A 52,840-nucleotide genomic window follows, 5' to 3' on the forward strand; every position below is an offset into this window, starting at 1 on the left:
CTACAAGGCGACCCGACGCGCAAGGGCATCGACTTTTCCGACAAGGCAGGCCAGGTGATTCGGGTCTGGCCGGCCAGCGGGCAGATCGACATCCTGATTCGCGGCCTGCAACTGCCCACCGGACTGGCGTTGTGTCCGAAGGGGAACGTGCTGGTCCTGGAACTCTGCGACCGCCTGCAGCAACCCTTACCACCGGACTGGAACGGCGAACCACTCCATGGAGGCTTTAGCCGATTCACCGGTCGACTGCTGAGCTGCAACCTGCAAACAGCCCAAGTCACCGTGCTCGCCCGGGGCCTGGATACCCCGTCCAACCTGTGCCTGTTACAGGATGCGGTACTGGTGAGCGAAGGYATGGGATTAGCAGGCCGGCCACTGCCCACGCCAGACAACAACGTCGTCCCGTTGAGCGGCAGACTCCGCCGGGTGCAGCTCTGAAAAGCACGCGCCTGGCATCCTGACGCCATAGTGGCAACCTTCCCGCCCACTCCAGCACTTCCTCATAAATGGCCATACCTGAGCTCCATGTTCCTTAGAGAAATAAGCATAGTGCGCCGCGCAGCAATTTCCGTTGAAGTTTGATTCTTGCCCAAACCGAGAAATCTGGTTGCACACAAAACACTTTGCACCAGCTAAGCTCCACTACATTCACAACGAGGGTCGCTACTCATGGCAGGTATTCAAAAGACTGCTCAGCTCGGTTTCTCAGCGCAAGCCAATACCTATGCCAAGGGTCGACCGAGCTATCCAATAGAACTACATACATGGCTAAGAGAAGCACTAGACATCCATCCAGGATCGACGGTCATTGATTTAGGGGCCGGCACCGGCAAATTCACTCGAATGTTGAAATCCATGGAGATCGATGTCGTTGCAGTCGAGCCTGTCGAGGCCATGCGAACCGAGTTTGTCAATAATCTACCGGACATCAGGATCCTGGAGGGAACGGCCGAATCTATTCCGTTCGGATCTGGAGCAGCGGAGGCAGTGATATGCGCCCAAGCCTTCCATTGGTTTGCGAATGAAACGGCTCTCGCCGAGATTCACAGAGTGCTCAAACCAAATGGCCGACTAGGACTGATCTGGAACGTACGCGATGAGTCGGTGGACTGGGTGGCGGCCATCACTGACATCATTAGTCCGTACGAAGGCGATACTCCACGCTTCCATACCGGGGACTGGCGATTGCCATTCACAGGGTACTACTTCTCTACCCCCGAACTGACCTGCTTTCAATACACGCATGCAGGAAGTGCCAAGAATGTCATCATTGACCGCTTCCTGTCGGTGAGCTTCATCGCCGCTCTACCTCCCGCCGAGAAGGCGAAAGTTAACGAGCAGTTGCAGAGCCTGATCCAAACCCATCCGTCCTTGCGCGGGCGTGAAACTATTGAGTTCCCGTATCAAACCCAAGCCTACCTATGTCGCCGTTTAGATTGACTGACAGAATAATTACGTTGAGTTAGAGCGTTACTGGACGCATTAGGGGCTGCGGGCACTACAGCCCTCCTAAAGCGAAAAGATTTCAGCTTATCGTCAGGCTCCAAAGTTCACGTGGATTGGACTCCATTATCTTTTCACTATTTAATATTTCACTCAGCATTGGGTATCGTCCGTGTGCATACCTATTGTTATCCATCATTATCAATTCCCTGCTTCCATTATGTAATAGTTGTGGGCATCAGACCGTCTGACAGATTCAACAAAATACTTCAGCACTGAACAATAGCTCTCGGCATTTCCCAGTGAATTGGAAAATGTACAAAATTTCTCAAGAAGGTTTTGCTTCAAGCGAACACCGTAGTCGTACTCACTCTTTGCATCTGAAAGTAAATATACCAATGAAGAGTCAAGCGTATCTTCTATGACGTTATCAGCTGAAAATTTAATATTGGTATCGAGGAGAAGCTTTAAGCAATTATCGTATTTTTCTGAATCCAACGAGTGCAACTCTTTAAAAAGTGACTCCCACCTGACGATTTTAGACTCACCTCTATTGCCTGGATGGGTATCCTACGGCGCAAATCCAGTACACGTCCGATGGAGGCGTGATTATGGGAGCCTGGAAAATTACGGACCACCTTGGACAAAGCAGGATATTTGACTACGGAAACGAACAGGATTTTCCAGTTCCACCGACAGGAAACTACCCGTACATCAGCCACGACGGTAATACTGGCGCAGTGAGCGTCAACGACCCGGCCGACGCTGATCTGTCTGTTGGCAGTTCAAATTGGTAAGACGTTCCAGATAAACCAGTTCTGCCAGACTGCTCGCATAGCGGTCCATTCCTGAGCGACCGCCAGAACCTCAGATCAGGAACGTGAAATTCCGCATCTGACGGCGTCTGGCACACCCTGCCCTCTCTCAGCATGTTCTCATCGAACACACCACGCCATTAGGGCAGACCTATGAAACTGTTTGATGCTGCCGGTTACCGCCCCGACGTTCTAGAGGAGCACTTCCCAAAATTGCCGTTGGCGCACTGATTAGTTTGACGGGTGGCGATCAGCGGCTGAGCCAGAGGCACAATACAAAGCCCAACGATGCTGATACGCCACCCACCGCCCCTGGCCAGTACCATCCGCTTAAAAACAGCGGTGAGGCACTGGCAGAGCCCGCAGCACCGCCGATAAAAAATGTGGCGATATATAGGCTGTTTAAACGATTAGACGCTTGTAGATCGAGAGACATGACTCGACGCTGGGAAATTACATGGCAAGCCTGTACGCCCGCACTGATGCAAAACGCACAGACCGTTAGTATCGGCACCGAATCCTTAGTCGCCCAGCCGAGGCAACTAACGCTAACTATTAGGCTGCCGATCAAAGCGGTTGAGCGGGCATGCCCACGGGTCTGCCAGCCAGCCGGCCAGTGGAGCCGCTAGGGCACCACCGACGCCTACAAGACCAAACATTGCCAGTGCGATGCTGTCGAGACCATAGTGGCTGCGCAGTATTTGGGGGGCACTGACCCAGAACAGGCTGAATACACCGAACAGCAACGCCTGGCAGATGGCACGTCGCCGTAGTTCTGAGTGACGACGCCACAGGGGCCACAACGAGCCGATCAGTGCAGGATAGGTCAGCATCTCGACTGGCTGGCGATGGGGCAGTGTCCATCGCAGAGCTAGCGCCAGCATGGTGATCAGAAGCCCATCGCCCAAAAACACTACGCGCCAATCCAGCAATTCGTCGACCAGGCTCGCCACCGGCCATGCCAACAAGATGCCTGATAAAAGGCCGGCGGTCACGCGTCCGACAACAACGCCGCGCCGCTGCGCCACCACCATCGAAGCCGCCAATACGACGATCAGTTGCACCGCAATTGCCGAAGCACCGATGCACAGGCACGCCAGAAAAAAGGTCGCGCCATTGGCCGCCAGCCCCGCCCCCATCAACGCCAGGGCAGCCACTGCCAGTGTCGTCATCAACAAGTGGCGATTCTCCAGTCGGTCACCCAGCGGCGCGATCAGTAATAACCCCAAGCAATAACCCAGCTGGCTTAAAGTCACTGGCAGGCCCGAGGCCCAGGATGGAAGGCCAATCGCTTCTATGATCACGCTGCCGAGTGGTTGTGCGAAATAGCTGCCAGCGGTGATCAGTGCACAGGCAAACGCCAATAGCAGCGTCATCGGCGTCGACAAGGATCTGGGTGGGGAAGACATTAAAAAAACCTCGAAAGGTACTAAAGAGTCCCCGCGAGAATAACGACAGCCTGGCCAAGTCAGAGCATCGCAGCAGTCAGTTCTCTAATGACTTGCGAGCACTAATCCTTTTGTTCAACGGCTTAGAGCCACAACAAACTCCAAAAATGCGCGTACCTTGGCCGGTGGCAGGTTGCGTGACGGATATAATGCGTACAACGGAAATCGCTCATTCGGCCAATCGGGAAAAAGCTCGACCAGGCGCCCTTCGCGCAAAGCCGGCTCAACCCCCAATTGCAGCACCTGCGCGACCGCTTGGCCTTCTTCGGCGATACGGTGCAGAGCGCCCACGTCATTGACGATCAGGCGGCCGGGGGTCTTGATGGTCAAGCGCTCTGCGTCGCGTTGAAACTCCCATACAAATGGCTTGCCGGTCTGAAAATCACGGAAATCGACACACAGATGCCTGCCATTCTCCAGCTCCGAAGGGTGGGCAGGACGTCCGTGTTTGAGGATGTATGCTGGTGAAGCCACCGTTAGCACACGCGTCGTGAGCAACTGTCGGCCAATCATTCCGGAGGATGGTTGTTCGCCGAAGCGTACTGCTAAGTCGACACCGTCCGTGACCAGATCACCGAGGTGTTCGCGGGTCACCAAGTCCAAAGATAGCTCGGGGTAGCTGGCCATAAAGTCCCCAAGCGCCGGCGCAAGGATCAAACGTGAAAAGTATGGGTCGACATTGACCCTCAGGCGCCCGCGTATCGTTGTGGCGCTACCGGAGGCGCTATCTGCCAGTTCCTCAAGACCGGCCAATAACGGCACCGCACCCGCATAGAGACGCCGACCTTCGTCAGTCAGGGTCACAGAGCGTGTAGTGCGATCAAATAAGCGAATTCCCAGCAGAGCTTCCAGCCTCGCGATCGCCCGGCTCACGCCTGACTGAGTCATGTCCAGCGTTTCAGCAGCCTTGACGAAACTGCCGCTATCGACGACCGCAGACAGCACGCCTATACCGTTGACCAAACGTCCATCCAGGCCCATTGATGATTTCTCGTCATTAAAGTGATGAGGCTCATGCTATCGCACCCGCTGGTGGGGTCACGTAATAATTTCTCCAAGGCGCATTCAGGTCGCCACTCAACGGGAGTTAGACGATGTATACAATCATGGGTGTTACTGGGCACGTCGGCGGCGAAGTTGCCCGGGCGCTGCTAGCAGCAGGCGAGCAGGTGCGTGTAGTTGTGCGCGATGCGGAAAAAGGCGCGATCTGGGCTGCGCAAGGTTGTGATGTAGCAGTGGCTGATCTCAACGACGTGCACTCGCTGACAGTGGCATTCAAGCACAGCCATGGCGTATTTGTCTTGCTGCCGCCCAGCTTCGACCCGGCTGAGGGTTTTCCCCAGACTCGTGAAATCATCAGCAATTTACACGAGGCGCTATTGGTTACACGCCCCGGAAAGATCGTATGTCTGTCAACGATTGGCGCCCAGGCAACCCAGCCCAACTTGCTCAACCAGCTGCAATTGCTGGAACACAGTCTGCGCAGTTTGGACACTCCAATCAGCTTCCTGCGCCCGGCCTGGTATATGGAAAACCACCAATGGGATATCGACGCCGCGCGCGGCGGTGTGATCCCAAGCTTCCTTCAACCGCTGGATAAGCCCGTGCCGATGATTGCTACCGTCGATGTCGGCCGCACTGCTGCCGAGTTGATACGGGAAACCTGGCAAGGCAAGCGCGTGGTTGAGCTGGAATCGACCGACACGGTCACTCCGCTTTCGATTGCCCAAACCTTCGCCGAGTTGCTCGGTCATCCGGTGCGCATCGAAGCGGTACCGCGTGATACCTGGGAGGATCTGTTTCGCACACAAGGTATGAACAACCCGTTGCCGCGCGTACAGATGCTCGACGGCTTCAATGAAGAGTGGATCTGTTTCGAGAGCGTTCCACGCACTGGGCGTACCACCCTGAAAGAGGTATTGGGTCAGTTGATCAAGCGCTGAAAGTGTTTAGGACTTCGGGGGGGCGAACCCCTGAGGTCTGCACCGTTTGAAACGGATAAAACAGCATAAACCCTGAGTAGCCACGCTCGCTGCGATCATCGCTCTGTCTCGGCAACGACGCGTGGTCTACGACTGTTTTGATCCGTGCGTGCAGGTCACTTCTCCCCTGACAAGGAGGCGTTGATGCAACCAGGCTCAACCGCAAGACTTGTTTATCGCGTACAAACTAACAGTAGGGCTGACCATGTCTTCAAGTATTCAAGACAGTAGAAGGTTCGCCATGCGAGGAAGACTGCTGTAAAGGAGTTCTCATCAGCCGCCAAAGCGGTAAAACGATCGCCTCTTCGAGCCGCGCGAGGATCAGCGCCCTTGGCGACCAGGGCTCGCGCTTGATCGCGTGCCAGCCTGGCGTCTTTAAGGCTTATTTCCGGATACATTCCCAAGGAAATGCGAGCCGGCTTACCCAGCCAGTTAAAACGAAAATGCCAGCTCTTACCCCCCTTCGCGCTCACGAACAGGTGCGAGCCATCCATATCTTTCAGGCTGTAATTTCTACCGAAGTTTTTTGCGTGGCGAACGGCCGCATCAGTCAAAGGCATCCGTACAACTCCCCGTCTCGATCGATTGAGCAGAGATGTACGGGCTCCAGCAATGTGTCCTCTACGAGGAAACCGCTCCGTTGGGAGTCACGATTTCGATGTACTAATTGATGTACAAAAAAAACGTGGCTGGCGGCAGAGTCCGGTAGAACWCTCCGGAACGAAAAAAGAGGCCAAAGCCTCTTTTTTCGATGCTGACAATAAAATAACGCGCAAAAAAAAACGCCACTCATTGAGTGGCGTTTTTTGTATTTGGAGCGGGAAACGAGACTCGAACTCGCGACCCCGACCTTGGCAAGGTCGTGCTCTACCAACTGAGCTATTCCCGCGTCTTGGTGTGGCGCATTTTATAGAATTTAGAAGTCTCGTCAACCCCTTGATTCAAAAAAGTTTTATTTTTTTTCTACATCGGTTTTCAGATGCGGCCAGGCAGCGCGCAGATACTGCACCATCGACCACAACGTCAGGCCTGCAGAGACCATCAGCAAGGTATAACCCACCAGAACCCAAAAGCTGAAGTCCGACGGATTAGCCAGCAGGATCACCAGCGCCAGCATCTGCGCAGCGGTTTTCCATTTGCCCAGGTTCGAGACGGCAACATGCGCACGCGCGCCCAGTTCAGCCATCCACTCCCGGAGAGCGGAAACCACGATTTCACGACCGATGATGACCGCTGCCGGCAATGTCAGCCACACGTTACCGTGCTCCTGTACCAGCAGCACCAGCGCCACTGCGACCATCAGCTTGTCGGCGACCGGATCGAGAAATGCCCCGAACGGTGTGCTTTGTTCCAGGCGGCGGGCCAAATAGCCATCCAGCCAGTCCGTAGCCGCAGCAAACGCGAAGACCGAGGCGGATGCCAGGTAGCTCCATTGGTACGGCAGGTAAAACAGCAAAATGAAGATCGGGATGAGCAGAACGCGTAGAACGGTGATCAGATTAGGGATATTCATCGGCACAACTGGCTACGAGGTGAGTTGGGCATTCTACTCGCTGTGCAGGTTTGCATAAATCAACTCAGCGAGCTTTTTACTGATCCCCGGTGCTTTGGCGATCTCTTCGATGCTTGCACGAGACAGCTCCTGCAATCCACCAAAATGTTTCAACAGGTCACGCCGTCGCGTCGGCCCTACCCCGGCAACGCCTTCAAGCGTTGAAGTGCGGCGGGTTTTGCCACGTCGTGCACGGTGACCGGTAATTGCAAAACGGTGAGCTTCATCACGGATCTGCTGGATCAAGTGCAGCGCCGGAGAATCCCCACGCAAGGTGAACTCATGGGCGGCGTCATTGAGATACAGCGTTTCAAACCCGGCCTTGCGCGTCGCCCCCTTGGCCACGCCCAGAAGAATCAGGTCCGGCACGGCCAACTCGTTGAGCACATCACGCGCCATGGACAACTGCCCCTTGCCGCCGTCCACCAGCAAGATGTCCGGCAACTTGCCCTCGCCGTCCTTCAGTTTGCTGAAGCGTCGAGTCAGCGCCTGATGCATCGCCGCGTAGTCATCGCCCGGCGTGACACCTTCGATATTGTAGCGGCGGTAGTCGGACTTCAGCGGTCCTTCCGGGCCAAACACCACGCAAGACGCCACTGTCGCTTCGCCGCTCGAGTGACTGATGTCATAGCATTCCAGCCGTTGCGGCGGCTCATCCAGGTCAAGCACTTGTGCCAGGGCTTCAAACCGCGCGGCAACGTGCTGACGGTTGGCCAGACGCGCCCCGAGCGCCTGTTCGGCATTGGTCACGGCCAGTTGCTGCCAGCGTGCTCGCGTGCCGCGAACCCGATGGCTGATGGTCAACTCGCGACCGCGTAGCTCTTCAATGGCCGCGATCAGGGTCGGAAAGTCTTCGTGGACCACATTGACGATCAACTCGCTTGGCAAGTCGCGTTCGGGACTGCTGATGAAGTACTGGCCAAGAAACGCCGCCATCACTTCGGCAACATCCTCTTCAATACCCACCTGCGGGAAAAAGTTCTTGCTGCCCAGCACCCGTCCGCCACGCACACTGATCAGATGAACACAGGCACCGCCCGGGTTGATGAACGCCGCAATGACATCGACATCTCCCGTTCCGCCTTCCATGCTCTGTTGATCCTGCACCCGGCGCAGCAGGGAAATCTGATCCCGCAGCTCGGCCGCCCGCTCGAAATCGAGGGTGCTCGCGGCCTGCTCCATGCCTGCAGACAGCTCGTCTGTCAGCGCATTGCTGCGACCTTCGAGAAACATCACCGAGTGACGTACATCCTCGGCGTACACCTGAGGTTCGACCAGGCCAACGCAAGGTGCCTTGCAACGTTTGATCTGGTACTGCAGGCAGGGTCGCGTGCGGTTCTTGTAGTAGCTGTCTTCGCACTGACGAACAAAAAAGGTCTTTTGCAGCAGGCTCAGGCTTTCACGAATCGCACCGGCACTCGGGTAAGGACCGAAGTACTTGCCCTTCAGCTTTTTCGCACCGCGATGGATGCTCAGGCGTGGAAAGTCGCCATCCGAAAGAAATACATACGGATAGGATTTATCGTCCCGCAGAAGAATGTTGTAGGGCGGCCGCCACTCCTTGATCAGCGTCTGCTCAAGCAGCAGCGCTTCGGTTTCGTTGGCGGTGATGGTGGTTTCAATTTGGGCGATTCGGCCAACCAAGGCAGCCGTTTTGGGTGCCAGGCCGGTCTTGCGGAAATAACTCGCCAGACGTTTCTTCAGGTTCTTGGCTTTGCCCACGTACAGCAGGCGCGCATCGCTGTCGAACATGCGATACACACCAGGGCGCCCACTGACGGTCGAAAGAAAGGCGCTTGGATCAAACGGGTCGGTCATTGTCAGAGGCTGGCATCGACCATGCCGTGACGAACCGCCAACAGCGTCAACTCAACATCGCTGCTGATCGAAAGCTTCTCGAAAATGCGGTAACGGTAGGTGTTCACGGTTTTTGGCGACAGGCATAGTTTGTCGGAAATGATCTGGACCTTCTGGCAGCCGACAATCATCAGGGCGATCTGGATCTCCCGCTCTGACAGCGCGTCGAAAKGCGAATCATTACTTGGCTGGAACGATTTGATCGCCAACTGCTGGGCAATTTGCGGACTGATATAACGCTGCCCGGCAAATACCAGGCGAATCGCCTGCACCATTTCATTGAGCCCTGCGCCCTTGGTCAGATAGCCCGCGGCACCTGCCTGTAACAGTCGAGTAGGAAACGGATCTTCCTCGCACACGGTTACAGCGACGACTTTGATGTCCGGGTGGCTGCGCAATAACTTGCGCGTGGCTTCAAGACCGCCGATCCCGGGCATCTTGACGTCCATCAGCACCACATCCGGTTTCAACTCACGCGCTTTAAGCAGGGATTCCTCCYCCGACTCAGCCTGGCCGACTACTTGCAGACCATCGATGTCAGCCAACATTCGTGTAATACCTGTACGAACGAGATCATGGTCATCGACTACTAGCACCCTAATCAAGCAGACACCTCGCGATAATGGTCTTATTGGTTGCCGAACACCTTAGCAAAAAGCATCCGGCAGACCTAGCAGCAAGCGCTATATAAAAAGTTTCAATTCGTCTTGAAAGACTTGAGCTACACGCTTTACAGACGTTTCAGCGAGGACATTTGCGCTCCATCCTCAGGAAACAATCGTCCTGCCCGACAATCTGCAAGCCCATGCGCTGATAAAGCGTTTGCGCGGGATTGTCCTTGAACACCGTCAGACGCAGCGCCGGACGTCGCTCCGTACAGGCTTTCGAAAACACCTGTTCGATCGTCCAGGCACCCGCGCCCTGATTGCGAAAAGTCTCGATCACATGCAACTCGCGAATGTACAGGGCCTTTGAATCGCGGCTCAGGCTGGTAAAGCCCAGCACCGATGCATTGTGGCAAATCAGCCAGTTTTCCCGACCCGCCCATGCAACATCGAAGGCGTCGTCGATCCAAGGTAGACCATGCCGAATGTAATAGCCAAGCATGGTTTGGCAGGTCAAAAGTCGCGCAAATGGCAAATGCTCCGACGAAGCCAGCCGCAACTCAAAGTCCATTCATCCTCCTCAAGCACTCACCACCGGCACGACCTCCCCGCCCCACTCGCCGGCATTTCGGCGGGCGATCACCAGTAAATCGCCAGTTCCCGAAGCCGCCGCAATCAGCGAACCGTCCGACGCCCAGATTGCGCTGCGCCCTGCCGACTCCCAACCGCCCGTTGCACCGCCATGATTGGCCATCAGTACCACCATCGAGTGCTCGCCGGCATAACCCTGCAGCAATGCGGTGTCCGGGGCGTAGCCACCTCCGGTAATCAGCACGCCGGCGGCGTAGAGTTTCGCCCCCCTGTCGGCGGCCGTAGCGGCATGACTGGCATGCGAAAAGTCGGCGCACACCGCCAACGCGATCGTATCGTCACCTATTGTCAGCAGTGAACCACCCGAACCCGGTGCAAACGCCTCCTCCTCGCCCGAATGCAGATGTTGCTTGCTATAGACCCCCAGCGAACCATCGGCAGCCAGTACCAGCGCGCCAATCAGTACCGGCGAATTGGCCGATAGACGAATCGGCATTCCGACGACGGTGGTGACACCCAGCTCTCGAGCCAGATCCCGCAATGGCTGCAAAACCGCTGCATCCGGCGTGATCGCCAATTGCCCCGCCAATCCACGCTCATACCCCGTGAGTGACAACTCGGGGAACACCAACAGTTGCACGCCTTGCTCGGCGGCGACCTGAATGAAGTGTTGATGCCAAGCGATATTCGCCTGAAGGTCCCCGGCAACCGAGATCGATTGTGCGGCAGCGATGGTCAGTGTCGTCATCTGCGTTGTCCTTGATGAGGGTTCGCGAGCAATCACGAAGTGTGGCACAAAGCCAGGCCGTACTTAAGCCATAGAAATTGACCTGCGAGCCGATAGCATTTACTGATTGAATCTGCACACCCGCCTCTAGTAAGCTCGGTGCATTCATCGGAGACAGACCATGCCGCATATCCCTTCACAGCTTTGCATCGCCAGCGCCCCGCGCTCGGTTGCGGCTGCACGGGTAAATAGCGTCTGCGCACCGGTAAACTTTTATTTTGGGTATTGGTTTAGCCACTGGCGCGCCTGATACCCACACGGCGCCCACTACTCAAGGGGTCGCCTACCAGAGAATTCTCAACCCCCGGTCGGCCTCCCGACCGGGGGTTTTGTTTTTTCAGCCCCATACATTTTTAGCGACATCACTGACTTCAAGGAATCACGACATGAACTACGCCACTTATTACCGTTACGACAGTTTTTCCGCCTGGCGATTTACCAGCCTCCGCTCGGGACAGCCTGCCGCCTCCGATCGGTCACCCACAGGTGGCATGCACACACTCGAAGCCAACCCGGCCAATTGTCGAACACCCCAGTAGGGCCGAGCGCGCGGGACCGAACCCGCCGCCAGCCCAGGAAGCCTGAATATGAACTCGTCCATCTCTGCTCTGCCGCTGTCCACCTTGAGCCCGGCCAATGAAGCGCTGACCCAGCGTTTGCCCAGCTCGCTGCAACTCAAGCACCAATTGCCACTCAGCCTCACGCTGACCCAACAGGTCGCTGCCCACCGTGAAGCGGTCCGCGCGATTCTCGACGGTGAAGACTCCCGTCTGCTGGTCGTCGTCGGCCCTTGCTCGATACACGATCCGCAATCAGCCCTCGAATACGCAGGCAAGCTCGCCCGGCTTGCGGCCGACGTCAGCGATGAAATGCTCGTGGTGATGCGCGCCTACATTGAAAAACCTCGCACCACGGTGGGCTGGAAAGGCCTGGCCTACGACCCGCACCTGGATGGTAGCGACGACATGGTCGGTGGCTTGACCCTCTCCCGTGAATTGATGCGCGAAATGCTTCGCCTCGGTTTGCCGATTGCCACTGAACTGCTGCAGCCCATGGCCGCCAGCTACTTCGATGACTTGCTGAGCTGGGTCGCAATCGGCGCGCGCACCACCGAATCACAGATTCACCGTGAGATGGCCAGCGGCCTGGGCATGCCGGTCGGTTTCAAGAACGGCACCGATGGCGGTGTCGGTGTCGCCACCGATGCCATGCGCTCGGCAGCGCATCCGCATCGGCACTTCGGTGTCGACAGCCAGGGGCACCCGGCGATCATTCAGACTCAGGGCAACCCGGATACGCATCTGGTGCTGCGCGGTGGGCATCGCGGGCCAAACTATGACGTCCAGAGCGTCGCGCACATACAGGCCGACTTGCAGAAGCTGAAGATTGCCTCGCGGATCATGGTCGATTGCAGTCACGCCAACAGTGGCAAAGACCCATTACGCCAACCGGCCGTGTTCAACGAAGTGCTTGAGCAACGCCTGAGCGGCAATCGCTCGCTGATCGGCATGATGCTTGAAAGCCATCTGTTCGAAGGCTGCCAGCCGTTGAGCCAGTCACTGCGCTATGGCGTTTCGGTGACTGACGGCTGCCTGGGGTGGGAGGCGACCGAGCAGTTGTTGCGCAACGCCAGCCTGAAGCTGCGCGGGCTTGAAAAGGGTATCTGAGCAAACGGCAAACAAGTACTCAGCGATCAATTGCCCCCGGCACTGCCGTTCCAGTTGCACCTCTGGAACGGCAGCGCCGGGCAATCACTGACGAAAAGATCTCAAAATGTTCCGAGCAATTCCTCGCAAGAATCTGATCTTTCCCGCTATTTCTATTCCGCTTTCAACCGTTTCTAGCGGTTTTTTCCCACACCGCTCGCCTGCCACCCTGCATTAGAGTGAGGACGTGAACCCCACTCGAACTTACGGAATACAGGTACGCACATGCAACGGAATGCAATCACGCAGCACCCTATCCTGCTGGTCCACGGCCTCTTCGGTTTCGAGAGCATCGGCAAACTGGAACTCTTCCATGGCGTGAAACAGGCACTGAGGAACACTGGTGCGCAAGTGTTCATACCCCACCTCTCGGCCGCTCACTGCAATGAGGTCCGTGGCCAGCAACTGCTGGCACAAATCGACCGGGTGCTGGCAGGCACCGGCGCGAGCAAAGTCAATCTGATCGGCCATAGCCAAGGCGCCCTGACCGCTCGTTATGCCGCAGCGATAGCCCCCCAAAACGTCGCTTCGGTGACCTCGGTCAGCGGGCCGAACCATGGCTCCGAGCTCGCCGACTGCTTGCGCAAGGCATTGACCCCCGGGCACCTGCCAGAACACGTCGCGGTGGCAGTCTCGACACTGTTCGTCGAGTTCCTGTCATTTATCAGTGGCAACCCGAAAATCCCGCAGAACGCTGTCGCCGCCCTCAACGCTTTAACGACTGAAGGCGTCGCGGCCTTCAACGCAAAATACCCTCAAGGCCTGCCGAAGACCTGGGGTGGCAACGGCGAAGAACAGGTCAACGGCGTTCGTTATTACTCCTGGAGTGGCACATTGCAGGGCAACCTGCTGGATGCAGGGCTGCATGCGCTCGATCCACTGCACGCTTTTTGTCGAGGGTTTTCCAGGTTTTTCACTCGTGAGACCGAGCAAAACGACGGGATGGTCGGCCGCTACAGCTCGCACCTGGGCACCGTCCTGCGCTCCGATTACCCAATGGACCACCTGGATGCGATCAATCAAACGGCAGGTCTGGTACGCAAAGGCATCGACCCCGTCGAGTTGTATCTGCTGCATGCCGAACGCTTGAAAAGCGTTGGCCTTTAAGCAGGTCTTTTTCGAACAACGGCAAGATGAGGTGAAAACCGGCAATCGATTGACCGAACTTTGACGAGAAATAGGTCACTGAATCCGGTAGGCTCAACACCTTACTTGAACATTGAATGGAGATTTTTCTCATGGCCAAAGCCACTGCCCGCCACATCCTGGTTGCCACCGAAGCCAAGTGCAACGAACTGAAAGCCCAAATCGAAGCCGGTGCTGATTTCGCTGCCATTGCCAAAGCCAACTCCACCTGCCCATCGAGCCGTGACGGCGGCAACCTCGGTTCGTTCGGTCCTGGCCAGATGGTCAAGGAATTCGACACCGTGGTCTTCAGCGCACCGGTCAACACCGTACAAGGCCCGGTGAAGACCCAGTTCGGTTACCACCTGCTGGAAGTGACCAGCCGCCAGGACTGATCAATCCGCGATTTGCTCAAACAACGGCCCGCCTTCTGGTGGGCCGTTGCGTTTGTATCGAATGATTATGGCTGGCGAGTCACGCGCCGCTAGCGTACAAATTGTGCTTATCGATCATCCGGCTCTTAAGGCTGACAATGCGACTGGCTTTCCCCTCATTGATCTTCATGGCCCTGGCCTTGCTGCTGAGCACTGCAGCCGTGAACGCTACGCCACAGCACGCCTTGACCGTGTATGGCGAACCGGCCAAATACCCTGCAGGTTTCAGTCACTTTGCCTACACCAACCTGCAAGCGCCCAAGGGCGGCAGCATGCGCCGCTCAGCGATAGAAATCGGCCACTTCGACCACGTGCTGCCGTACATCGACAAGGGCATTGGCGTGACCCAGGTCGACGGGATGATTTACTCGCCACTGGCCCAGCGTTCGCTGGATGAGCCCTACACCGTGTACGGGCTGGTGGCAGAGAAAATGGAGCGTGCCGATGATGGTCTGTGGCTGCGTTTCTACCTCAACCCCAAGGCTCGCTTCGCCGATGGCACGCCCATCACCGCCGAAGACGTGCGCTACACCTTCGACCTGCTGATGACCCAGGGCAGCCTGCGCTATCGCACCCAATTCGCCGACGTCAAAGGCGTCGAAGTCGAGTCGCCGCACACCATTCGCTTTGACTTCAAGAACAACGAAAGCCGTACCCTGGCGCTGGACATTGCGACCCTGCCGGTGTTTCCCGAGCACTGGTGGAAAACCCGCGACTTCGCCAATGGCGGCGGTTACGAAGCACCACTGGGTAGCGGCCCGTACCGCGTCAGCAAGATTGATTCGGGACGCAGCATTACCTTCGAGCGCAATGCCGACTGGTGGGGCAAGGACTTACCCGTCAGCCGCGGCCTGTACAACTTCGACCATTTCAGCATCGAGTATTTCGGCGATACCGATGTCGCTCGCCAGGTGCTGCGCGGCGGCGCCTATGACTACAACCGCGAGTTCTCGGCCACCGCGTATTCCATCGGTTACGACGGTCCAGCGCTGAACGACGGCCGTTTGCAAAAGGCTCATCTGGCCAAAGAGGCACCACAACCGGCCCAGGGCTTTGTGTTCAATCTGCAAAAGCCGATGTTCCAGGATCGCCGCGTCCGTCAGGCACTGGCAATGCTCTGGGATTTCGAGTGGAGTAACCGGCAGATGATGCGCGATATGTACATTCGCCAGCAGAGTTACTTTTCCAATAGCCTGCTGGCTGCCAGGCAACCGCCCGATGCCGGCGAACTGGCGATTCTCGAACCCTTGCGCGGGCAGATTCCAGACGAGGTCTTTACCCAGGTTTTCGAAGCACCGAAGACTGACGGCAGCGGCCTGATCCGCGACAAGCAATTGCAGGCGCTGGCGCTGCTCGAACAAGCCGGTTGGAAAGCCGATGGCGATCGGCTGGTCAACGCCGAGGGCGAGCCACTGGCGTTTACTTTCCTGATCAGCCAGAACGGCATGGACCGTCTGCTGCTGCCGTACAAACGCAACCTGGCGCAGATCGGGATCAATCTGGATATTCGCCGGATCGACTCGTCGCAGTACGTAAACCGCTTGATGAGTCGCGACTACGACATGATCGTCACCGGCTATCCGGTGACCACCTCGCCGGGGACCGAACTATACAACTACTTCGGCTCGGCCGCCGCCACCGACCCCGGTGCCAACAATTACATGGTGCTGAAAAATCCTGCCGTCGACACACTGATTACCGGCCTAGTCAAAGCCACCACCCAGGCCGACATGCTGCGTTATGCCCACGCACTGGACCGGGTGCTGCAATGGAACTACTACTGGATTCCCAACTATTACCCGCCAGGCTCCTCGACTGTGTGGTGGAACCGTTTCGGCATTCCGGCGATACAAGCGAGCAATGACGAAGCCATCGAGAGCTGGTGGGAAATGAGCCCGACGCCGCTGACCAACGAACAAATGGCCGTCGAACGCATCAGCCGTGGCAAACCCGGAGGGCCGCATTGATGCTGGCTTATATAGTTCGACGTTTGCTGCTGATCATTCCAACGCTGGTGATCATTCTGCTGGTCAACTTCGTGATCGTGCAGGCCGCACCGGGTGGCCCGGTCGAACAAGCCATCGCTCACCTGCAAGGCATCGGCGGCCCAGCCATCGGGGCTTCCGGCGATGCCATCAGCCACGGCTCGCGGGCCAGTCGCGGACTTGATCCACAACTGATCAAGGACATCGAAAAACAGTATGGCTTCGACAAGCCGGCACCGGAACGCCTGTGGCTGATGATCACCAGCTATGCCCGGCTGGACTTCGGCAAGAGCTTCTTTCGCGGCGCCACGGTCACCGACCTGATTCTTGAAAAGATGCCAGTGACCATTTCCCTCGGGCTTTGGGCGACACTGATCACCTACCTGGTATCAATCCCGCTGGGCATTCGCAAAGCCGTGCATCACGGCAGCCTTTTCGATATATGGAGCAGCACCGCAATCGTCATCGGGTACGCGATGCCGGCGTTCCTGTTTGCGATGTTTCTGATCGTGGTATTTGCCGGTGGTACATCGTTGAACTGGTTTCCGGTACGAGGACTGGTCTCGGAGAATTTCGATCAGTTGTCGACACTGGGAAAAGTGGCCGACTACTTCTGGCACCTGGTGCTGCCGGTGACGGCGCTGGTAGTCGGCGGTTTCGCTACCTTGACCATTCTGACCAAGAACTCCTTCCTCAACGAGATCACCCGTCAGTACGTGGTCACCGCCCGCGCCAAAGGCCTGAGTGAACGCCGAGTGCTGTACGGCCACGTGTTTCGCAACGCAATGCTGCTGGTGGTGTCGGGCATTCCCCAGGCGTTGATCAGCGTGTTTTTCGCCGGTTCCCTGTTGATCGAGGTGATTTTTTCCCTCGATGGACTGGGGCGGATGAGTTATGAAGCGGCGGTGTCCCGGGACTACCCGGTGGTGTTCGGTTCGCTGTTCATCTTCACCCTGTTCGGTCTCCTGATAAAAATCATCGGCGACCTTTGCTACACCCTGGTCGACCCGCGCATCGACTTCGCCTCGAGGAATGGCTGATGCTCAATCTCTCGCCCCTGGCGCGCCGACGCTTCGAACGCTTCAAGAAAAACCGTCGAGGCTGGTGGTCGCTGTGGCTGTTCATCGGCCTGTTCGTCCTGACCCTCGGTGGTGAATTGATTGCCAATGACAAGCCGCTGGTACTGAGTTATCAGGGCTCGTTGTACTACCCGGCGTTCAAGCGCTACACCGAGCAAGAGTTCGGTGGGCAACTGCCGTTCCAGGCCGATTACCGCAGTGATTACGTGCAGAAGCTGATCCACAAGGACGGCGGTTGGATGCTGTTCCCGCCGATCCCGTTCAGCGATGACACGCCGAACTACGACCTCAATCAACCGGCGCCGAGTCCGCCGTCAAAGGTCAACTGGCTGGGCACCGACGATCAGGCACGCGATGTGTTGGCGCGGGTGATTTTCGGCGCCAGGGTGTCGATATTGTTCGCGTTGGCGCTGACCTTCATCAGCGCGTTGATCGGCATCGCCGCCGGCGCCTTGCAGGGCTACTACGGCGGCTGGGTCGACCTGCTCGGTCAGCGTTTGCAGGAAGTCTGGTCAGGGTTGCCGGTGCTTTACCTGCTGATCATCCTGTCGGGTTTCGTCGAGCCGAACTTCTGGTGGCTGTTGGGGATCATGGCGCTGTTTTCCTGGCTGGCACTGGTGGATGTAGTGCGCGCCGAGTTCCTGCGCGGGCGCAACCTGGAGTACGTCAAAGCGGCGCGCGCACTGGGGCTAACCGATCGCAAAGTGATCGTGCGGCACATTCTGCCCAATGCGATGAACGCGACCTTGAGTTACCTGCCATTCATTCTCACCGGGGCAATCTCGACCCTCACCGCCCTCGACTTCCTCGGCTTCGGCATGCCCGCCGGCAGCGCCTCGCTGGGCGAGTTGATCGGTCAGGGCAAGCAGAATCTGCAAGCACCGTGGCTCGGGCTGACGGCGTTTTTCACCCTGGCGCTGATTCTTTCCTTACTGGTGTTTATCGGTGAAGCATTGCGCGATGCATTTGATCCTCGATCTTGATCCTCGATCTTGATCCTCGATCTTGAGCCGCGATCTTGATCCTCGAACCTGAGCTGGACATTGGACATGAGCGACAACCTGATCGAAATCCGTGACCTCAACGTGGCCTTCAGTGGTCAGGCTGCAGTGCGCAATGTGTGCCTGGACATCCGCCCCGGCGAGTGCCTGGCATTGGTTGGCGAATCCGGCTYGGGCAAATCGGTGACCGCCCAATCGATCCTCCAACTGCTACCCGACGGCGGCACCGAAACCCGGGGCAGCATTCGCTATCGTGGCCAGGAATTGATCGGCGCGGACGTCACGACCCTGCGAGCCTTGCGCGGCAATCGCATCGCGATGATTTTCCAGGAACCGATGACCTCCCTGAATCCGTTGCACAGCGTCGAAAAGCAAATTGGCGAAACCCTGCTGGTGCATAAGGGGCTGGGTGACAAGGCGGCGCAAAAGCGCACCCTTGAGCTGCTCGAACTGGTGGGCATCAAAAAACCCGAAGAGCGCCTCAAGGCCTATCCGCACCAGCTCTCCGGTGGCCAGCGGCAACGGGTGATGATCGCCATGGCGCTGGCCTGCGAACCCGAGTTGCTGATCGCCGATGAACCAACTACCGCGCTCGATGTGACGGTACAGCGCAAGATCCTGCGGCTGCTCAAATCACTGCAACAACGCCTGGGCATGTCGCTGCTGTTGATCAGCCACGACCTCAATCTGGTGCGCAGCATCGCCCAGCGGGTCTGCGTCATGCACGCTGGGGAAGTCGTCGAGCAAGCCGAGTGCGAGCGCCTCTTCAACCACCCGCAACATCCCTACAGTCGACTGCTGTTGAACGCCGAACCGGAAGGTGAACCCCTGCCTCGTGACGAGCGTGAAGTCGTGTTGGAAGTCAACGACCTCAATGTGCGCTTCCCGCTGGGCGGCGGATTGTTCCAGCGTAAAACCTGGTTGCATGCAGTCGACGGCATCAGCCTGAGTATTCAACGCGGCAAGACGCTGGGCATCGTTGGCGAATCCGGTTCCGGCAAGTCCACCCTCGGCCAGGCGATCCTGCGCCTGCTCGACTCCGACGGCAGCATCCGCTTTAAGGGCGAGGCGCTCGACAGCCTGAACCAGAAGCAGCTGCGGCCTTGGCGCAAGCAGATGCAGGTAGTGTTCCAGGACCCGTTTGGCAGCCTCAGCCCGCGAATGTCAGTCGCACAGATCATCAGCGAAGGGCTGGAAGTCCATAGCCAATCAACTGCCGGCGAATGCGAGGCCCAGGTCATTCAGGTGCTGAAAGAGGTCGGCCTTGACCCGCAAAGCCGCCACCGCTACCCGCACGAATTCTCCGGTGGCCAGCGCCAACGGATTGCCATCGCCCGCGCCCTGGTACTCAAGCCGGCATTGATTCTGCTCGACGAACCGACCTCGGCGCTTGATCGCACGGTGCAAAAACAGGTGGTCGCCCTGCTTCGCCAGCTTCAGGAAAAATACGGCCTGACCTACCTGTTCATCAGCCATGACCTGGCAGTGATTCGTGCCCTGGCCCATGACATGATCGTGATCAAGGACGGCAAAGTCGTGGAACGCGGCGCCAGCCATGACGTGTTCACCGCACCGCAGCACCCCTATACCAAAGAGCTGTTGGCCGCGGCGCATCCGGGCTGGGTATGATCGCTTCGGACCGCGTCGCGGCCATCGCGAGCAGGCTCGCCCCCACAGTGACTTATGTGGGAGCGAGCCTGCTCGCGAAGGGGCCAGCACAGACCATGCACATTCTGGAAATGAAGCCATGAACACCACCGAAAGCCTCAAGGACTACCAACGTGTGCGCATGCTGGCGATCCGCTCGTTGTTCGAGATCATCGAGCAGTCCAGCGAAGGCACGGTGATCGTCGACCGCGATGCGAACATCGTCTGGATGAACGAACGTTATGCCAAGCGCTTTGGCTTGGCGTCCGCTGAAGTGGCGATCGGCAAAGCGTGTGAAAGCGTGATCCCCGGCAGCCTGTTGCGCGAGGTGGTGCGTACCGGTCGACCGATCCTGCTGGACATGCAGGACACGCCCAAAGAGCCGCTGGTGGTGATGCGCCTGCCGATTCACGATGACGCCGGCGCGGTGATTGGTGCCATCGGGTTCGCGTTGTTCGATGAGTTGCGCAGCCTGTCGCCGATGCTCAAGCGTTACCAGAGCATGCAGGAAGAACTTGCGTCCACACGTTCGCTGCTGCGAGCCCGACAAGCCAAGTACACCTTCGCCCATTTCATCGGCACCAGCGCCGCCAGCCTGGAGGTCAAACGCCGCGCCCGACGTAGCGCCAGCACCGAGTCCCCGGTCCTGTTGCTGGGTGAAACCGGCACCGGCAAAGAGCTGCTGGCCCAGGCGATTCACGGTGCCTCGCCACGGGCGCACAAAGCCTTCGTCAGCATCAACAGCGCGGCGATCCCGGAAGCGCTGCTCGAAGCCGAGTTTTTCGGCACCGCGCCCGGCGCCTTCACCGGCGCAGACCGCAAGGGTCGCTCCGGCAAGCTGCAGATCGCTCAGGGCGGGACCTTGTTTCTCGACGAAATCGGCGACATGCCGCTGCCGTTGCAAAGCAAACTGCTGCGGGTATTGCAGGAAAAAGAATTCGAACCGGTCGGCTCCAACGAAGTGATCCAGAGCGATGTGCGAGTGATCGCTGCGACCTCCACCGACCTCGAAGCGGCGATCAAACGCGGCGAGTTTCGTGCCGACCTGTATTACCGCCTCAACGTCCTGCCCATCCATGTGCCGCCGCTGCGCGAACGCCTCGACGACCTGCCGGCCCTGAGCGAAGCGATCCTGGAAGAGCTGCGCAGTCAGCATGAGCTCGATAGCCAGGCCCTGGAGTTGCTCGGCCAACACGCCTGGCCGGGTAACATCCGTGAATTGCGCAACGTGCTGGAGCGGGCCGCGCTGCTCAGCGATGACCTGATCCTCAATGCTGCAGAAATCCGCGCGGCGGTTGGCAGTTTTGTGCCTGTGGAGCGCTCCGCGCCACTGGCCATTGAAACGCATACCAACGAGACCTTCAGTGCTGCACGCGAACGCTTCGACCGGCAGTTGATTGAAAGTACGCTCGCGCATTGTGGTGGCAAGGTGATCGACGCAGCGGCACGGCTGGGGCTGGGGCGTTCGACGCTGTACAAGAAGATGGTGGCGTTGGGGATTGCCGAGTCTCAATAAAGAGATGCTTGTCTCTACTTATAGACATGATTTGAAACCGTATCGAGACCATCGCGAGCAGGCTCGCTCCCACACTGAATTGCATTAGGCCCGCACATTTTCGGGTCAACCCCGAACACATGTGGGAGCGAGCCTGCTCGCGATAAGGCCATCCAAGTCACCATAAGTCTCCAATCCGAGACAAATTATTTCCCCATCAACGAAATAACAAGAAATATCCATATATTTCAACAAGTTACTTGAATGGCACGAAACTCGCTAACGCCCTCTCCTACAAAAGATCCACCCCCAAAAAAAATAACAATCCAGGAGACACACCATGAGTGTGATCATTGCCTTGGCAGCCCTCGCGCTGCTGATGCTGGCTGCTTACCGTGGCTACAGCGTCATTCTCTTCGCTCCGATTGCCGCCCTTGGCGCGGTCCTGCTCACTGACCCCTCTGCCGTTGCGCCCGCCTTCACCGGCGTGTTCATGGAGAAAATGGTCGGGTTCGTCAAACTGTACTTCCCGGTGTTCCTGCTCGGCGCGGTGTTCGGCAAGCTGATCGAGTTGTCGGGCTTCTCACGTTCGATTGTCGCTGCAGCGATTCGCCTGCTCGGCACGCGCCAGGCGATGCTGGTGATCGTGCTGGTCTGCGCCCTGCTCACCTACGGCGGCGTGTCGCTGTTCGTCGTGGTATTCGCGGTGTATCCGTTTGCCGCGGAGATGTTCCGTCAGAGCAATATCCCGAAACGGCTGATCCCGGCGACCATCGCCCTTGGCGCGTTTTCCTTCACCATGGACGCCCTGCCCGGCACCCCGCAAATCCAGAACATCATCCCCAGCACCTTCTTCAACACCACCGCCTGGGCCGCGCCATGGCTGGGTTTGATTGGCACGATCTTCGTCTTTTGCGCCGGCATGCTGTTCCTCCAGCGTCAGCGCAACAAGGCCCAGCGCAAGGGTGAAGGCTACGGCACAGAGCTGCGCAACGAGCCGGAAACCGCCGAAGACGTGAAGCTGCCCAATCCGTGGATCGCGCTCTCGCCGTTGCTGCTGGTGGGCATCATGAACCTGCTGTTCACCCACTGGATTCCGCTGTGGTACGGCAAGACCCACAGCCTGAGCCTGCCGGGCATGTCCGCGCCGGTGACCACCGAAATCGCCAAGCTCACCGCCATCTGGGCGGTCCAGGCCGCGTTGCTGGTCGGCATCGTCATGGTGCTGGTGTTCGGCTTCCAGGCGATCCGCGGCAAGCTCGCCGAAGGCAGCAGAAGCGCGGTCAGCGGCGCCTTGCTGGCGGCGATGAACACCGCGTCGGAATACGGTTTCGGTGCGGTCATCGCCTCGTTGCCCGGCTTCCTGGTGCTGGCCGACTGGCTGAAAAGCATCCCTAACCCGCTGGTCAATGAAGCGATTACCGTGACCCTGCTGGCAGGTATCACCGGTTCGGCCTCGGGTGGCATGAGCATTGCCCTGGCGGCGATGGCCAATGACTTCATCGCGGCGGCCCATGCGGCGAACATTCCGCTGGAAGTGCTGCACCGGGTCGCGGCCATGGCCAGTGGCGGCATGGACACGCTGCCGCACAACGGCGCGGTCATTACCTTGCTCGCGGTAACGGGCCTGACCCACCGCGAAGCCTATAAAGACATTTTCTGTATTACGCTGATCAAGACCCTGGCGGTCTTCGTAGTCATCGGTACTTTCTACGCCACCGGCATTGTGTGAGGCATTCATGACAACTCTTTCGGGCAAAACCGCATTGGTCACCGGCTCCACCAGCGGCATCGGTCTGGGCATCGCACTGAGCCTGGCCAGGGCCGGCGCCAACCTGATCCTCAATGGTTTCGGCGATGCCTCCACAGTCATCGCGCAGGTACAGCAGTTTGGTGGCAAGGTCGGGCACCACCCGGCCGATGTCAGTGACCCTGCGCAAATTGCCGAGATGATCGCCTATGCCGAACGCGAGTTCGGTGGTGTCGATATCCTGGTGAACAACGCGGGCATCCAGCACGTGTCCGCGGTGGAAGACTTCCCCGTGGAGCGTTGGGATTCGATCATTGCGATCAACCTGTCGTCGGTCTTCCACAGCACCCGCCTCAGCCTGCCAGGCATGCGCGCCAAGGGGTGGGGACGGATCGTCAACATCGCCTCGGTACACGGCCAGGTCGGCTCGGTGGGTAAGGCTGCCTACGTCGCCGCCAAGCATGGGGTGATCGGCCTGACCAAAGTGGTCGGCCTGGAAACCGCCACCAGCAACGTCACCTGCAACGCCATCTGCCCAGGCTGGGTACTGACGCCGCTGGTGCAAAAGCAGATCGATGACCGCGCCGCAGCAGGGGTTGACCCACAGCAGGCGCAACATGATTTGTTGGCCGAGAAGCAGCCGTCGCTGGAATTCGTGACCCCGTCACACCTGGGTGAACTGGTGCTGTTCCTGTGCAGTGAAGCTGGCAGCCAGGTGCGTGGCGCGGCGTGGAATATTGATGGCGGGTGGCTGGCACAGTAAAAAGGCTAGTCAGCGGCTGTGGCGAAGGTGCTTGCTCGCGTCGGCCGGTCCACGTTCGGGCGCAGCTGTCGTAAAATGATGAGCGCGTTGCCATTGGAAGAACGCGCCAGCCAGTTTGGGCTCGCTTCGCGGCCCAGCGGGAGCAAGCTCCCTCGCCACAAGAGCCAGTGAGCGGGTATTAAGAAAAAAGAGGCCAATCATGTCAGAAGTTCTTTGGCAACCCAGCGCCGAACGCATCGGCAAGACCCGCATGGATGCCTTCCGGCGCTTCAGCAATCAGCGGTACAACCTGGCACTCGCGGACTACCCCGCCCTGCACCAATGGAGCATCGATCAGCGCGAAGATTTCTGGCAGGCCATCGTCGATTTTTTCGAGATCAGGTTTCACCAGCCACCGAGCACCGTGCTGCGTGAAGGCCCGCAGATGCCCAGCGCCGAGTGGTTTCCCGGCGCCACGCTGAACTTCGCCGAACACCTGCTGCGTCGTCGCGATGACGCAACTGCCGTAATTGCCATCGCCGAGAATGGCCAGCGCGAAAGCTTGAGTTACCGTGAGCTGGCCGAACACGTCGCCGGTCTGCAAAAAAGCCTGAGAGCCGCTGGCGTCGGCCTCGGTGACCGGGTGGCAGCGTGCATGCCGAACACCTGGCAGACCCTGGTAGGCATGCTCGCGACCACCAGCCTGGGCGCGATCTGGTCGTGTTCGTCACCGGATTTCGGCACGCACGGGGTGGTCGACCGCTTCGGCCAGATCGAACCGAAAGTGCTGATCACCTGCGCCGGTTATCGCTACGCCGGCAAAGAGATCGACCAGACGACCAAGGTCAACGAAATCCTCGAACACCTGCCATCGCTGCAGCAACTGATTATCGTGCCTTATGCCCGGCCACAGGCCCGCGTTGACGATTACAAAACCCAAGCCAACGTCGCGTTGTGGGACAGCTTTTATCGTCCGGGCGGCGAGCCCGGGTTCGTCCCGGTGCCCTTCGCGCATCCGCTGTACATTCTCTACTCCAGTGGCACCACCGGCGTACCGAAATGCATCATCCACAGCGTCGGCGGTGTACTGCTGCAACACGTCAAGGAACACGGTTTGCACGTCGACCTCGGGCCAGACGACCGACTGTTCTACTACACCACCTGTGGCTGGATGATGTGGAACTGGCTGGTCTCGGCATTGGCGGTCGGCAGCAGCGTGGTGCTGTACGACGGCTCGCCTTTCCACCCCGGCCCGCAACGCTTGATCGACCTGATCGACAGCGAAGCCATCAGTGTCTTCGGCACCAGCCCCAAATACCTCGCGACACTGGAAAGCAATGAAATCCAGCCGCGCCTAAGCCACGACCTGGGCAGCCTGAAAGCCCTGCTCTCGACCGGTTCGGCACTGTCGCCGCAAAGCTACGAGTACGTTTATCGCGAGATCAAAAGCGATCTGTGCCTATCGTCGATGTCCGGCGGTACCGACATCATCTCCTGCTTTCTTGCCGGCAATCCGGTCCTGCCGGTCCGCCGTGGCGAGATGCAGTGCAAGGGCCTGGGCATGGCGGTTGAAGTCTGGAATGAGGCGGGTCAGCCGGTGATCGGTGAAAAAGGCGAGTTGGTCTGCACCCGGCACTTCCCGGCGATGCCGATCGGCCTGTGGAACGACCCGCAGCAGGAAAAACTCCGCGCCTCGTATTTCAGCCAGTTTCCGGGCGTCTGGGCTCAGGGCGACTACGCCGAACAACGGCCCAATGGCAGCTGGCTGATCCACGGGCGCTCTGACGCAGTACTCAACCCCGGCGGCGTACGCATCGGCACCGCGGAAATCTACCGTCAGGTGGAAAAAATCCATCAGGTACTGGACTCGGTCGCCATCGGCCAGCAATGGCAGGATGACGTGCGCGTGGTGTTGTTCGTGCGCCTGCGTGACGGCGTAACGCTGGACGAAAAACTTGAGCAGGAGATTCGCCAGGTCATCCGCGCCAACACCACGCCTCGGCATGTGCCGGCAAAGATCGTGGCGGTGACGGATATACCGCGAACCATCAGCGGCAAGGTGGTCGAGCTGGCCGTCAGAAATGTCGTGCACGGCCAGCCGGTGAAAAATACCGATGCACTGGCCAACCCTGAAGCGCTGGAGCAATTTCGGGATCGACCGGAATTGCAGAGCTAACGCCTACGCAGGATGGGTCAGTCCATCAGCCCCCATTCACCGGTTTTGGTGGATGGGGGGGCGGCATTCGGCACACTGTCCACGTGCAACTTCAGACGCAAGCGCAAGTTATTCACCGAATCGGCGTATTTCAATGCCTCCTCTTCATCGATCGCACCCTCGACAACCAAATCGAACAACGCCGTATCAAACGTCTTCATTCCCGACTCTGCCGACTTTTCCATGATCTCCTTGAGCTGGTGAAGCTCATTGCGCCGTATCAGATCGCCAATGGTTGGCGTACCCAGCATCACCTCCACCGCCGCCCGGCGCTGCCCATCGCGGGTGCGTACCAGACGTTGGGAAACGAAGGCCTTGAGGTTGTTACCCAGATCATTGAGCAACTGCCCACGGCGCTCCTCCGGGAAAAAGTTGATGATCCGGTCCAGTGCCTGATTGGCGTTGTGAGCGTGCAAGGTAGAGAGCACCAGGTGCCCGGTGTCGGCGAATGCCAATGCATGCTCCATGGTTTCGCGGTCGCGAATTTCGCCGATCAGCACCACATCCGGCGCCTGGCGAAGGGTATTCTTCAAGGCGGCGTGGAAGCTGCGCGTATCGACGCCCACCTCACGCTGGTTGATGATCGACTGTTGATGGCGATGGATATACTCCACCGGGTCTTCGATGGTGATGATGTGCCCGCTGCTGTGGCGATTGCGGTAATCGATCAACGCTGCCAGCGAGGTCGACTTGCCCGAATCCGTGGCGCCGACGAACAGCATCAGCCCCTGCTTGAGCATCACCGTCTCAAGCAGCACGGCCGGCAGTTTGAGGTCTTCAAAGCGCGGGATATCGAGTTTGATGTTGCGCGCCACGATCGACACGTCATTACGCTGCTTGAAGACGTTGACGCGAAAGCGCCCGACTCCGACCAGAGACACCGCCAGGTTCATTTCCAGCTCGCGGTCGAACTCTGCGCACTGCTCGACGTCCATAAGGGTCTCGGCAATCCGGGCAATCTCGCCGGGCTTGAACACTTCAGGGGCCAGTGTTCGGAGCGCACCCTTGAAGCGCCCGGTAGGTGGTGCGCCAGTCGACAGGTAAAGATCGGAGCCGTCCTGGCTGGCCAGCATTCTTAGCAGCGAGTGAATGTCCATGGCAAAAAAATATCCATTGAGCCTTCCATTGAACGAAAATTGCCAAGGCACGCCACTTTTCACGCGTCCGAGCGTCTACTCCTTCGAAGCATAGTAGATGCCCCAGTACCGATATGTAGCACGGACATGATGCAGGAACCCTTGATGAACGGATCCCCTACCGGCGGCGACGCCCAGGCCTTGATTGCCCGACTCGACTGGGCACAAAGTCCGCTGGGCTCTGCCAGCCACTGGCCGCAGAGCCTGCGCACCGCCGTGGACATCGTGATTCACTCGCCCATGCCCATGCTGTTGTTATGGGGGCCGGAGCTGTCGCAGATCTACAACGACGGCTTTGCACTGTTGGCCGGCAACAAGCATCCGCAGGCTTTCGGACAACCCACGCACCAGACATGGCCAGAACTTAAAGACTTCACCGACCCCATTTATAGCGCTGTCTTACAAGGCCAAGTGCGTTCCTACAGCGAGCAGCGTTTCAGCCTGCAGCGCGATGGCGGCGAATCGGATGTCTGGCTGGACCTGACCTACAGCCCGATTCGTGACGAACGCGGGCAGGTCGCCGGGATCCTGGTCACTGCCATTGAAACCAATGAGCGCCGACGCATCGCCCTGGAGCTCAAACAACGCTCGGAGGCCAGCCTCAAGGCCCAGCACGAAACCGAAGAACGCCTGCAACTGGCCCTCGCCGCCACCGACGCGGTAGGCACCTGGGACTGGGATATCAGCGAAGATCGCTTTATTGCCGATGCGCACTTCGCCCAGTTGCACAGTGTTGACCCGGCACTGGCCAATCAACTGCCCATCACCGAATACCTCAACGGCGTGCACCCGGAAGACCGGGGCATGGTCGCCCGCAGCATCAAGCACTGCATCAGCCAGGGCAGCGAATACGCCGAGGAATACCGGCTGCTGCAAGCCAGCGGCGAAGTGCGCTGGGTCTTTGCCCGAGGCCGCTGCTACAAGGATCACCACGGTCGCCCCCTGCGTTTTCTCGGTGCCGCTCTGGACCTGACCGAGCGCAAGCACACCGAACAAGCGTTACGGCAAAGCCAGACCGAGCTGCAACTGATCATCAACGCCATGCCGGTGCTGATCGGCTATGTCGATCATGAACAACGCTTTCGCCTGAACAACAGCGCGTACCTGGACTGGTACGGCATGACCCCGCAGGAGCTGTACGGTAAAACCATTCGAGAAATTCTCGGCGACGAACTCTATGCCACCCGCGTCGAGCACATCAGCGCCGCGCTGGCGGGCAAAGCCTGCAGTTTCGAGGCTTATTCGCCGCACCGCGACGGCCGACCGCGTTATGCACTGATGAAGTACCTGCCACGCTTTGGTTCTGACGGTGCGGTCAATGGGTTCTACATTTTCGTGATCGACGAAACCGAGCGCAAACAGACCGAGGAAGCCTTGCGCAACCTCAACGAGACGCTGGAAGAACGGGTCGACACACGCACCAAGGCACTGGCTGAAGCCAACCATCGCCTGCAAAACGAAATGTTCGAGCGCGAACGCGCCGAAGATGYGTTGCGCCATGCACAAAAAATGGAAGCCGTCGGCCAACTCACTGGCGGTATCGCCCACGACTTCAACAACATGCTGACCGGGATTATTGGCAGCCTGGACCTGATGCAGCGCTACATTGCCGATGGGCGTAGCGATGAGATCGGCCGCTTTGCCGATGCGGCCGTGTCGTCAGCCAATCGGGCTGCCGCCTTGACTCACCGGCTGCTGGCATTCTCCCGCCGGCAATCGCTGGACCGTCGACCGCTTGAGCCCAACACACTGGTGCGCTCGCTCGAAGAGCTGTTGCGCCGCACCAAGGGCGAGCATATCGAACTGAAGTTTCAGCTGGCACCGGAAGTCTGGCCGGTCAACACCGATGCCAACCAACTGGAAAACGCCCTGCTCAACCTGGTGATCAACGCCCGCGATGCGATGCCTGAGGGCGGCGAGCTGGTGATTGAAACCGCCAATAGCTACCTCGATGGCAACGACATCAGCACCCTTGAGCCGGTCAAGGCCGGTGACTATGTGATGCTCGGCGTACGCGACAACGGTACCGGCATGACTCCGCGCGTATTGGCCAAGGCCTTCGATCCGTTCTTCACCACCAAGCCTATCGGCCAGGGCACCGGGCTGGGGTTGTCGATGATTTATGGCTTCGCCCAGCAATCCGGCGGCCATGTGACCCTCAGCAGTCAGCCGGGACAAGGCACGACGGTGCGCCTGTATTTGCCGCGCCTGCACAACGCGCCTCAGCACGCCTCGCTGGCGGCAGTCAGCTTGGGCAGCCCCTATGCGACCGCAGGTGAGTCGGTGGTGCTGGTCGAAGACGACCCTGCAGTGCGTATGCTGGTGCTCAATGTGCTGAACGAACTGGGCTACATCGCCCATGAGGCGCAAGACGCAAAAAACGCCCTGCCGCTGCTGGAGTCTGACCTGCGTATCGATCTGCTGGTGACCGATGTCGGCCTGCCCGGCATGAATGGCCGGCAACTGGCGGAAATCGCCCGTCAGCATCGACCTGGGCTTAACGTCCTGTTCATGACCGGCTACGCGGAAAAAGCCGCCGAACGCCAGGGCTTTCTCGAGGAGGGCATGGACCTGCTGGCCAAGCCCTTCACCCTTGAACAACTGGCCGGCAAGATTCGCCACATGATCCGCCGAACCGGATGATTTGAGGCATAATCGCGCCCCGCCGCCACCACCGCTCCAAGGTAACTGCCCCAATGAAAGCTCAAGCCCGCCATATTCTGGTGAAAACCGCCGAAGAGGCCGAACAGCTCAAACAACGCATCGCCAAGGGCGAAGCCTTTGATGTGCTGGCCAAGAAGTATTCCACCTGCCCGTCTGGCAAACGCGGAGGTGACCTGGGCGAAGTTCGGCCCGGGCAGATGGTTGGCGCCATCGATGCGGTGATCTTCAAGAAACCACTGCGTGTCGTGCACGGACCGATCAAAAGCAAGTTTGGTTATCACCTGGTGCAGGTGTTTTACCGCGATTGATGGATTGGCTTGAGGGCCTCTTCGCGAGCAGGCTCGCTCCCACATTGATGGCCCTACACAACCTGTGGGAGCGAGCCTGCTCGCGATCCGATTGCGCAGCAAGCGGCCATTGAACCTCAATCCTTGGGAATCAGTGCCCCCGGCACCTGGATCACCCGGCTCGCCAACCGATGCCCGGCTTCTGCGGCCTCTGCCGGGCTTGCGCCACGGAGCCGACTGCCCAGATACGCCGCGCTGAACGAATCCCCCGCCGCCGTGGTGTCCACCACCCGTTCGACGCGCAGCGCCGGAACCTCGAACGACTCACCGTCACAGCGAATCAGACACGGCTCGGCGCCGCGCTTGAGCACCACCTCCGGTATGCCGATCTGCTCGTAGGCCGCGAACACCGCCGCCTCATCGGAAAATCCGAACAACGCCTGTTCATCGTCCACTGTCAGCAGTGCCAGATCGACATAGGGCAAGACTTCGCGATACACCGCTCGGGCCTGTTCGACAGAGCTCCACAAACGTGGCCGATAGTTGTTGTCAAAGACGATCCGCGCATCCCGCTGACGGGCTTCGATCAGTGTCTCGATGAGCTTTTTACGCCCCGCTTCGCCCAGCACCGCCAGGGTGATGCCACTGAAATACAGCACATCGTAATCCGGCAGCGCCGCAAGAATCGGTACCGCCGCCGGCGTGGTGAAGCAATCGCGCACGGCGGCTTCGTTGCGCCAATAGAGGAAACGACGTTCACCCGAAGCATCGGTCTGGATGCAGTACAAACCGGGCAAACGTCCCGGCAGGCGCTGGACCATGCCCAGGCCGATACCTTCTTCGGACCAGCTCTGGCACATCGCATCGCTGAAGCTGTCGTCGCCCAGCGCGGTGACGTAATCCACCGTGGCCCCGTCGCCCATTTCACGAGACAGGTAGACCGCGGTGTTCAGGGTGTCGCCGCCAAAACTCTGTTGCAGACTGCCGTCGGCGCGCTGCTGCAACTCGATCATGCACTCGCCGATCAGCGCAATGCGCGGGGTGTCGGGGCCGAGAGTGCTGAGGGTGTTCATGGTTATGGGGTCTCTGGGATTTCGGTGTTGTCTGGCAGGCCGCCATCGCGAGCAGGCTCGCTCCCACACTGATCTTGTGAGCACTGGAGATCCAATGTGGGAGCGAGCCTGCTCGCGATGGCCGCACCTCGGTCTCAAACCTTAAAAACAGGTTTCCATGCTTTCGATGACGTTCAACTGCTCATCCACCAGGCAACCGGTGCGCCATTTGTCGAAGGTCAGGCACGGGTGAGACGTACCGAACGAGATGATGTCGCCCACGCGCAACTGAACCCCGGGCGCGACCGTCATGAACGCATGCTGATCCATCACCGCTGTCACTGTGCAGGCACTGACATCATCACCGATCGCCGGCAGCACACCCGCCCGATAACGCAATAACGGCACCGGCAACCCCGCGTCATAGGCTACATCGCGCTTGCCCAGAGCGATCACCGCAAACCCCGGCTCCGGCAACGACTGCACATGCGCCCAGACTTCCAGTGCCGGACGCAGGCCTTCGTGCAAGTCGCTACGACGATCGAGCACGCAGCATTGCGCTTCCTTGTAGATGCCATGGTCGTGAGCCACGTAACTGCCCGGACGCAGCACGCTGAGGAAACGTCCGGCGGCGTTCTGGGCTTCGAAGGACTCGGCGATCAGGTCATACCAGGCCGACCCCGACGCGGTGATGATCGGCTTGTCGATGGCGAAAGCGCCGCTGTCTTGCAACTGCACCGCGAGGCGTACCAGGGACGCAGCAAATTCACGAATGCCACTGACTGCCTGGTCGCCATGAATCACCCCTTCGTAGCCTTCAATACCGGTCAACGCCAACCCCGGCTGCGCCTTGATCGCCTCAGCCAGTGCCAGCACTTCGGCTTCGCTGCGGCAACCGCAACGGCCGCCGACCACACCGTACTCGATCATCACGTTCAGGCGCAGACCGCGCGCGGCGAAAAATGCCCCGAGGTCGGCAACGTTGTCCGGGTGATCGACCATGCAGTGGAATTCGAATGCCGGATCTGCCAGCAACTCGGCGATCAGCGCCATGTTCGGCGCCCCCACCAACTGATTGGCCATCAACACCCGGCGCACGCCATGGGCGTAGGCGGCGCGAGTCTGCACCGCAGTGGCCAGGGTGATGCCCCAGGCTCCCGCCTCCAGTTGGCGGCGAAACAGCGACGGGGTCATGCTGGTTTTACCGTGCGGCGCCAGTTCGGCACCGCTGTTGCTGACGAACGCCTGCATCCAGCGGATGTTGTGTTCCAGCGCTTCGCGGTGCAGCACCAGCGCCGGCAGGCTGACGTCACGCACCAGGTTGGCACCGGGCTGGCCGTTGCCCTTTTCCACGGCAGCGATGTTCAAGGCAGAAGGCATGTTCTAACTCCTCACACGCGGCCGCGAACGGCCACTGTTATTCGTTGATGCGACGGGCCAGGTTGTTCGCGCTGTCGATCAGCACCCGGCGATAGTCGTTGTAATTGTTCTTGGCATCGGCCCTCGGGGCGACGATGCACAGGGTCGCAATGGCGACGCCACTCGGGTCTTTCACCGGGGCGGCAAAGCAATGGGTAAAGGTGTCGGCGACGCTGTCGAAGGAGAAGAATCCGTCGATACCGGCCTGACGGATTTCCGCCAGAAAACGTTCCAGCGGCAGGCGTTCGCCGTCCGGCAGGATGAAGTCATCTTCATCGATCAGGTCGACGATTTGCTGGTCGCTCAAGTGCGCCAGCAACAAGCGCCCGGAAGCGGTCCACGGGATCGGCGCGTTCTCGCCGATGTCCGAGGAAATGCGGAAATGCCGCTCGCCCTCCTTCATCAACGCCACCGTGTACTTGCGCCCGTTGAGCAGGCACATCTGCGCGGTTTCGCGGGTCTGGCTGACGATCTCCTGCAAAGCGTGATCGGCCTCGCGACTCAAGTCGAAATGGCGCAGATGCGCTTGCCCCAGAAAGTACAGTTGCCGGCCAAGATAGACGTGACCTTCCTTGCCCACCGGTTCGAGAATCCGTCGTTCCAGCAGCGACGCGACCAGCTCGTAGACCGTGGATTTCGGACTGCCGATACCGCTGGCGATATCGTTCGGGCGCAGCGGCTGGCCAATTTCCTTGAGGAAATCGAGAATATCGAACGCCCGGTCCAGACCGCGGGCCCGGCGCTTGATGGTGTCTTCGGTCATGTCAGTGGGTTCTCATTCAAATTCGCCGGGGAGTTTAACCAGAGTCCTGCGCCGACCGTTAGACCGCCATCGCGAGCAGGCTCGCTCCCACAGGAGTCTGGTGGCGTAATTGCAATATGTGGCAGAACACACCTCCCATGTGGGAGCGAGCCTGCTCGCGATAGGGTCACCTCGGTTCAGGCCTTCTTCTTGTACGCCACACAATCAATCTCGACCTTGCAGTCGACCATCATGTTCGCCTGCACACAAGCCCGGGCCGGTGCGTGTTCCGGGCTGAAGTACTCGGAGAAGACTTTGTTGAAGCTCCAGAAATCCCGCGGATCTTCCAGCCATACGCCCGTGCGGACCACGTCTTCGAGGCCATAGCCGGCTTCTTCGAGGATCGCGATCAGGTTGCGCATGGTCTGGTGAGTCTGCTCGACGATCCCGCCAGCAATGATTTCGCCGTCCACCGCTGGCACCTGACCGGACACATGCAGCCATCCATCCGCTTCGACCGCGCGGGCGAAAGGACGGGGCTGGCCACCGCCAGCGGTGCTACCAGTGCCGTAACGAGTAATGCTCATGGGTGTTTCTCCTGATTCGAAATTGAGTGTTAAAAACGCGTGTTCTTGAGAAATTCCGCCAAGCGCGGAGATTGCGGGCGTTCGAACAGCTCCTTGGGTGGCCCCTGCTCTTCGATTCGCCCCTGATTCATGAAGACGATCTTGTCCGAGACTTCAAAGGCAAAACGCATCTCGTGGGTCACCAACAGCATGGTCATGCCATCCTCGGCCAGCCCCTTGATCACGCTCAATACTTCGCCGACCAGCTCCGGGTCGAGTGCCGACGTCACTTCGTCGAACAGCATCAGGCTCGGGTTCATCGCGATCGCCCGGGCAATCGCCACGCGCTGTTGCTGACCACCCGACAACTGACCCGGATAGTGATCGCGGCGTTCCAGCAGGCCGACACGCTCCAGCCATTTTTCCGCCAGCACCACCGCTTCATCCTTGTGCAGCTTTTTGACTTTGAGCAGGCCAAGGGTGACGTTCTGCAGCGCCGTGAGATGGGGAAACAGGTTGAACTGCTGGAATGCCATGCCGGTCATCGCCCGGTGCTGGGCGATGACTTTTTCCGAGTGGCGCACGCGCTTGCCGTTGACCTCGTGGTAACCGATGGACTCGCCATCGAGCAGGATCCGCCCGCCCTGGAACTCTTCGAGCATGTTCACGCAGCGCAGCAGCGTAGTCTTGCCCGAGCCGCTGGAGCCGATCAGCGTCACCACGTTGCCACGCTGCATGGTCAGGTCGACGCCCTTGAGCACTTCGAGCGGGCCGTATTGCTTGTGCAGATCGCGAATCTCCAGCAGGGCCTGGCTAGCGTTCTGTGTCGAAACTTGAGCTTGAGTCATGGCAAGGCCACCCGCTTTTCAATATGCCGGCCGAGTAATTCGATGGCGTAGTTGATGATGAAAAAGAGAAAACCGGCAAACAGGTAAAACTCCAGGGTCATGAAGGTCCGGGCGATGATCTGCTGGGTACTCAGCAGCAACTCGGCCACACCGATCACCGAGAGCAAGGTCGAAGCCTTGACGATTTCGGTCGACGAGTTGACCCAGGTCGGCAAAATCTGCCGCAACGCCTGAGGCAACAGCACGTAAGCGAGGGCCTGATAAAACGTCAGGCCGATGGCCTTGCTCGCTTCCATCTGCCCACGTGGCAACGCTTGCAACGCACCGCGAACGATCTCGGCAACGTGCGAACCGCAGAACAGCGTCAGCCCCAGCACTCCCGCCTGGAACGCATCGATCTGCCAGCCCAGCGCGGGCGCCATGTAGAAGCAGGCCAGCACCAGCACAAACACCGGCGTGCCACGGATCAGGTCGACGTAAAAACGAAACGGCGCGCGCATCCAGAACTTGCCGTAGGTCAGCACCAGCCCGGCAACGATGCCGATCAGGGTGCCCAGCATGATCGCCAGGACAGAGCACTGCACACTGGTCAAAAAGCCCGACCACAGGGTCTCGCGGGCGACCCATAACTCATGCAACCAACTTGGGGACTCGTACATGGGTGCGCTCCTAACGGCGAATCGCCAGACGCTGCTCGAGGTAACGCAGCAGCATCGCGATGAGATAACAGGCCGCAACATAGAGCGCTGTCGTCACCAGCCAGGTTTCAATCACCCGGTAGCTCTCGACGTTGATCTTGCGCGCGTAGTAGGTCAGCTCCGGCACGGCAATCGCCGCCGCCAGCGAGGTGTCCTTGAACAGCGAAATGAAGTTGTTCGAGAGCGCCGGCAACACGTTGCGCAACATCACCGGCACGGTGATGTAGGCCTTGACCTGCCACTCCCCCAGACCGATCGCCAGCCCGGCTTCACGCAGGCCTTTGGGGATGCTCAACAACCCGCCACGGAACACTTCGGTCAGGTACGCCCCGGCATACAACGACAGGGTGATGATGAACGACGGCAGCTTGTCCAGCCGAATGCCCAGGCTCGGTAGCGCAAAGTAGATCAGCAGAATCAACACCAGAATCGGCGTGTTACGGATCACCGTCACGTACACCGACGCCAGCACCCGCAATGCGCGGTGCTTTGAGAGCAAAGCAAACGCCATCAGCAGGCCGATCACGCAACCGATGGCGATCGACACCAGCGCCAGTTCAAGGCCCAGACCGAGCCCTGCCAGCAAGGTGTCGAAGTCGCGCCAGACGGCGGCAAAGTTCAACTGATAGTTCATGGTCAGCAGTACCTTGAGCGGGGCGCGAACGCCCCGCTCTCACGGGATCATTTGAATTCGACGGGGAAGCCAATCGCTGGGGAAGGCAGATCGACACCGAACCACTGTTTGAACGACGCCGCGTAAGTCGGGAACTCAACGCCGGTCATGGCTTCATGCAAGACGGTATTGACGAAATTCAACCAGTCCTGATCGCCGCGCTTGACCGCACAGGCGTAGGTTTGCGGGCTCCAGGCGTAGGTCGGGCTGCGATAGCGGCCAGGGTTCTGCACCATCAGGTACTTGACCGAAGACTGGTCGGTGGCAGYGGTGTCGGCACGGCCGGAGTTCACTGCCTGGTACATCAGGTCGACGCTGTCGTATTGGTCAACCTTGGCCTTGGGCAGCGCCTGGTGCACCAGTTCTTCGGCATAGACGTTTTGCAGCACTGCCACGGTGACGCTGTCGCCGGCCGCTTTGAGGTCTTCGATTTCCTTGTACTTGCTGTTGGCCGGCAACAGCAGGCCAACGCCTTCGCGGTAGTACGGCAGGGTGAATGCCACTTGCTGCGCACGGCTGGCGGTGACGGTAATGAACTGGCAGCTCATGTCGACCTTGTCGGTCAGCAAATTGGGAATCCGTGCATCCGACGACTGCACCACGAACTCGACCTTGCTCGGGTCATTGAACAAACCCTTGGCGACCATCCGCCCGATGTCGATATCAAAACCCTGCAATTTGCCGTCCGCGCCCTGGAAGTGCCACGGCGCGTTGGTGCTGCCCGTGCCCACGATCAAATGCCCGCGCTTCAACACATTGTCGAGCCTGCTGTCCGCCGCCTGGGCAATGCCCACGGCAGAGGCTGTGGCCGCAAAGAGAAAAACACACGCTGTAAACAAGGAAAGTCGACGCTGCATGACGGGCACTCCAGGATGATGTTTATTCCGCTATACCGGAACATGGTATGTAACAACGGAATAGACAGCAGAAAGTGTGCCATAGCCCGGCAGACAAATCCCCCAGAAAATGAAATATGAATTGAATCAAAGGGATGCAAAAAAACACAAAACAGGCGTTACCAAACGACGCAGCGCACAAGCGCTACCGTTGGCTACAGGCACGGGTAGTTGGGCCCCAATTGAGTGCGAGCAAGCCGATACGTGTCATGAAAACCACCATCCACTCTGCTACCACCGTTCGTCGACTTTTGTACCTGACCTGTCAGATCTGACAGTTGTGGGTTGCTTGTTTCTGGCGCTCAATCTTTTTACCCCGACTGCAGGGGCTTTTCAGATGTCGCTGAGTCGTGGTGATCAAATTCGCGCCACGCCCACTTACAGGAGTTTCCAAATGTCCCGACAACTCGCAGAAAAAAATTTGTTGCTCAATGGTGACTTTTCACGGCAGGGAGAGCACTGGACACCTAACTCGCCAGTGAAGGTCGAGTATTCCGAGGGTTACTGTGCCTTGCAGGTTAATGCCAGGATTACTCAGCGCGTTACGGTCAAAGGCAAGGGCGATTTCAAGTTTTCCGTAAAAATGAAAACGGACAGTGGTTCAGCCTGCCGGGCAACGGTCGTGATGTATCCCTCCAATCAGAGCAAACAACTTGATCTACACGGCGACATGGACTGGACTGAAAAGGAACTTCACTTCTCTGCTCCAGCTGACACTGTGCATATGGAGGTCGAGTTGCTGGCAAACGATGGTGCAAGCGGCTTCTTCGGGTCGCGTTTTGATAATGTGGGGCTCGAACAGCGCTGAACAACGCTGTGGCTTGACGGCGGTCCGTCAATTCTCCTGACGGACCTGTTCGAACTCGCAACTTCTTTTAGTCTTTATGTCTTTGTGAGTGAACGGGGCATGAACAGTTCTCACGCTCCGATTTTGTTGAATACGTACTTGCCTCCAACGTTTTCTGTGCAAAGGAGTAGTCCGTGAATCCGAAAACCTCTCCCATTTCCCTGGCGCCGCAATACCGCCGGGCATTGAGGACTTATCGCCCGGTCGTCCTGTATTTCGGTCATCCGCACTGTTACGCCTGTGGGTTCGCCGGGCCGATATTTCTGGCGGCGGCCGAGGCCTATAAAGATCGCGCCGAGTTCTACATGTTGAATACCGCCGAGTGCCCACGCCACCCCAAGGTCAGCGGTACCCCCACCGTGTTGTGCTATTGCAACGGGAAACTGCTGAAGAAGCTCAAAGGTTTTGATAGTGCAGAGACTTTGAACAACGTGTTTATCGCTCTCTTCGGCAAGGCCCGCGTTAAACCTGCCATACGTAAATCGCAACGTGACCTGCCATGGTTACGGCAAACCCTTGGCTCTTTACACACCGTTCCACGGGCGCATCAGTTGCTCTCTCATCGAGTCGCGAAGACATCGATACTCTCGCTGCCAACCACTGCCAACGAGTACACACATCAGAACTGAACACCTCAACTGTGCTCTGGGCGCTGATCCTCGACCCGTTGTACATCGACAAACGCACGCGCCAGTACCGGGCAGCGATGAGCAAATAACCGGATGGCTTATGCAAGCCTCGTCGGAGCTGCCTGCGGCCGCTCTGCAAGTGAGGGTCAGCGAAACAGGCGGGGCCAGTGCCAACGAACGGGTCGAGGACGCTTGAACCGCTCCCAGAGCATCCAGCCCATGCTCAACAGCATCAGCGGCACATGCCCCTGCTCTGCCAGCATCGGCAATAACATCAGCGCCCAGCACGAGCCGACGCACCAGCCTGCGCTGGCCACACCATAGACCAGACAATCCTTGATAAACCCCCAGCCGAACGCCGAAATCCTTGGCTGGTGATGACAGCGGTTCAGGTACCGTTGTTTGAGCGGCGACGCCTGCCACACCAGGCACACGGCCAAAGTAACGACAAACGCCATCGCCTGCGAAACCCCAAACATCACCCGAGCCGCGACTACCAAGGTCATGAGCAGCAGACCGGCTAGCGTCCAGACGCTGGTGAAACCCAGCACAAACAACACCACTGCTTGCCAGCGCTTCCTCAGCAAACTGCGTTGCCACACATACGTCAGCGGATGGACCAGCAGCAAAGGGGTCATCGCCAGCAACATCGATAGCCATGAAACCACCAACTGGCGAGGAGGATTGAACAGCAACGCCTGTTCAATCCCCTGCCAGCCCGCGGCATAAGCAAGGGGCACGAAGGCTCCGCAGAATGCCGGGATAGACAGCATCTGCACCGAGCCGAGGAACAGCCCCCAACCTGCCAGGCTGATCAGGATCAGCCATGGCAGGAAGCCTCGGGTCACGACCTGGATGAGGTATGACCCCATCTTCAATCGCCTTGCCGATAGACACTCACGCGACCGACCGTGATGTTGTCCTCGGCCTGAACATCGGTCACCGGCACAAAGCGCACTTTCAGTTGCGCCAGATCCTGGCCGCTGGCACTGAGCTTGTCGAAGACATCAGTGATCTCCAGCACATGGCTCACGCCCTTGCCACCATGCAGGCTGTCCGGATTGCTGGCCTTGCGCACGCCGAACAGCGAGATCGACCCGACGCACTGGTCGGGCAGCGCCGACGAAGACCCTTCGGTCGGCAGACTGACGTACACGTCGAAGGTCGCCGCGTCATTGTTTCCGCGGATGTTTTCCAGGTTGAGGTACACCCGGTCCAGGGAATGCTCCGCAACCGTGGGGGCAAAGGCCCGGGATTTCAGGTTGCCCATCAGCTTGCCCGAGGTGCTCTGGTCGAGTTGCAACGGCGTCTCGACTGTAGCGCCGGTCAAGGCGATGGCTTTGTCATTGGCGCCGAGCAGTTCGGCGGGTGATTGGGCGCTCATGGATTTTTCCTTCACGGCTGCAGCACCAAGAGGCTCGGGGCTTGCGCCCAGGGTTTCCAAGCGTTGTTGAAATGCCCGGGTACCGTGCAGCGGGTCGGACGTATCCTCATAACTATAATCCAGCTTCGGTGCCCGGGTATCGAGCATGTCAGACACCTTGAACGGCCACGGCTGGCCGCTGACCGTCGGTACCACGAAGCCGCGACCCGGGGTCGGCGGGCCATTGAGCCACGCACTGGTAACCGGGTTGCGGTTCTGCCGGTCGCGCTGCAGCCACACGTCCCAGAGCCGGTCGATGTTGGCGTGATGCAGCCAGAATATCGGGTCCAGGGCGGCGGTATCCGGATCGATCATCAACCCTGGCACCCGGCTGCCCTGTTGCTGGCCACCCACGGCGACGTGCACGTAGTTGTGCGGTTGCGACTCGAGCCGACCGCTGACCTGGCCATAGTGCTCGAACACCGTGACCGGGCCACCGAAGCCCGGAGAGCCACCGCCGGAACCGCCGGCGAAGTCATGATCGGTGAGGGCCGGGCGCAGATTGATCCGCTGCGCGTTGAGTACCACCACCCCGTTGCCGGTCGGGCCAAACCGGCGAGCCACAAACAAGGGATTCTGCTCACCGTTGGGCAAGGCGGTCGCGGCGAAGCAGGCCGGGAGGTTCAGCGTCTGCTGGTTCTCGTTGTAGTTCCAGTACGGCAGGGCCCAATCACTTGGCCCTCCGAGACTGACGATAGCCTTGCGGACGATCTGTTCGAATGAAGCAAGATAGCCGCGGTGCCACGGCAAAAAGTACCAGCTCTGGTGCTGACACTGGTTCCAGTAGGTGTCCTGATCGGCCTGGGACGGTAGCTGCTCACCCCGTCGCAGATAACCGGCGCTTTGCCAAAGGGGAATATCAATACCGTGAATCGCCGCCAGAAACCGCCAACTGGTGCGGTCAGTGATCGGTCGTTGTTGAAGGACTCCGACGCCACGCGCATACCACAACAAGGTATCGCTCCAGCCAGAACCCAGCTTCCATACATCACGCCGTACATGTGCCATGGTAGTTCTCCCTGAAAAACCGCGTGAATGAGGAGCGCACTCCTCAACAAGCAACGGTAGATCAGGTGCCGCACAGCCCCTGTGAAAGCAGACCGGCGGCATGACCTTCACGGCCAGGCAGAATCGGCGGTCATTTACCGCCCGGAAAAACGCAACCGCGAGAGCATTCGCAGGTCGCCATCCAGGTAATAGGCGTTGGTCCAACTGTCATCCACCGCCAGGGGCGGAACCTGCTTGAGGTCCTCTTGCCTGGCGGCATAACGGAAGCGGTAATGCTCGTAGAAGCGCAGCAATTCCAGTCCGTAACGGTCGGCCAGATCGGTGTCGCCGCGAATGATCAGGAAGTTTTCGTCGTTGCCTTCACTGGCGTTGATGCTCAGGTTGTGACTGCCGCTGATGATCACCGGCGCGTCGGTGGTGAAGTCGACGACGATGGCTTTGAGGTGCACCAACAGATCGCCCTTCTGGCCTTTCATGCTTTCCTTGAGCCAGCCTTCGATACCGGTGTTGAGCAACGCGGTGGCGGCGAAATCGGCCGTGCGGTCGGCGTGATAGCCGGTGATGCGGCTGGCAGTGTTTTGCAGGCCATAGCGCAGCACATCGTCGTGGGGCTGGCCGAGCAAGGCATTGAGGATTTCGTCCGGCAGCGCGAACGCGGTGACAAACAGAACGTCCTTCTTCGCCGCATTGATGATCTGGACGAATTGCTGCAGATCGGCCTGGCCGGTACGCGGTGAGAAACCGACAAACAACGGCTGCGACGGGTCCATCGGGTTGTTCTTGGTCAACCAGGTACGCGTAGCTCCCACATCGGTCGGCGCAGCCCAGATCTGCTCGAACACTTGCAGGTAATGGATGGACACCGTGGAATTGTCCAGCACATGCACCACGTTGGCCTGGCGATAGACGCCGTTGTCGGTGAAATTGGTACTGCCGCACAGCACCGATTGAGGCCGATATTCACCACCATCGATCTTGCTCAGCACGATGAATTTGTCGTGGAAGATTGCGTGAGTCACCCGCCCCCGTTTGCTCTCGGCGGGAAGCTTCGCCAGGCTCTCCTCATTCATGGTGGTGTCGGCATCACCGGGCTTGGCGTGATACAGCACCCGAACCTTGGCACCCCGCTCAAACGCCGCGTTGACCGCATCGATAATGGTCGGCAGTTGATACTCGTAAATCGCGATGTCCAGCGCCCACTGGCCATCCACGGCGCGCTCGATGAAACCGGTGATCTGCTCCAGCAAGCCGTTCTCCAGCCATTGCCGTGGTGCGGCGGGCCAGTCGTCGAGGGACAGGTTCTTGTTGGCGCTCAGCTGTGCATCGAGCTCGGGGAACTTGCGGGAGAAGGCCTGGCTGGCCGCCACCGCACGATTGAAAATGACATGCTGGCCCGCCGGCAGGCCATTGTCGGTGGTGACCGTCACCGCCAGGGCCTCGCCCAATTGCGGCGCATCCGGCGTGCCATAGGCCAGATGCACCCGGTAGTTGATCGTCACGCCCGGATTGACCGCGTAATCAGCCCAGCGAAATTTCTGCAACGGTGCGCTGTCGCTGGGCGTCGCGTTGTACTGGGGAAAGGTGTGCGCCTTGCCGGGGAAGGTCAGGCTGTTGAACAGAAACTCCCAGGGCCCGCTGCCCTGCTGTTTTTCGATGGCAAAACCTAGCAGGCCTTTGCGTCGCGGCTCGACCAGGTCCATGGCGAGCAGTACGCCGTTGGTACCGGCATAGGCTTTGACGCGGAAATCGTCCTGACTGTTAGCGGCTAGAACACGCATGATCCACTCCTGTGATGAGCTGAATCCACAGCATAGGTGCTGTGGGTAATTCGGCAGATTAAAGCGTGTCGATATGTCGATAGTCTGCGTTCAATTCGTGCGCCAGGGCCTTCGACCGCCCCAATCGAATCGGCCCGCGCTCTATGTCTACCAGCAACGCCGGGCAATTGAGTGCCACCTGCATTGGCATGGCTTTTAGGCGGCCATCGGTCAGCAGCAACACGCGTTGTTGCTCTGCCGGAAAACGCTTTTGCCGCAACGCCAGCCAATGCGTCGCTTCATCCAGCGCGGCGAACAACGGCGTGCCTCCGCCCGCACCGAGTGCATCGAGCCAGTCGCGCAGGCTGGCCGAGGCTTTCAGGCCTTGCACTTGCCACTTCGGCGCAGCGCCACTGGCGGTCAATAGCGCCAGCCGCGCACGCTGGCGATAGGCGTCATCGAACAGTTGCGCCAGCAGGCCTTTGGCGTCACTCAGCGCCTGATGACGCCGGGTCGAGGCCGAGGCATCGACAATCACCAGCCACAGCTCGTGGGGGGAACGACTGCGCAGATGGAACAGCAGATCTTCGCGCTGACGCGGACGGCCGTTGAGCAGCGTGCCGGGCCAATTGACCGAGCCGTTTTGGCTGGCTTGACGCTGACCTTGCCTGCCGTTTTTCAGGTGTCCTGCACGGGGTTTGGCATTCGCCCCCGCGTCAGATCGAGGGCGAATGCCTAGGGCTTTTTTGGCCAGCTCGGCACTTCACGGCGGGCGCCGGTGGGCAATGCCTGAGCGGGCATTTCACCCCACTGGCCCTGGCCTTCGCCGGGGTTCGGTTGTTGGGCGGCGGACGCGTCTGGCGCGGGGTTCTGGCGCGGCGCAGACGGCGGCGTGTCGCGACGACGATGGCGCAGGGCAAACTCGGCTACAGCATCGATGTCTTCCTCGCCGATCGCCCCGGCCCCACGCCACGCCGCATGGGCGCGGGCGGCACGCAGCCAGACCAGGTCGGCACGCAAGCCGTCGACCCCGGCGGCAAAACAACGCTCGGTGATCTGCGCCAGTGCCTGATCATCCAGAGGAATGCTCGCCAGTGCTGCACGCGCACCTTGGCAGCGTTCACGCAATGCCTGCTGCCGAGTTTCCCAGTCGGCGCAAAAAGCCTGGGGGTCGCTGTCGAAATCCAGCCGGCGACGGATGATCTGACCGCGCTCAAGCGGCACCGTGTGACCGCTGAGGGCGACGTTCAGACCGAAACGGTCGAGCAGTTGCGGACGCAGCTCGCCCTCTTCCGGGTTCATGGTGCCGATCAATACAAAGCGCGCCGAATGCCGATGGGAAATGCCGTCGCGTTCGATCAGGTTGGTGCCGCTGGCAGCGACGTCGAGAAGCAAATCCACCAGATGATCGGGCAGCAGATTCACTTCATCGACGTACAGCACGCCGCCGTCAGCCTTGGCCAACACACCGGGGGAAAACTGCGCACGGCCTTCACCCAGCGCGGCGTCCAGGTCGAGGGTGCCGACCAGTCGCTCTTCAGTCGCGCCCAACGGCAAGGTGACGAACTGCCCGCTGGCGAGCAGGTCCGCCAGGCCACGGGCCAACGTCGACTTGGCCATGCCCCGCGGGCCTTCGATCAGCACGCCGCCGATTTTCGGGTCGATGGCCGTCAGGCACAGCGCCAGTTTCAGAGCATCGGCGCCGACCACGGCGGACAGCGGAAAATGCGGGGTGTCGGTCATTGTCTGGTCTCGATCATGGTCGGTCATTACTAGGGATAAACACCAATGTCTGTCAGTTAAAAAGCACAACCTGTGGGAGCGAGCTTGCTCGCGATAGCGGCGTTACATTCAACATCAATGTTGACTGACCCATCGCTATCGCGAGCAATCGAGCGTCGACCGGCTGCTCCCACATTAGACTTGAGTCGCTGCTGATCTAGCTGTCTTCTTCTATATCCAACAACAAGTTCTCCAACGCCTCCCGATACTCGCCCGGCTCCTGCCACATCCCGCGTTGCTGGGCTTCGAGCAGGCGTTCGGTCATGTCGCGCAAGGCGTGGGGATTATGCTGCTGGACGAACTCGCGGGTCGACGGGTCAAGCAAATAGGCGTCGGCCAGCAAGGCGTACTGGTGATCGTCGATCAGCTGTGTAGTGGCGTCGAAGGCGAACAGGTTATCGACGGTGGCCGCCAGTTCAAAAGCACCTTTGTAGCCGTGCCGCTTGACCCCGTCGATCCACTTCGGGTTGGCCGCCCGGGAGCGGATCACCCGGTTCAGCTCTTCCTTGAGGGTACGGATCTTCGGCAAATCCGGCTGACTGTGGTCGCCATGGTAGCTCGCCGCCGCTTCGCCACTGAGGCTTTCGACAGCCGCAAGCATGCCGCCCTGGAACTGGTAATAGTCGTTGGAATCGAGCAAGTCGTGCTCGCGATTGTCCTGGTTTTGCAGCACCGCCTGAACCTGGCTCAAGCGCTGGGCGAACTGTTCGCGAGCCGCCGTACCCTCATCCGAACCGCCATAAGCGTAGCCGCCCCAGTTCAAGTAGACCTCGGCCAGATCCTCGCGGCTCTGCCACAAACGTCCATCAATGGCGCCCTGTACGCCCGCGCCATAAGCACCGGGCTTGGCGCCGAAAATCCGCCAGCCGGCCTGTCGTGCGGCGGCGTCTTCGTCCAGACCGGACTGGATCAGCGCTTCACGTTCGCCGCGAACCTTGGCCGCCAACGGGTTCATGTCGTCTGGCTCATCCAGCGCGGCAACCGCTTGCACGGCGGCATCGAACAACCGAATCAGGTTGGCGAAGGCATCGCGGAAGAACCCCGAGACGCGCAACGTCACATCCACGCGCGGCCGGTCGAGCAGGCTCAGTGGCAGTATTTCAAAGTCATCGACCCGCTGACTGCCCGTGGCCCAGACCGGGCGCACGCCCATCAGCGCCATGGCTTGGGCGATATCATCGCCGCCGGTACGCATGGTCGCCGTGCCCCAGACCGACAAACCCAACTGGCGCAAATGATCGCCGTGGTCCTGCAGGTGCCGTTCAAGAATCAGGTTCGCCGAGTGGAAACCAATGCGCCAGGCGGTGGTGGTCGGCAGGTTGCGCACGTCCACCGAGTAAAAGTTGCGCCCGGTCGGCAGCACATCGAGGCGTCCGCGACTCGGTGCGCCGCTGGGCCCTGCCGGAACAAAACGACCGCTGAGCGCATCCAGCAAGCCGCGCATTTCTGCCGGGCCGCAGGCGTCCAGTCGCGGCGCGACCACCTCACACAGGTTGTCGATGATTGCTTTCACGTCAGACCAGCCTGCCTCCTGTGGGAGCGAGCCTGCTCGCGAAAGCGCCGGGGCAATCGATATCAATGTTGAATGATCGACCGCTTCGCGAGCAGGCTCGCTCCCACAGGGACCGGGTTTGACTTGATGAGACGGGTTTTGTAGCTCGAACTCGGTATTCACCGTCTGCGAGATCAGTTGAGTGGCGAACAATTCCAGCCGTTCGCGAGTGTCGCCAGCAGTGCGCCACGCCTCAGCACTGAGCGTCAGCAACTCAGCCGGCTTCGGACCCGACCAAGGATCGGACAACACACAATCCAGTGGATCAAAGCCCAGCGCGAACGCCTTGGCCAAGGCCCGCAACAGGCTCGATTGCGCGCCACGACCGTCACCGCGCGGAATCCGCAGCAACGCCAGCAAGGTGTCGATGCGCAGACGCCCGCTTGGCGATTCGCCGAATACGTGCAGGCCATCGCGGATCTGTGACTCTTTCAAATCACACAAATAGGTATCGAGACGCGGCAACCAGATCGCGGCATCGGCGTCGCTGTCGAGCTTCTCGTCCAACTGCAACTCGCGGTCGATATGGGTTTCACGCACCAGATTGAGGATGTCGCGCTGCAACTCGCGAGCCCGTCGTGGGTCGAGCAATTGGGCTTCGTAATACTCGTCGGCCAACAGTTCCAGATTGCGCAACGGGCCGTAGGTTTCGGCGCGGGTCAGTGGCGGCATCAGGTGGTCGATGATCACCGCCTGCGTTCGACGCTTGGCCTGCGCGCCCTCACCCGGATCATTGACGATAAACGGGTAAATGTTCGGCAGCGGCCCGAGCAACGCGTCCGGCCAGCAGCTTTCGGACAGGCCAACGCCCTTGCCCGGCAACCATTCGAGGTTACCGTGCTTGCCGACGTGAATCACCGCGTGGGCGCCGTAGGCCTGACGCAACCAGAAGTAGAACGCCAGGTAACCGTGGGGCGGCACCAGGTCCGGGTCGTGATAGACCGCGCTCGGATCAACCTGATAACCGCGTGCCGGCTGAATGCCGACAAAGGTCAGGCCAAACCTGAGCCCTGCGACCATCATTCGTCCACTGCGGAACATCGGGTCGTTTTCAGGCGATCCCCAACGTTCCAGCACCGCTGCACGGTTGGCTTCGGGCAAGGCGTTGAACATCGAATAATAGTCGGCCAGTGCCAGGCTTTGCTGGCACGGGCGCAGGTCGATGCTCTCCAGGTCATTGCTGACCCCGCCGAGCAATTGCTGAATCAATGCGGTGCCGCTTTCCGGCAAATCGGAAGGCAACGGATAACCTTCTGCGTGCAGCGCCCGCAGGATATTCAGCGCCGCGGCCGGCGTGTCGAGGCCAACGCCGTTGCCAATCCGCCCGTCGCGGGTCGGGTAGTTGGCGAGGATCAGCGCAATGCGTTTTTCAGCATGAGGCACCCGCGCCAGCTCGACCCAGCGCCGCGCCAGTTCAGCGACAAAATCCATGCGTTCGGGTTGTGGTCGATAACAGACCACGTCGGACTGGCTGCGCTCACTGCGCCAGGCCAGGTCCTTGAAACTGATCGGGCGGCTGATGATCCGTCCATCGAGCTCCGGCAAGGCGATGTGCATCGCCAGATCCCGTGGGCCGAGCCCTTGCTCACTGGCGCGCCAACCCGGCTCGTTGTCCTGGGCGCAGATTGCCTGGATCACCGGGATATTGCGCCGGAAGGGTCGCAGGTGCGGGGCTTCGGGGCTCGATTGAGCAAACCCGGTGGTGTTGAGAATCACCGAGGCCTGCGCCTCATCCAGCCAGTCCTCGACCACCGTCAGGCAGCCGGGCTCTTTCAAACTGGCCAGCGCTATCGGCAGCGGGTTCAGCCCCGCCGCCTGCAAGCGCTGGCAGAAAACATCGATGAAAGCGGTGTTCGCCGCCTGCAAGTGCGAACGGTAAAACAGCACCGCCGCCACCGGCTGATCAAGCTGCCAGTCGGCTTGCCAATCGCCCAGCGTCGCGTTGCTTTTGTATGGGTGGTAAATCGCGGTACGCGGCAAGGTCTGCGGTTCGGACCAGTGGTAATCGCGGCCCAGCCAACGACTGGCCAGGCAGCGATACAAATCCAGCGCATTGCCCATGCCGCCCTGACGCAAAAAATGCCAAAGCCGCTCGCGGTCTTCGACAGGCACGGTACTGAGGTCGCTGAGCTCCGGGTCAGGACGGTCATCGCCCGGCACCAGAATCAGTTGCACTCCGCGTTGCGACAGCTCCACCAGACGCTCGATGCCGTAGCGCCAATAAGCGATCCCGCCGTGCAGCGAGATCAGAATCACCTTGGCGTGGCGCAGCACTTCGTCGACGTACAAGTCGACCGAGGCGTGATTCTGCACCTGCATCGGGTTGGCCAGGCGCAGGCTCGGGTAATCCTCGGGCAACTGCTGCGCCGCTTCGGCGAGCAGCGCCAGGCTGGAGTCGCCGCTGCACAGAATCACCAGCTCGGCGGGGGTTTGGCCAAGGTCGGCAATGTTGTCATCCGAGACGAAACCGCCGGGCTGGGTCCTGAGCAGGTGCATGGATTAAACGCTGAGCGCAGCGCGCAATTGCGCTTCGAGCAAGGCGGCGTCGAGTTGCTGGCCGATCAGCACCAGACGGGTGCTGCGCGCTTCGTCTGCGCCCCACTGACGATCGAAATGCTTGTCGAAACGCGTACCCACGCCCTGGATCAGCAAGCGCATCGGCTTGCTCGGGATTGCGGCGAAACCCTTGACCCGCAGGATGCCGTGCTGGACCACCAATTGGGTCAGGGCGTCGAGCAACAGGCTTTCGTCGGCTTGCGGCAGTTCAATGGAAATCGAATCGAAGGCGTCGTGATCGTGATCATCGTGGTCGTCGCCATCGTGGTGATGGTCGTGGTGGCTGTGGCGGCTGTCGATGTGTTCTTCAGAGCCGGCGCCCAGGCCGATCAGCACGTCCAGCGGCAAACGACCGCTGCTGGCTTCGATGATCTTCACCGCTGGCGGCAGTTCTTCGGCGACTTCCAGGCGCACTTTGGCCAGATCTGCCGGGCTGATCAGGTCGGCCTTGTTGAGAATCACCAGGTCGGCGCTGGCCAGTTGGTCGGCGAACAGCTCGTGCAGCGGCGATTCGTGGTCCAGGTTCGGGTCGAGTTTGCGCTGGGCATCGACCTGATCCGGGAACGCAGCGAAAGTACCAGCGGCCACAGCCGGGCTGTCGACCACGGTGATCACCGCATCCACGGTGCAGGCGCTACGGATTTCCGGCCACTGGAAGGCCTGGACCAACGGTTTTGGCAGGGCCAGGCCGGAGGTTTCGATGAGGATGTGGTCGAGATCGCCGCGACGGGCAACCAGTTCGCGCATCACCGGGAAGAACTCTTCCTGAACAGTGCAGCACAGGCAGCCGTTGGCCAGCTCATACACGCGACCGTTGGCTTCCTCCTCGGTGCAGCCGATGGAACATTGCTTGAGGATTTCGCCGTCGATGCCCAGCTCGCCGAACTCGTTGACGATCACCGCGATACGCCGGCCCTGGGCGTTATCGAGCATGTGTCGCAGCAAGGTGGTTTTGCCCGAACCGAGGAAACCGGTGACGATGGTGACGGGAAGTTTGGCCAGTGTTTTCATCGGATGCCCTTTGGCAAGGTGGCGGGCATACGGGACGACAACCGACGGCGCTTGAGCGCGCGGAAGAATTCGCCACCGGATCACCCCGCCCGGTTGTAGTGAGAATCTGTATCGAGGCAGGTCTCCTGGCTGACGGTGGGCCAGTCTTTCGACTGGCGGTTCCTGCACCTTCCCGCGCCTGAAAACAAAAGAGCGCAGTGGCATGGCAGAAACGAAACCGTTCACAGTTGCGGGGGCAGCCGCGGCATCGACCGCGTTCCCTTCTTAGCTTCGGTGCACGCACCGAAGAACCTCGAAAGCGCAAGGCTACGCATCGCATCGGGGCGGGTCAATGTTCGCCTGAGTTGTGCGTCGGCTGTGATGACGCCATCGCGAGCAGGCTCGCTCCCACAGTTGACCGCGTTCCAATGTGGGAGCGAGCCCGCTCGCGATGGCAGCACCTCGGTCTCGCGTTGAGAACGCTTGCCAATTGACGCCCTGCCCTCGCCCATGCTCTCCTACACGCCTTGTTACGGGTGCCCTTCACAGGGTGAAACGGGAAACCGGTGAATCATGTGCTTTACTCAAAAGCCATGTCAGTCCGGTGCTGCCCCCGCAACGGTAAGCGAGCGAAGAATCAGATCCACTGTGCCAGCAGTTCGGCATGGGAAGGCGATTCTTGCAGGTTCGGCGAATGCCAGCCCCTCGTGAGCCCGGAGACCGGCCCGCAACACATCAATAACAAACCCGCGGTGGGCGGGCGCTGTTTCAGCCTCTGCGTGCCCGGCTCGCGGGGGGTTGCATGCGCTCGCTTCACCCACTGACTGACCAGAGGGAAGCGCCATGTCGATCATCAGCAGCACTCGCCACGTCACCGCCAGCACCACCTCCACCCTGAGCCAACGCCTCGTTGCCGCTATCGGCGCATCGATCCTGGGCGCATGTCTTGTATATTTCGCCGGCTTCTCGCACATCGACGCGGTGCACAACGCCGCCCACGATACCCGTCACAGTTCTGCTTTCCCGTGCCACTGAGACCTGCCGAGATGATCAAGCGTATTGCGCAAACCGCAGGTTTCACCGGTTTGTTGGCCGCCCTGCTGCTGACCCTGCTGCAAAGCTTCTGGGTCGCGCCGCTGATTCTTCAGGCGGAAACCTACGAAAAAGCCCCGGCGGCTGAAGTCCATGAACATGCCGAAGGCGCGATGGCCGGCCACACCCATGATGCGCAAGCCTGGGAACCGGAAGACGGCTGGCAGCGTGTGCTGTCGACCGCCGGCGGAAATCTGGTGGTCGCCGTTGGCTTTGCACTGATGCTCGCCGGGCTCTACACCCTGCGCGCCCCGACTCGCACCGCTCAAGGCCTGCTCTGGGGGTTGGCCGGTTACGCGACCTTCGTCCTCGCACCGACCCTGGGTCTGCCGCCGGAATTGCCGGGGACTGCCGCCGCAGACCTGGCACAACGGCAGATCTGGTGGATCAGCACCGCAGCGTCCACCGCAGTCGGTATCGCGCTGATCGTGTTCGCCCGGCATTGGCTGCTGAAAGTGCTCGGTGTCGCCATTCTGGCCGTGCCGCACATCATCGGCGCACCGCAGCCTGAAGTGCATTCGATGCTGGCCCCCGAAGCCCTCGAAGCGCAATTCAAAGTCGCCTCGCAGCTGACCAACGCCGCGTTCTGGCTGGCCATGGGCCTGATCAGCGCCTGGTTGTTCCGCCGCAAAAGCGATGGTCAATACCACGCATGAGTGAAACGGGCGCAGCGCCGACCCTGGTGGTCGGCCTAGGCTGCCAGCGCGGCTGCCCAGCCAGCACGCTGCGCACGTTGCTCGATCAGGCGTTGCAGGCTCATCACATCGATCTACAGGCGATCAAGGCCTTGGCCAGCATCGATCTGAAACGTGATGAGCCCGGTCTGATCGAGTTGGCCCGGCAACTGTCACTGCCACTGATCTGCTTCAGCAGCGAACAACTTTCCAGCTATAAACCGCAACTCAGCCATCGCTCGCAAATCGCTTTCGAGCGCACCGGCTGCTACGGCATAGCGGAAAGTGCCGCGCTGGCCCTCGCCGAACAACTGGCGCAGGCACCGGTAAAATTGCTGATCCCGCGACAAAAATATGCCCAGGCGACGTTTGCGTTGGCCGGCGCCGCCTAAAATCCTCGATAATCCCCGCCTTCGATCATGAGCAATCTTCATCTGAAGCCTTGCTTTGACATTTTTCACAGGAGCCGGCCATGACCGTCTACTTCATTGGCGCAGGTCCCGGCGACCCGGAACTGATCACGGTCAAGGGCCAGCGACTGATTCGCAGCTGCCCGGTGATCATCTACGCCGGCTCGCTGGTGCCTGAAGCCGTATTGGCAGGCCATCAGGCCGAACAGGTGGTCAACAGCGCCGAATTGCACCTGGAACAGATCATCGAACTGATCAGAGTCGCCCACGACAAAGGCCAGGATGTAGCACGCGTGCATTCCGGCGATCCGAGCCTGTATGGGGCAATCGGCGAGCAGATTCGTTACCTGCGCGAGCTGAACATTCCGTTTGAAATCATCCCTGGCGTCACCGCCACTGCTGCGTGTGCAGCGTTGTTGGGGGCCGAGCTAACGCTGCCGGACATCTCGCAAAGCGTCATCCTGACCCGCTACGCCGACAAGACCGCGATGCCGCCGGGCGAAGAATTCAGCAGCCTGGCCCGGCATGGCGCGACCATGGCGATTCATCTGGGGGTCAATCACCTGGAGAAAATCGTCGCTGAACTGCTGCCGCATTACGGCGCGGACTGCCCGATTGCGGTGGTGCATCGGGCCAGTTGGCCGGATCAGGATTGGGTGGTGGGGACGCTGACAGACATCGCCGAAAAGGTTCAGGCCAAGGGATTCCGACGTACGGCGCTGATTCTGGTGGGTCGGGTGTTGGGCAGTGACACCTTTGGCGAGTCGTCGCTGTACCGTGCGGGGCATGCACATTTGTACAGGCCTTAGGCCCCCATCGCGAGCAGGCTCGCTCCCACAGGGGATACTCGGTCAAATGTGGGAGCGAGCCTGCTCGCGAT

Annotated in this window: 46 protein-coding genes, 1 tRNA gene and 2 riboswitches (1 of these 49 running past the window's edge); of the genes, 22 read left to right on the forward strand and 25 right to left on the reverse strand. The window is 59.6% G+C overall.

Going from position 1 to position 52,840, the window contains the following annotated elements; translation table 11 throughout:
• On the forward strand, window positions 1–438 hold the final stretch of the coding sequence (locus AC1DHT_RS05400; RefSeq protein ID WP_427538359.1) for a hypothetical protein. 618 nt of this gene lie to the left of the window's left edge; only the last 438 of its 1,056 coding nucleotides appear in the window; its start codon lies beyond the left edge, outside the window; its stop codon occupies window positions 436–438.
• Between the two features lie 231 nt (window positions 439–669).
• Window positions 670–1,440: a class I SAM-dependent methyltransferase gene (locus AC1DHT_RS05405; protein WP_427538356.1), complete on the forward strand. Its 771-nt coding sequence runs from the start codon at window positions 670–672 to the stop codon at window positions 1,438–1,440.
• Between the two features lie 1,366 nt (window positions 1,441–2,806).
• Here the strand turns inward: AC1DHT_RS05405 and AC1DHT_RS05410 are convergent.
• On the reverse strand, window positions 2,807–3,667 hold the full coding sequence (locus AC1DHT_RS05410) for an MFS transporter (RefSeq protein ID WP_427538353.1): 861 nt from the start codon (window positions 3,665–3,667) through the stop codon (window positions 2,807–2,809).
• 114 nt (window positions 3,668–3,781) lie between these two features.
• Window positions 3,782–4,687, reverse strand: coding sequence for a LysR family transcriptional regulator (locus tag AC1DHT_RS05415; protein ID WP_427538350.1), 906 nt, complete (start codon window positions 4,685–4,687; stop codon window positions 3,782–3,784).
• 113 nt (window positions 4,688–4,800) lie between these two features.
• Here AC1DHT_RS05415 and AC1DHT_RS05420 point away from each other — a divergent pair, with 113 nt between their 5' ends.
• Entirely contained in the window at window positions 4,801–5,649 is an 849-nt protein-coding gene (locus tag AC1DHT_RS05420) for an NmrA family NAD(P)-binding protein (RefSeq protein WP_427538347.1), read from the forward strand.
• A gap of 212 nt (window positions 5,650–5,861) precedes the next feature.
• Here AC1DHT_RS05420 and AC1DHT_RS05425 read toward each other — a convergent pair whose 3' ends face one another.
• The 7 genes from AC1DHT_RS05425 to AC1DHT_RS05455 form a co-directional block, all read right to left on the reverse strand.
• Entirely contained in the window at window positions 5,862–6,248 is a 387-nt protein-coding gene (locus AC1DHT_RS05425; protein WP_427538344.1) for an Arm DNA-binding domain-containing protein, read from the reverse strand.
• 253 nt (window positions 6,249–6,501) lie between these two features.
• Window positions 6,502–6,577: transfer RNA gene (locus AC1DHT_RS05430), tRNA-Gly, on the reverse strand.
• A 63-nt stretch (window positions 6,578–6,640) separates the two neighbouring features.
• Window positions 6,641–7,201, reverse strand: a complete 561-nt coding sequence (gene pgsA, locus AC1DHT_RS05435) for a CDP-diacylglycerol--glycerol-3-phosphate 3-phosphatidyltransferase (RefSeq protein ID WP_123583870.1) — start codon at window positions 7,199–7,201, stop codon at window positions 6,641–6,643.
• A gap of 33 nt (window positions 7,202–7,234) precedes the next feature.
• A complete protein-coding gene (gene uvrC, locus AC1DHT_RS05440) occupies window positions 7,235–9,058 on the reverse strand; it encodes an excinuclease ABC subunit UvrC (RefSeq protein WP_054596825.1) in 1,824 nt (607 codons plus the stop codon).
• A 2-nt stretch (window positions 9,059–9,060) separates the two neighbouring features.
• Window positions 9,061–9,702: a response regulator transcription factor GacA gene (gene gacA, locus AC1DHT_RS05445; RefSeq protein ID WP_477761307.1), complete on the reverse strand. Its 642-nt coding sequence runs from the start codon at window positions 9,700–9,702 to the stop codon at window positions 9,061–9,063.
• A gap of 136 nt (window positions 9,703–9,838) precedes the next feature.
• The gene (locus AC1DHT_RS05450) at window positions 9,839–10,273 is read right to left on the reverse strand and encodes a GNAT family N-acetyltransferase (protein ID WP_427538341.1); all 435 of its coding nucleotides are present in this window, start codon (window positions 10,271–10,273) and stop codon (window positions 9,839–9,841) included.
• A gap of 9 nt (window positions 10,274–10,282) precedes the next feature.
• Entirely contained in the window at window positions 10,283–11,041 is a 759-nt protein-coding gene (locus AC1DHT_RS05455; RefSeq protein WP_427538338.1) for a carbon-nitrogen hydrolase family protein, read from the reverse strand.
• A gap of 626 nt (window positions 11,042–11,667) precedes the next feature.
• On the opposite strand from AC1DHT_RS05455, the gene AC1DHT_RS05460 reads away from it, so the two are divergent.
• From AC1DHT_RS05460 to AC1DHT_RS05510, 11 genes are all read left to right on the forward strand, one after another.
• Window positions 11,668–12,747, forward strand: a complete 1,080-nt coding sequence (locus AC1DHT_RS05460; RefSeq protein ID WP_427538335.1) for a 3-deoxy-7-phosphoheptulonate synthase — start codon at window positions 11,668–11,670, stop codon at window positions 12,745–12,747.
• Window positions 12,748–13,011: 264 nt separating this feature from the next.
• A complete protein-coding gene (locus tag AC1DHT_RS05465; protein WP_427538332.1) occupies window positions 13,012–13,893 on the forward strand; it encodes an esterase/lipase family protein in 882 nt (293 codons plus the stop codon).
• Window positions 13,894–14,024: 131 nt separating this feature from the next.
• On the forward strand, window positions 14,025–14,306 hold the full coding sequence (locus tag AC1DHT_RS05470) for a peptidylprolyl isomerase (protein WP_019690941.1): 282 nt from the start codon (window positions 14,025–14,027) through the stop codon (window positions 14,304–14,306).
• A gap of 137 nt (window positions 14,307–14,443) precedes the next feature.
• Window positions 14,444–16,312 (forward strand): extracellular solute-binding protein, encoded by a 1,869-nt coding sequence (locus tag AC1DHT_RS05475; RefSeq protein ID WP_442114509.1) that lies wholly within the window; start codon window positions 14,444–14,446, stop codon window positions 16,310–16,312.
• Window positions 16,312–17,370 carry a microcin C ABC transporter permease YejB gene (locus tag AC1DHT_RS05480; protein WP_427538326.1) on the forward strand — a complete coding sequence of 353 codons (1,059 nt, stop codon included), beginning with the start codon at window positions 16,312–16,314 and terminating at the stop codon, window positions 17,368–17,370. Before AC1DHT_RS05475 ends, AC1DHT_RS05480 begins: the two co-directional genes overlap by 1 nt.
• On the forward strand, window positions 17,370–18,392 hold the full coding sequence (locus AC1DHT_RS05485; protein ID WP_054596816.1) for an ABC transporter permease: 1,023 nt from the start codon (window positions 17,370–17,372) through the stop codon (window positions 18,390–18,392). Before AC1DHT_RS05480 ends, AC1DHT_RS05485 begins: the two co-directional genes overlap by 1 nt.
• Window positions 18,393–18,458: 66 nt before the next feature.
• The gene (locus tag AC1DHT_RS05490) at window positions 18,459–20,039 is read left to right on the forward strand and encodes an ABC transporter ATP-binding protein (RefSeq protein WP_477761308.1); all 1,581 of its coding nucleotides are present in this window, start codon (window positions 18,459–18,461) and stop codon (window positions 20,037–20,039) included.
• A 118-nt stretch (window positions 20,040–20,157) separates the two neighbouring features.
• On the forward strand, window positions 20,158–21,573 hold the full coding sequence (locus AC1DHT_RS05495; protein WP_427538320.1) for a sigma-54 interaction domain-containing protein: 1,416 nt from the start codon (window positions 20,158–20,160) through the stop codon (window positions 21,571–21,573).
• A 319-nt stretch (window positions 21,574–21,892) separates the two neighbouring features.
• Window positions 21,893–23,284, forward strand: coding sequence for a GntP family permease (locus tag AC1DHT_RS05500; RefSeq protein WP_427538317.1), 1,392 nt, complete (start codon window positions 21,893–21,895; stop codon window positions 23,282–23,284).
• Between the two features lie 7 nt (window positions 23,285–23,291).
• Window positions 23,292–24,065 (forward strand): 3-hydroxybutyrate dehydrogenase, encoded by a 774-nt coding sequence (gene hbdH, locus AC1DHT_RS05505; RefSeq protein ID WP_427538314.1) that lies wholly within the window; start codon window positions 23,292–23,294, stop codon window positions 24,063–24,065.
• Between the two features lie 199 nt (window positions 24,066–24,264).
• Window positions 24,265–26,220, forward strand: coding sequence for an acetoacetate--CoA ligase (locus tag AC1DHT_RS05510; RefSeq protein ID WP_427538311.1), 1,956 nt, complete (start codon window positions 24,265–24,267; stop codon window positions 26,218–26,220).
• Window positions 26,221–26,237: 17 nt separating this feature from the next.
• Here AC1DHT_RS05510 and AC1DHT_RS05515 read toward each other — a convergent pair whose 3' ends face one another.
• On the reverse strand, window positions 26,238–27,356 hold the full coding sequence (locus AC1DHT_RS05515) for a PilT/PilU family type 4a pilus ATPase (RefSeq protein ID WP_427538308.1): 1,119 nt from the start codon (window positions 27,354–27,356) through the stop codon (window positions 26,238–26,240).
• A 144-nt stretch (window positions 27,357–27,500) separates the two neighbouring features.
• On the opposite strand from AC1DHT_RS05515, the gene AC1DHT_RS05520 reads away from it, so the two are divergent.
• Both AC1DHT_RS05520 and AC1DHT_RS05525 read left to right on the forward strand, forming a co-directional pair.
• Window positions 27,501–30,038 (forward strand): hybrid sensor histidine kinase/response regulator, encoded by a 2,538-nt coding sequence (locus AC1DHT_RS05520; protein WP_477761309.1) that lies wholly within the window; start codon window positions 27,501–27,503, stop codon window positions 30,036–30,038.
• Between the two features lie 53 nt (window positions 30,039–30,091).
• Complete coding sequence (locus AC1DHT_RS05525) at window positions 30,092–30,367, forward strand: peptidylprolyl isomerase (RefSeq protein WP_019690952.1); 276 nt, start codon at window positions 30,092–30,094, stop codon at window positions 30,365–30,367.
• A 116-nt stretch (window positions 30,368–30,483) separates the two neighbouring features.
• Here the strand turns inward: AC1DHT_RS05525 and AC1DHT_RS05530 are convergent, their stop codons facing one another.
• The 8 genes from AC1DHT_RS05530 to AC1DHT_RS05565 form a co-directional block, all read right to left on the reverse strand.
• Window positions 30,484–31,419 carry a sugar kinase gene (locus tag AC1DHT_RS05530; RefSeq protein ID WP_442114511.1) on the reverse strand — a complete coding sequence of 312 codons (936 nt, stop codon included), beginning with the start codon at window positions 31,417–31,419 and terminating at the stop codon, window positions 30,484–30,486.
• Window positions 31,420–31,560: 141 nt separating this feature from the next.
• Window positions 31,561–32,778 carry an amino acid deaminase gene (locus AC1DHT_RS05535; protein ID WP_427536631.1) on the reverse strand — a complete coding sequence of 406 codons (1,218 nt, stop codon included), beginning with the start codon at window positions 32,776–32,778 and terminating at the stop codon, window positions 31,561–31,563.
• 37 nt (window positions 32,779–32,815) lie between these two features.
• Window positions 32,816–33,580 (reverse strand): IclR family transcriptional regulator, encoded by a 765-nt coding sequence (locus AC1DHT_RS05540; RefSeq protein WP_427536629.1) that lies wholly within the window; start codon window positions 33,578–33,580, stop codon window positions 32,816–32,818.
• A 176-nt stretch (window positions 33,581–33,756) separates the two neighbouring features.
• Window positions 33,757–34,146: a RidA family protein gene (locus tag AC1DHT_RS05545; RefSeq protein ID WP_054596805.1), complete on the reverse strand. Its 390-nt coding sequence runs from the start codon at window positions 34,144–34,146 to the stop codon at window positions 33,757–33,759.
• Between the two features lie 29 nt (window positions 34,147–34,175).
• Window positions 34,176–34,973, reverse strand: a complete 798-nt coding sequence (locus tag AC1DHT_RS05550; protein WP_427536627.1) for an amino acid ABC transporter ATP-binding protein — start codon at window positions 34,971–34,973, stop codon at window positions 34,176–34,178.
• Window positions 34,970–35,632: an amino acid ABC transporter permease gene (locus tag AC1DHT_RS05555; protein WP_427536625.1), complete on the reverse strand. Its 663-nt coding sequence runs from the start codon at window positions 35,630–35,632 to the stop codon at window positions 34,970–34,972. The genes AC1DHT_RS05550 and AC1DHT_RS05555 overlap by 4 nt, the downstream gene beginning before the upstream one ends.
• A 10-nt stretch (window positions 35,633–35,642) precedes the next feature.
• Complete coding sequence (locus tag AC1DHT_RS05560; protein ID WP_427536623.1) at window positions 35,643–36,305, reverse strand: amino acid ABC transporter permease; 663 nt, start codon at window positions 36,303–36,305, stop codon at window positions 35,643–35,645.
• A gap of 47 nt (window positions 36,306–36,352) precedes the next feature.
• Complete coding sequence (locus tag AC1DHT_RS05565) at window positions 36,353–37,201, reverse strand: transporter substrate-binding domain-containing protein (RefSeq protein WP_477761310.1); 849 nt, start codon at window positions 37,199–37,201, stop codon at window positions 36,353–36,355.
• 433 nt (window positions 37,202–37,634) lie between these two features.
• Between AC1DHT_RS05565 and AC1DHT_RS05570 the strand changes: the two genes are divergently transcribed.
• Window positions 37,635–38,048, forward strand: coding sequence for a hypothetical protein (locus AC1DHT_RS05570; protein WP_427536621.1), 414 nt, complete (start codon window positions 37,635–37,637; stop codon window positions 38,046–38,048).
• Window positions 38,049–38,221: 173 nt separating this feature from the next.
• Window positions 38,222–38,716 carry a thioredoxin family protein gene (locus tag AC1DHT_RS05575; RefSeq protein WP_427536619.1) on the forward strand — a complete coding sequence of 165 codons (495 nt, stop codon included), beginning with the start codon at window positions 38,222–38,224 and terminating at the stop codon, window positions 38,714–38,716.
• A gap of 146 nt (window positions 38,717–38,862) precedes the next feature.
• Here the strand turns inward: AC1DHT_RS05575 and AC1DHT_RS05580 are convergent, their stop codons facing one another.
• The 7 genes from AC1DHT_RS05580 to cobW all read right to left on the reverse strand — a co-directional run bounded on the left by AC1DHT_RS05580 (window position 38,863) and on the right by cobW (window position 49,805).
• A complete protein-coding gene (locus AC1DHT_RS05580; RefSeq protein WP_427536617.1) occupies window positions 38,863–39,588 on the reverse strand; it encodes a copper chaperone in 726 nt (241 codons plus the stop codon).
• A 2-nt stretch (window positions 39,589–39,590) separates the two neighbouring features.
• Window positions 39,591–41,147: a tyrosinase family protein gene (locus AC1DHT_RS05585; protein ID WP_427536615.1), complete on the reverse strand. Its 1,557-nt coding sequence runs from the start codon at window positions 41,145–41,147 to the stop codon at window positions 39,591–39,593.
• 134 nt (window positions 41,148–41,281) lie between these two features.
• On the reverse strand, window positions 41,282–42,925 hold the full coding sequence (locus tag AC1DHT_RS05590) for a phospholipase D-like domain-containing protein (RefSeq protein ID WP_427536613.1): 1,644 nt from the start codon (window positions 42,923–42,925) through the stop codon (window positions 41,282–41,284).
• A gap of 58 nt (window positions 42,926–42,983) precedes the next feature.
• Window positions 42,984–43,586 carry a vWA domain-containing protein gene (locus AC1DHT_RS05595; RefSeq protein ID WP_427536647.1) on the reverse strand — a complete coding sequence of 201 codons (603 nt, stop codon included), beginning with the start codon at window positions 43,584–43,586 and terminating at the stop codon, window positions 42,984–42,986.
• Between the two features lie 53 nt (window positions 43,587–43,639).
• Window positions 43,640–44,647: a magnesium chelatase ATPase subunit I gene (locus AC1DHT_RS05600; protein ID WP_427536611.1), complete on the reverse strand. Its 1,008-nt coding sequence runs from the start codon at window positions 44,645–44,647 to the stop codon at window positions 43,640–43,642.
• Between the two features lie 196 nt (window positions 44,648–44,843).
• Window positions 44,844–48,734 carry a cobaltochelatase subunit CobN gene (gene cobN, locus AC1DHT_RS05605; RefSeq protein ID WP_427536609.1) on the reverse strand — a complete coding sequence of 1,297 codons (3,891 nt, stop codon included), beginning with the start codon at window positions 48,732–48,734 and terminating at the stop codon, window positions 44,844–44,846.
• Between the two features lie 3 nt (window positions 48,735–48,737).
• Window positions 48,738–49,805, reverse strand: coding sequence for a cobalamin biosynthesis protein CobW (gene cobW, locus AC1DHT_RS05610; RefSeq protein WP_123583833.1), 1,068 nt, complete (start codon window positions 49,803–49,805; stop codon window positions 48,738–48,740).
• Between the two features lie 98 nt (window positions 49,806–49,903).
• Window positions 49,904–50,115: riboswitch (cobalamin riboswitch) on the reverse strand.
• A 186-nt stretch (window positions 50,116–50,301) separates the two neighbouring features.
• Window positions 50,302–50,527, forward strand: a riboswitch (cobalamin riboswitch).
• Between the two features lie 100 nt (window positions 50,528–50,627).
• Here cobW and AC1DHT_RS05615 point away from each other — a divergent pair.
• The 4 genes from AC1DHT_RS05615 to cobM all read left to right on the forward strand — a co-directional run bounded on the left by AC1DHT_RS05615 (window position 50,628) and on the right by cobM (window position 52,769).
• Window positions 50,628–50,819 carry a CbtB domain-containing protein gene (locus AC1DHT_RS05615; RefSeq protein WP_054596789.1) on the forward strand — a complete coding sequence of 64 codons (192 nt, stop codon included), beginning with the start codon at window positions 50,628–50,630 and terminating at the stop codon, window positions 50,817–50,819.
• 11 nt (window positions 50,820–50,830) lie between these two features.
• Window positions 50,831–51,532: a CbtA family protein gene (locus tag AC1DHT_RS05620; protein WP_427536607.1), complete on the forward strand. Its 702-nt coding sequence runs from the start codon at window positions 50,831–50,833 to the stop codon at window positions 51,530–51,532.
• On the forward strand, window positions 51,529–51,942 hold the full coding sequence (locus AC1DHT_RS05625; protein WP_427536605.1) for a cobalamin biosynthesis protein: 414 nt from the start codon (window positions 51,529–51,531) through the stop codon (window positions 51,940–51,942). Before AC1DHT_RS05620 ends, AC1DHT_RS05625 begins: the two co-directional genes overlap by 4 nt.
• An 80-nt stretch (window positions 51,943–52,022) precedes the next feature.
• Window positions 52,023–52,769 carry a precorrin-4 C(11)-methyltransferase gene (gene cobM / locus AC1DHT_RS05630; RefSeq protein WP_427536603.1) on the forward strand — a complete coding sequence of 249 codons (747 nt, stop codon included), beginning with the start codon at window positions 52,023–52,025 and terminating at the stop codon, window positions 52,767–52,769.
• The last annotated feature ends 71 nt before the right edge of the window (window positions 52,770–52,840 follow it).

Source organism: Pseudomonas sp. 05N432 (assembly GCF_056396945.1).

Excerpts from the sequence above, each read along its gene's own strand:
- AC1DHT_RS05530 (WP_442114511.1), bottom strand. The coding sequence starts at position 31,419 with ATGAACACCCTCAGCACTCTCGGCCCCGACACCCCGCGCATTGCGCTG.
- AC1DHT_RS05460 (WP_427538335.1), top strand. The coding sequence starts at position 11,668 with ATGAACTCGTCCATCTCTGCTCTGCCGCTGTCCACCTTGAGCCCGGCC.
- AC1DHT_RS05420 (WP_427538347.1), top strand. The coding sequence starts at position 4,801 with ATGTATACAATCATGGGTGTTACTGGGCACGTCGGCGGCGAAGTTGCC.
- AC1DHT_RS05525 (WP_019690952.1), top strand. The coding sequence starts at position 30,092 with ATGAAAGCTCAAGCCCGCCATATTCTGGTGAAAACCGCCGAAGAGGCC.
- AC1DHT_RS05580 (WP_427536617.1), bottom strand. The coding sequence starts at position 39,588 with ATGGGGTCATACCTCATCCAGGTCGTGACCCGAGGCTTCCTGCCATGG.
- AC1DHT_RS05510 (WP_427538311.1), top strand. The coding sequence starts at position 24,265 with ATGTCAGAAGTTCTTTGGCAACCCAGCGCCGAACGCATCGGCAAGACC.
- AC1DHT_RS05495 (WP_427538320.1), top strand. The coding sequence starts at position 20,158 with ATGAACACCACCGAAAGCCTCAAGGACTACCAACGTGTGCGCATGCTG.
- AC1DHT_RS05450 (WP_427538341.1), bottom strand. The coding sequence starts at position 10,273 with ATGGACTTTGAGTTGCGGCTGGCTTCGTCGGAGCATTTGCCATTTGCG.
- AC1DHT_RS05500 (WP_427538317.1), top strand. The coding sequence starts at position 21,893 with ATGAGTGTGATCATTGCCTTGGCAGCCCTCGCGCTGCTGATGCTGGCT.
- AC1DHT_RS05570 (WP_427536621.1), top strand. The coding sequence starts at position 37,635 with ATGTCCCGACAACTCGCAGAAAAAAATTTGTTGCTCAATGGTGACTTT.
- AC1DHT_RS05625 (WP_427536605.1), top strand. The coding sequence starts at position 51,529 with ATGAGTGAAACGGGCGCAGCGCCGACCCTGGTGGTCGGCCTAGGCTGC.
- AC1DHT_RS05620 (WP_427536607.1), top strand. The coding sequence starts at position 50,831 with ATGATCAAGCGTATTGCGCAAACCGCAGGTTTCACCGGTTTGTTGGCC.
- cobN (WP_427536609.1), bottom strand. The coding sequence starts at position 48,734 with ATGCACCTGCTCAGGACCCAGCCCGGCGGTTTCGTCTCGGATGACAAC.
- cobW (WP_123583833.1), bottom strand. The coding sequence starts at position 49,805 with ATGAAAACACTGGCCAAACTTCCCGTCACCATCGTCACCGGTTTCCTC.
- uvrC (WP_054596825.1), bottom strand. The coding sequence starts at position 9,058 with ATGACCGACCCGTTTGATCCAAGCGCCTTTCTTTCGACCGTCAGTGGG.
- AC1DHT_RS05560 (WP_427536623.1), bottom strand. The coding sequence starts at position 36,305 with ATGAACTATCAGTTGAACTTTGCCGCCGTCTGGCGCGACTTCGACACC.
- pgsA (WP_123583870.1), bottom strand. The coding sequence starts at position 7,201 with ATGAATATCCCTAATCTGATCACCGTTCTACGCGTTCTGCTCATCCCG.
- AC1DHT_RS05415 (WP_427538350.1), bottom strand. The coding sequence starts at position 4,687 with ATGGGCCTGGATGGACGTTTGGTCAACGGTATAGGCGTGCTGTCTGCG.
- AC1DHT_RS05515 (WP_427538308.1), bottom strand. The coding sequence starts at position 27,356 with ATGGACATTCACTCGCTGCTAAGAATGCTGGCCAGCCAGGACGGCTCC.
- AC1DHT_RS05485 (WP_054596816.1), top strand. The coding sequence starts at position 17,370 with ATGCTCAATCTCTCGCCCCTGGCGCGCCGACGCTTCGAACGCTTCAAG.
- AC1DHT_RS05405 (WP_427538356.1), top strand. The coding sequence starts at position 670 with ATGGCAGGTATTCAAAAGACTGCTCAGCTCGGTTTCTCAGCGCAAGCC.
- AC1DHT_RS05585 (WP_427536615.1), bottom strand. The coding sequence starts at position 41,147 with ATGGCACATGTACGGCGTGATGTATGGAAGCTGGGTTCTGGCTGGAGC.
- AC1DHT_RS05455 (WP_427538338.1), bottom strand. The coding sequence starts at position 11,041 with ATGACGACACTGACCATCGCTGCCGCACAATCGATCTCGGTTGCCGGG.
- AC1DHT_RS05550 (WP_427536627.1), bottom strand. The coding sequence starts at position 34,973 with ATGACTCAAGCTCAAGTTTCGACACAGAACGCTAGCCAGGCCCTGCTG.
- AC1DHT_RS05555 (WP_427536625.1), bottom strand. The coding sequence starts at position 35,632 with ATGTACGAGTCCCCAAGTTGGTTGCATGAGTTATGGGTCGCCCGCGAG.
- AC1DHT_RS05475 (WP_442114509.1), top strand. The coding sequence starts at position 14,444 with ATGCGACTGGCTTTCCCCTCATTGATCTTCATGGCCCTGGCCTTGCTG.
- AC1DHT_RS05540 (WP_427536629.1), bottom strand. The coding sequence starts at position 33,580 with ATGACCGAAGACACCATCAAGCGCCGGGCCCGCGGTCTGGACCGGGCG.
- AC1DHT_RS05465 (WP_427538332.1), top strand. The coding sequence starts at position 13,012 with ATGCAACGGAATGCAATCACGCAGCACCCTATCCTGCTGGTCCACGGC.
- AC1DHT_RS05545 (WP_054596805.1), bottom strand. The coding sequence starts at position 34,146 with ATGAGCATTACTCGTTACGGCACTGGTAGCACCGCTGGCGGTGGCCAG.
- AC1DHT_RS05590 (WP_427536613.1), bottom strand. The coding sequence starts at position 42,925 with ATGCGTGTTCTAGCCGCTAACAGTCAGGACGATTTCCGCGTCAAAGCC.
- AC1DHT_RS05480 (WP_427538326.1), top strand. The coding sequence starts at position 16,312 with ATGCTGGCTTATATAGTTCGACGTTTGCTGCTGATCATTCCAACGCTG.
- cobM (WP_427536603.1), top strand. The coding sequence starts at position 52,023 with ATGACCGTCTACTTCATTGGCGCAGGTCCCGGCGACCCGGAACTGATC.
- AC1DHT_RS05425 (WP_427538344.1), bottom strand. The coding sequence starts at position 6,248 with ATGCCTTTGACTGATGCGGCCGTTCGCCACGCAAAAAACTTCGGTAGA.
- AC1DHT_RS05470 (WP_019690941.1), top strand. The coding sequence starts at position 14,025 with ATGGCCAAAGCCACTGCCCGCCACATCCTGGTTGCCACCGAAGCCAAG.
- AC1DHT_RS05600 (WP_427536611.1), bottom strand. The coding sequence starts at position 44,647 with ATGACCGACACCCCGCATTTTCCGCTGTCCGCCGTGGTCGGCGCCGAT.
- AC1DHT_RS05615 (WP_054596789.1), top strand. The coding sequence starts at position 50,628 with ATGTCGATCATCAGCAGCACTCGCCACGTCACCGCCAGCACCACCTCC.
- AC1DHT_RS05410 (WP_427538353.1), bottom strand. The coding sequence starts at position 3,667 with ATGTCTTCCCCACCCAGATCCTTGTCGACGCCGATGACGCTGCTATTG.
- AC1DHT_RS05535 (WP_427536631.1), bottom strand. The coding sequence starts at position 32,778 with ATGCCTTCTGCCTTGAACATCGCTGCCGTGGAAAAGGGCAACGGCCAG.
- hbdH (WP_427538314.1), top strand. The coding sequence starts at position 23,292 with ATGACAACTCTTTCGGGCAAAACCGCATTGGTCACCGGCTCCACCAGC.